Below are 54,944 nucleotides of genomic sequence, written 5' to 3' on the forward strand. Positions count from 1 at the left end.
CCTGCTTTCCTGCTTGCCGCTCGATCCGTGATCGCTGCGCCCACGCTGGCCGTGCCCCGCTTCTCTCTCGCTGGCCTACCGCGCCTCTCTTGCGCTTCTCTTGCGCCTCTTCTGACATCTCTCGCTTCTCTTGCCTCTCCGGCGTGCCGTGCTGCCGTGCCGTGCGGGTGTCTTCCGCGTCGAGTCCCTGCGTTGCTGTTCCGGGGGCGGTATGTCGCTTCGCTGGCCGGGTGACGCTGGGGCCGGTGGCCAGCGGCTGGCGTGGGCGGGTGCCGCCGGGGCTCAGGCGCCCGGCGGTAGTTCGTAGATCCACACGCTGAAGCCACCCAGGGCGTTGGGGCCGAAGGTGTGGGTCAGCGGGACGTCGGTGGCGTCGCGGCCCTGGGCGATCAGCACGCGGCCGATGCAGGGGGCGTTGTTGCGTGGGTCGAAGGTCCACCAGCGGCCGCTGAGGTAGACCTCCATCCAGGCGGCGAAGTCCATGTTGGCGTAGGGGGGCGGCTTGCCGATGTCGCTGACATAGCCGGTGCAGTAGCGCGCGGGGATGTTCATGCAGCGGCACAGGGTGATCGCCAGGTGGGTGTAGTCGCGGCAGACGCCGAGCTGCTCGCGGTAGGCTTCGGCGGCGGTGCGGGTGGGCCGGGAGTGTTCGTAGCCGAAGGTGAGGTGCTGGTGGACGAAGTCGCAGATCGCTTGCACCCGTTGCCAGCCGGTGGGGGTGTGCTGGAAGCGTTCCCAGGCGATGTTGCTGAGCAGGTCGGTCTCGCAGTAGCGGCTGCCGAGCAGGTAGGGGAGCACGTCCGCCGGCAGCGCTTCCACCGGGTGCTGGGTGGCGCTGGTGTCGATCGGGTCGGTCTGGCCGTCGTCGTGGAGCACGGCGTTGGTGCCGAGGGTGAAGGTGCCGGCGGGGGCGACCAGGCGGTTGCACCAGTTGCCGAAGCCGTCGCGGTAGCTGGCGATGGGCACGCTGGGGGAGGTGGTCAGGTGGTCGGGCCCTTCGAGATGCGAAAAGCGCGAGTGGTGGACATTGAGCAGCGCAATCATCGGCGTGGGGCCGTTGAATTGGAAGATCATTTCACAGCCGAGCTGGATTCTCACGATAGGGCCTCCGAACGAGCGGGTCGATCAGGCAGGGAGGCGGCCGGGGTGGTGCGTCGGTCGCCACGGGGCATTGCGGTCTGGCGTCGCTGACGGTCTGCCGGCCGTGCGCGTGGCGGTAGGGGGTGTGCGTGTCGTCTTGGGGGAGCCGTTGCAGTATGGCTGACCGGGGGGATTCCCGCGAATGGGCGATGGGCGGCTGACCCGGCGGGAGGGCGTTGCCGGTGCGCGTCCGCTGCCTGGGTCTTGGCACGCCTTTTCGCGCCGTTGCGTCGCGAACGGCTTTCCATGTTGTACTGTATGCGTATACAGTATCTAAAGGACAAGCGAGCGCCCGCCGGGCGGGTGGCGAGTGCGATGGCACAACGATGACTGGGTCGAGGTGGATGACGCGATGCAGGTGCAATATCTGGGGCCGCTGATGCTGGGGCTGGGCCATCCGGCGCTGAGAGGCTATGACCTCAATAGCTTTCCGCCGAGCTGTTATGCGGTGGAGCTGGGCCCGGCGGCGGGGTGCGAGGGGCCGCTGATCGAGGGGGATGTGCTGATCGTCGATGAGGATCGCTTGCCGGCCCATGAGGATCTGATCGTGGCCAAGCTGGAGGGGGAGCATCTGCTGGGCCGGGTGTGGCGGATCGGCGGCCGGGTGCGGCTGATCCCGCTGCAGGGGCATGAGTCGCTGTTCGTCACCGGCGAGGTGCTGCGCGGGGTGGTGGTGAGCCAGGCGCGGCGCTATGTATCGTGATCTGTCTCGTGAGGGGGCGGGGCGTGCCGGCGGGAAGACGTCACCCCAGGCTGCGAGGTGACGCTGTCGGGGCGCTTAGAACGGCTTTCGGGGACGTCCTTGTGGGCCTATCGGGTCACGCAGAGCCAGCTCTATGGCTCTATCTAGGGTGATACCTTGCTTTCGCAGCTTTCTGATTCTCGTCTTCAAGGTGCCGGTCGGCATGTCGACTGCCGCTGCCCGGCCTTGAAGACTGTCGGGCGATGTCGATTGACTCCGTTTGCGCACCAGGATGGCCTGGTCGAGGGGGAGCATCTTCATTGCTGTTCCTTGAAGGAGTGTCCTTCTTGTGAGTGCTGCTGGGTTTAGCCGCCGGATCGTCGTGCGGCACTCGCTCGGGGACGATGAGCTTTCCGAGCCTAGCCTGGGGGCGGGGGACGCGCCATGCCGGTTTTGTATCCGCCCTCAGCCGCACAGCGCTTCGCAGGGGGTGCCGTCGCCGTCGCCATCCAGGCGGGCGTTGCCGCACTGGGTCAGGTGGTAGCGGGCTTCTTCGCAGGAGCGCATCTTGCTGCAGGTCTTGCGCGGGGTGCAGCTGAACGCCGCCGCTGAGTGATCGGGGGCGAGCGGGCTCGAATCCTGGCCCTTCGTCCAGGCCGGTGCCTCGGTGCTGCTGCTCTTGTCTGTCTTCTCTTCGTTCCTCCCTTCGCTCTTCTCTACGATCTTCTCTTCGCCCTTGTCGTTTGAGGTGTCGCCTTCCACATAGGGGTTGCCGCTGCCCTGGATCCTGGCGATGCGCCGGTTGCGTTCGCGCTCCCAGGCGCTCACCGGGTCGGCCTTGGCCCAGGCCCGGAAGAGCTGCTGCTGTTGCCGCCCGATCTGAATGCCGTAGGTGTCGCGCATGTACCAGTAGGTGCGGGCGATATCGCCGCGGACCGCCGCCGGCGGCTGGAAGGTGCGCTCGGGGAAGTCGACCTTGGCCGTGCACTGGCCGTACTGGTAGGCGTCGGCGCTGGTGGCCATGCCGTAGCGCATGTTGGAGCGGTCGCCGTTCACTTCGCCCACCGAGGGCACCAGGTTGACCAGGTCGGCCTCGGCCTGACGAAACACCGGGTCGTTGGCGCGGCAGCTACGGCGGCCGCCCTCTTGCCAGCACTGGCGCTGCCGGCCGAAGTCGTAGGCGGGCATGACGTGTTCCCACTCGATGCGCGCGGCGCGCTTGGGCTGCTTGCGAATCCGGTAGCCGCAGCTGGCGAGGTCCGGGCCTTGGTCGAAGTCGAAGGCGCAGCCGCAGTAGAAGGTGCGGTCCTGGTCGACGTAGATCTCGTTTTCCGCCAGGCGCTTGGCGGCGGAGAAGGAGCTGGGTGGGGCGGCCAGCGCCGGCAGGGTGGCCAGGGCAGTCAGGATCGTCAGGAGGCAGAGCGCGACCAGGGCATGGGAGAGGCGGACAACGAGAGGGGGTAGAGCGGAAACAGCGCGCATGCTTGATTAGAACCAATTGATTTAGCGAGCGCGCATTGTAGAGGTCTGGCCGGGGCGATGCATGCCGCGGCGGGCTGGGGGCGTGTGTCAGGCAGACGATGGAGGTGGCATGGGAGAGGCAATCAAACTGCTCGAGGTGCTGGACCGGTTGGCGCGCTACCGGCCCTCGGCGCATCGGGCGCCGTTCGAGCGCCGCGTGAATCGCTGTGCCAACGGGGCGCTGGTGGCTGGCGGCGTCTTGGTCGCGCTGCTCGGGGGGCTGTTGATCGTGCATCTGACCCTGGGCCCGCTGCCCGCGGCGTTCCGCTGGGTGGCGCTGGGATTGGGGCTGCTGGCCCAGCTGGTGTCGCTGGTGCCGCTGTGCGTGCCGATCCTGCTCGCCGGGCGGCTGCTGGTGGGCTGGCGGCGGATCGCGCTGACGGATCTGAGCCGGGAGTTTCGCCACGACCGGGCGGCGGTCGATCGGCTGGCGGGGTTTTCGCCGGCGACGCTGGCCTATGTGCAGCGGTGGCTGGAGATCAAGGTGCGGCGGCTGGATCGCCGGGTGACGCTGTTCTTCGGCTCGCCCACCGCGGGCATCTCGCTGTGTCTGCTGGCGGCCAGCGCCATCGAGGCGCTGGGCGGATTCGGCGTGCTCTCGGTAGTCGCATCGGCCGATATCGAGTGGACCCGGTCGGGGGCGATGCAGCTCGCCGCGCTGGTCGCCGTCTGTCTGCTGCTGGGGCTCTCCCTCGGCGCCATGGGGCAGCGCTGGCTGGCGGCGCGCTACGCCTTCCAGGCGGAGCTGGTGGGGTTGGCGCTGCAGCGCCGCGCCGCGCGCGACGGCGGGTGATCCGGCGTGCCGAGAGACGCGGGCCGGGGGATGCGATAACGCGGGCGGCGGTGGGTCGGAGAGCCCGGCTTGGCGCGTTGCGGCCGGTGTGCGAGGGGCAAAAAATGGCCGGGGATCGCCGCCGTACAGGCTTATGATAGGCGGCGTAACGCGGTCATCCTTCGGCAGCCAGGGGCTTGTGACATGAAAATAGCGTTAGGTGAGTTTATCGGGCGTGTGAAAGAGGAGTTGCGCCACGCGCAATCGGATGACGATCCCTTCTATGAACTGACGGATGTCGAGCTGGAGGTCGCCTTTGCGATGACCCGTGAGGCGGCGGGGGGTTACCAGGTGGTGGTGTCTGACGCCGACGGGGACGCGTCGGAGACCGCGACCCATCGCGTCCGGCTCCGGCTGTCGCCGTTGCCTGTGGTGCCCTCGGGCGGTGCCAAGGGGGAGGGCGGCTGGACCTCGGAGCTGCAGGGCGCCAGAGAGCGACTGGTGGGGGCCTTGAAGCAGACGGAGGCGATGACGGCTTACGGCGGCAACGCGCCCCTGGAGGAGTATCAGGAGGATCTGCGCAAAGTGCTGGAGACCGTGGATGAGGAGCTGAGAAAACGCACGACCGGGCCCAACGAGCGCACAGGGGGCCAGTGATCGCTGTCGCGGCCGGCCGGTAGAGAAGACGTATGGCTGGCCCTGTCATTGCGCGTGGGTCAGACCAGTAGAAAGCCTTGGTGTAGCTGGTCGAGCCAGCCGAGGCAGATGTCGGTGGAGGTGTGGCTCGCGCGGCCCATCTCGATCGCGAGGGTTTCCAGCGAGTGCTGAGGATGGGTGCCTTCGAGCAGTGACGTGACATGGGCGAGGGTGTCGGCGTTGGCGATCCGTGCCGCGCGCTGCCCCAGTAGCTGCAGGGAGACGAGCGCATGGTCGTGGTCGTTGGCTTCGAGGCGCGCTAGCCAGGGCGCCTGCCACAGCGTGCCCTGGTCCTGATCCTCACGCCAGTAGTGCTGCAGCAGGTAGGCGATGTCGGCGGCGTCCTTGCGGCGCTCGGCCGGTGTCCGTTCGCTCCAGCTGACCAGCTTGAGCAGGATCTGGCTTTCGAGATTGGCGACCTTGAAGGTGATCTCCGGGGGCGCGGGATAGCTGACCCGGTAGGCGCTGCGGCAGGCTTCTGCGAATCCCATCACGGACATCACCACGGCGCCGTCCGGCGGCCAGGCGATCGCGGGTTCACCCGCCGCCACGCCGCCGAAGGGCAGAAGGTCGAGGGTGTCGCCCTGGGGGGAGTGCAGGCGGTGGGGTTCGCGCTCGGGGGTGTAGCCACGGCCGACGAGGGCGTGACGGACGCGCCGGTAGTCGTCCCAGTCGCGGACGTAGATGGCGAAGTCGATATCCCGCGTAGCCCGCGGCCGCGGGGCGCCGAAGAGGTGATGCAGGACGATGTCGCGCGCGGTGGCGCCGATCAGCACATAGTCGATGCCGAGCGTGGCGGCGACGGTGTTCATGTCGCCCAGGGTGTCGCGCACGCTGGGCTCAAGCGGGCTGGTGAGTGTCAGCGAGATAGCGGTCATGAAGCACCCGGGCGGTGTCGGCGTTGCGGGCATCCTGGCTGGCGAGCAGATCGGCGTAGGCGAGCAGCGGGTGAACCAGGCCGGTGGTGTCGGTCTCGGCGTCATCGCCCCAGAAGCGCTCGCGCAGGCGCAGGTTGGCCGGGCGCCCGGCGGGTGGCTGAGTCAGCCGGTAGCGCTGCATCAGGGCGGGGAGGTTGGCCCGCGGTACGAATAGCGTGGCGAGTTCGGGCTGCAGATAGCCGGTGTAGCGCGCGGCGGCGACTTCGCCCCCCCAGGCGGCGGAGAGGTCGGTGACCTCGGCGCTGCCCCACCAGTCGGTCGCTTCGCGATAGAAGGCGCCGAGTTCGAGCTTGGGAGCGAGGGTTTCGGCATAGCCGGTGACCCAGCGGTCGCGCAGCCGGCGCGGGTCGGTCAGCCGGCGCCGGCCGCCGCGCCCTTGGGCGATGAAGCCGCCGCTGTCGAGGGCCTTGATGACATTGTCGGCGGTGCCGTGGGAGACGCCGCTCTCCGCGGCGAGGGTGCGCAGCGAGGCGGTGACCAGCTCGGGCCGCGTCAGCAGGTGATAGATGAGGATCAGCCCCTTGCGCTGGAAGGCTTTGTCGCCGGGGGCGTTCAGGCCGTCACGCGTGAGTGCGGCCGGGCGTGGCTGGCCGCGGATCAGAATCTTGAGCCCGGGGCGGTCGAGATGGGCGTTGCCGGCGGTATCGATGAACTGGATGCCCTGCGCCGCGAGCCGCTGGGCGGCGTTGGCGTTGAGGTAGTCCACGATCAGCAGCCGCTCCGGGTCGCTGGCCGAGGCGTGAACGAGTTCGCGCAGACGGTGGGCGGCCCAGCGTTTCACCTCACCCCGGAAGCGATGCCCCCCGATCTCCACGATCAGATCCGCGGTGTCTGCCTGGGCGACGTGCGTGTGGGTGGGGGTATCGATGTGCATGATGGCAGACGGGGTGACGGGCAGCGCCGTCTCGCGTTCGCAGGCCGCGAGGGCCGCGGCCACGATCTCCCGTGCTATCTCGTCTTCCGTCTCCCACTGCCATGCGTGCATTGGCTGTCCAATATCTTTGCGTGTCCATTAATAATGTACGCCTGTCAAAAATGGACAGCAAGCCGCCGCTTGCGCTCTTGATGAGCTCTCGTCTTCACCCCCCCCGTAGTTCGCAACTGAGCTGGGTGAGGTAGCCGTTGTCGTTGAGGCTTTCGGTGGTCTGGGTGATCAGCCAGGCGCGTTCGTCGATGCCGGCCTTGAAGCCGCGCAGGGTGAGCGGGGTCTCGGGGCTGAGGTCGGCGCGGCCGTGGGCCAGGGTGAGGTCGAGACTGGCCTGGCCGCGCTGCAGGCGGCGCCATTCGGCTTCGGCGGCGTGGCGGGCGTCGGCGGCGCTGGCGTAGGTGTCGCGCAGGGTCTTGGGCTTGGCCTCACTGCCGACCTGAACCGCCTTACGCTCGGCCCCGGCGGTGTCGTTCCAGTGCGCGATCACCCCGGTGTGGTCGTCGCGGTCGCTCTGGGTGAAGCGGTGGCGGTCGCCGTCGCGGCGGGTGAGGACGACGCCGGGCAGGGCCAGGCCGCTGGCGCTGAGCCCTTCGCCGGCGCGGGTGAAGAGCAGGTGGCCGGCCTTGATCGTGGCGATGGCGTCGAAGCGCTGGCCGAGCCGGGTGAGGAAGTTGAGGTCGGATTCGTCGGTCTGGTCGATATGTTCCAGGCGGATGCCGGCGAGGGTGTCGCCGACCACCGGTGTGAGGTCGTGGCGCGCGGCGAGGGTCTCGATCAGCTGGGCGAGGGTGAGATCGTGCCAGGATTGCGAGCGCTTGCCGGGGAGCTGCTGGCGCAGGTTGGCGGCGCGGGCGCGCAGCTGGAGACGGTCCGGGGCGCCGCTGTGTTCGACTTCGTCGACGATGAAGGTGCCGCGGCTGGCCAGGCCGCTGGCGTGCCAGCCGAGGGCGAGTTCGAGAGTGGCGCCGTGGGGCGGCAGCGCCAGGCGGCCGTCGTGGTCGGCGAGGGTGAGGGTGAGCTGGTCGGCGTCGCCGCCACGCTGGCGGGTCAGGCTAAGGGCGATCAGGCGGCCATTGACCCGCGGGGTGATGTCTTCGCCGCCCAGGCTGAGGCGGTAGTCGGGGCGCGCGGTGCCGAGGCCGGGCGGGCCGAGGCGCGGGTCGCCGCTGCGTGGGGTGCTCATGCGTAGGCTCCGCTGAAGCGCGAGAGGCTCTCGGCGGTGAGACTGCCGAGCAGGTCGAGGCGGGTGTCGTCGACCCGTTCCAGGCTGAGGCTGAAGTCGAGCTTGCCGGCGGCGCCGTCGCGGTGGAACTGGCTGGCGGTCTCGTCGACCTGGGTGATCACCCACAGGCCGTACTGGCGCCCGGTGCCTTCGATCAGCGGCCAGGCGTCGCCCTGGCTGGCCATCTGGCGCAGGGCGTCGAGCTCGAGACGCCCACCGGTGAACTCCGGCAGCAGGGTGCCGCTGAGGGTCAAGGTGTCGCTGCCCGGGCCGAGATATTGATAGGCCGGGCGGGCGCCGACCCGGGACTGGGCGGCGTGGCGCCAGGCGCTATTGCGCTGCAACTGCTGGTAGGGCACCGAGCGCGTTTCGAACACGAACATACCGAGGGCCATGAGCATAGTGCTCTCCTGTGATTCGTTGGGGGCGTAGGGTCTGTACGAAAACTGCCTGCGCTCAGCAATACGGCGTTAAAAACCGGCTGGAACGCCAGCCCGGTCAAAAATGCTCATTTACACCCCGTAAACTCCGCTTTTTCATCGATTTTTGCCTTGTCTTGCCATCGCTCGCCGACTTTTCGTACAAACCCTAGTCTCGATCCCACATCGACGAACGTTGATAGGCGGCCCGTTCCTGCTGCGCCTGCTCGAGGGCGCGCTGCACCTCCTGGGCGACCTGGCGTGCCAGGGCGTTTTCGTCCATGCCGGGGGCGGCGTGGATATGGATGTCGCCGATCTGGACGCGGTTGTCGCTGGCCGGGGGCGGGCCGCCGGCGGTGAGCGGGGCGCGGGTATCGAGGGTGATCGGGGTCGGCCCCAGCAGCGCGAGCTCGGGCGCGAACGGTGGCTGCGCGCTGGCGGGGACGGCGGCGGCAGCCAGGGTGAGCCCGGCACCGGCGCGGACGACGTCGCGGGCGATGGCGACCATGCGCTGGATGGGCTCGTCACGCTGGCGCTCGATCCCCAGCGTCAGGCCCTCCACGGTATACCCGCCGAGCTTGGCGAACTCGCGGGAGGGCGACTGGATACCGAGGCGTTCTTTGAAGCTCTGAAGGGCGCTCTGGGCCAGGCTGCTGGCGCCTTCGACCACGTAGTTCTTGCCCGCTGCCAGCCGATCGCCGACGGCGCGGGCGCCTGCGCTTGCTTTCTCCTTGAGCGATTTCAGGCCGTCGCCGGCGTCGCTGGCCAGCGAGGTGACGCGATCGGCGGCCTTGCCCGCCATCTCTTTGCCGCTGCCCCAGAGGTTGCCGGGCAGCGACTTCAGATAGTCGATGGCGGCGTCCCACTTCTCCTTGAGCTGCCCCATCAGGTCCCAGTCGGTGACCAGTTTGACGACCGCGTCGATGGCGCGGCCGGGGGCCGTCTCGAACCAGTTCCAGAGCTCGGTGATGCCTTTCCAGGCGCTCTCGAGGCCGTTGACGATGGCGTCCGAGAGGGTGCTCATGCTGGCCGGCACCTCGATGCCGAGCTTGTCGAGGGTGGCGATGATGCCCTGATAGATCAGCCCCAGCGGTGACCAGTTGGCGAGCAGCTGCATGACGCTGCCGATGCCGCCGGCGAAGGCGTCCTTGACCTGCTGCCAGCGCTGGCTGAACCACTCGCTGATCGCGCCCCAGTGGCGGTAGATCTGGTAGGCGGCGACGCCGAGGGCGGCGACCGCGGCGACGATGGCGAGGATCGTCAGGCTGGCGGGGTTGAGCCCGAGCAGGGTGAGCACACCGCTGAGCGCGGTGAGCGGGGCGAGCACGGCGCCGATGCCGCTGGCGAGCAGGCCAAGGGTGGCGAGCATGCCGCCGAGCACGCCGAGGAACTGGGTCAGCAGGGTGGTCAGCTCGGGGTTGTCGTCGATCCAGCCGGCGATGCCGCGGGTGATCGCGGTGATGGCCTTGACCAGGTCGCGCAGGGCGCCGTCGTTGGCGGTGGCGAAGGCGATGCTGGTCTCTTCCCAGGTCGCCTGCAGGCGGTCGAGGTCGCCGCTCAGGTCGTCCACCGCGCTGCGGGCGGCGCGCAGGTTGGTGCCGCTGAGATCGGGCACGCGGGCAGTGGCCGGCGTGACGATGTTCGGTGCGGCGTTGGCCACCGCGGGCATGCCGGCGGCCCGTGCCGGGGCGCTGATCTGGCGCGCGGCGCTGAGGCGTTCGGCATGGGGGCCACCGATCTGGGCGCCACCCGTCACGGCTACGCCGGTATCGGGGCCACCGGTATTGGCGCCGCTGGCGCGGCGTCTGCTGGCACTGAGCACATCGGCGAAGCGGGCCATGGCGCCCTGTTCGGCGAGGTCGACCCCGGCCTGGCGGGCCAGCGCGCTGGTGCGGGTCACGCTCTCGACCAGCTCACGGCCGTTGGCCTGGGCGAGCAGCACCATATCGCCGAGGGAGGCCTGGATCGCCGCCGGGCTGACCTGGCGCTCGAGCAGCGCGGCCTGGGCCGCGGCGATGCGGGTGGCGCCGAAGCCGGATTGGGTGCCGAGCTCGCGGGCCTGCTGGGCCAGCGCCTGGGCGCGCGGGTCATCCCGGGTGAAGCCGCCGGCGCGGCGTACGTGGCGCTGCTCGCGCTGGAACGCCAGGGCGGGGCCGAGCAGGGTCTTGGCGCCCTGGATCAGGCTGTCGAACCCGAGCCCGCCGCTGGGCAGCTCGGCGGGCTGCGGTCTCGGGCGAGCACGCGCCGCGGTCGTCGCCGCGGATCTCGCGGCAGGTGTCGGCAGGGATCTCGCCGCGGGTGTCGGCGCCGGTAGCGCACGCCTGGCCTGGGCGATCCGGGCCACCGGCGGCGGGGCCGAGGCGGTCGCCGTGGCCGCGGCGGCCGGGGCCGGCAGCAGGCGCTGCTGGCGCACCATCGTCTGGCGCAGCTGATCGAGGGCGTCGCGCAGGCGGGCGCTATCCCGCCAGGTGTGGTCAGAGACGGCAGGATCGGCGCCGACGGGCGTCGCCGGGCGGACAAGACGCGGAGATTCGCGGCGCAGGCGCGTCAGCGGGGCGGTGAGCTTAGCGACGCTGGCGAGCAGCGCCGGGAGGGGGAGATTGCGCGCCATGGGGGGCCTCGTTCATTGAGCGTTGGCGGGCGCGCTCGCGCCACTCCATCAGTTCGCGCAGGCTGAAATCTGCGCAGTCCGTGGGGGTCCAGTGGAAGACGATGGCCAGGTCGGCCATCGCATCCTCTACCTGGGCCGGCAGCGCGATCTCGGCGCCGCCGCGGGGTGTCAGGCGGTTTCGCCCCGCGCCCGCTTCGAGAGCAAAAAACCGGCGATGTCGCTGCCGCACTGGACCAGGTCGGCCGGGTCCATCTGGCGCGCTTCGTGCTCGGTCAGGCTGGGCTGGGAGAGCCGCGGGATCAGCTTGATCAGGGCGTCGGTCTGCATCTGCAGCACGTCGGCCAGGTTGACCCCGCGCAGCTCGCCGGCGCTCGGCTTGCGCAGCACGATCTCGTCGATGCGCTGCTCGCCGCGCACGATCGGCGTGTCCAGGGCGATGGTGACGCGGGTGCCGTCGGCGGCGGTCTTATCAGCGGCCGTCTTGGCGGCGGTATCAGCGTTCTGGGCTTGGCTCATGGGTGTCTCTCGGTGGTGATCGTGGGGTGACGCGGCGCGCGGGCGATGTCAGCGGCGGGGAGACCACCGCTGACGGGGGCGCGGCTTAGATACCCAGCGCCTGGCGGCGGCGGGCCAGGCGGTCGTCGCCGTTGACCTTGAACACGTAGTTGGGCAGGTCGATCTCGATCTTGGTCACCCCGCCGATCACCAGCTTGTAGTAGCTCAGGGTGCTGGTGATCTTGTGCTCGGTGTTCTCGCCATCCTGGGCGTCGCCGAAATCGATCTCGGTATGGCGGCCGCGCATCACCACCTCCACCGCGACCACTTCGTCGGTGTCGTCACGCTCGTAGCTGCCGGTCATGCGCAGCAGGTCGGCGTCGAGGCGCGAGGCGCCGAAGTTGTCGAAGATCGACTCGACCAGGCCGCCCACCGTCCACTGGCAGGTCATCAGGCCATCCATGCCCATGTCGATGCCGACGCTGCCGTCCATGCCGCCGCCGCGCCACTCTTCAATCTTGCGCGTGAGCGTGGGCAGGGTGACGGACTGGATCTGGCCCTGGTAGTTGTCGCCGTTGCCGAACAGGTTCAGCGCTTTGAGTTTCTTGGGAAGTGCCATCGATCAATGCTCCTCAGGGGTCTCGGGGCCGAACCGGCGCTCAGGCGCTGGCCGCGACGCGGCTGGCGAAATCGGCGAGATAGGTGTCGGTGATGCGCTGCTGGAAGCCGAGATCCTCGAGCGGCGGCACCGGGGTGTAGTCGTAATCGATGCGCAGCTTGCCGGCCTTGAGGCTCTCGCGGGTGTTGAGCGATTCGTTGAGCCAGGCGCGGCCGTCGATGATCAGGCCCAGCGCCTTGAGCTCGGCGAACTTGGCGTTGATGCCTTCGATGATGTCGCGGGCCAGCGAGGCGTGCAGCGGCTTGTCCACCGCCCACAGATGCGCCTCGGCGATGGTGTCGGCGAGGATCTGGGCGGTGCGGGTGTAGTTCTCGAACGGGAACAGCGACTGCGGCCCGGCGCAGGTGCGCGAGCCCCAGAAGCGGAAGCCGCCCTGGTTGACCAGGGTGGTGACATCGGCGGCGTTGAGCAGGCCGGCGTCGGTGGCGGCGGACTGCAGATCCCAGAAGACGTCGCGGTCGATCCCGGTGACGCCGTTGACGACCACGTTGGAGAGCGTCTTGTGCCAGCCGATCTCCTGGTCGAGCCTGGCGCGCAGGCCGAGCGCCACGGCCACCGGGCTGCGCGGGGCAGTGGCGGCGGTATCGGCATCGAACGCCTCGAAGCGCGGCCAGATCAGCATCAGCTCGCGGGCGCCGAACTGGTCGCGGTAGGCGGTGGCGTCGGTCAGCGTCTCGCAGTCGTGGGCGTAGGCGTAGCCGAAGGCGCGCAGCGCCTGCAGCACCGGCACCAGGGCGGTGGTCACTTCCGGGGTATCGAGCTCCGGGCAGCCGATCAGGCGCGGGGTCACGCCGAGCTTCTGCTTGGCGGTCATCAGCGCCTGCAGGCCGGTGCGCTGGCCGCTGTCGGTGGTGGTGCCGATCACGTTGGCGCTGGTTTCGGTGGCATCTGCGCCTTCGGCGACGCGCACCACGACCACGATCGGCCGCGCCTGTTCGGCGATGGCGCTGAGGGCGCCTTTCAAGGTACCGCTGCTGCCGGCCTGGCCGATGGCGGTGGCGATATCGGTGACCAGCGCCGGGCGGTCGAGGGGGAAGGCGGTCGCATCGGCGTCGGCGGCGGTGGCGACGATGCCGATCACCGCGGTGGAGATCGTGCGCAGGGTACGGGTGCCGTCGTTGACTTCCGAGACGCGCACGCCGTGATGGTATTGGTCGAGTGCCATGAGGGGGTCCTGATCAGGGTAACGGGGCTGTCAGGGGCTCATGGTGTGGGGGATGGTAGTCTGGGGCGAGCGGGGAGCGGTGTGGAGTGGACTTTGAGAAAACCTCTTCTTCATTACCTATAAAAATCATCTTGTCTTAAGCATGCTCGCGACGGTTGAATCAATGAGATGTTGGTGAAAGAGGTGGAGGATTCAAGTTGGAGGTGTCAATTTGGAATTCTTGGAAGATGTCCTCGGGGATAGAACGCTAACAGTTGCGTTTTTTGCCATGCTGGGAACCTTCGTTTCCAGTTTTGGTGCATTGGTTGCGGCAATCATTACCGCACGACATGCTCGAGTTTCCACTATGCCGATGCTCGTAATGGTGCACTCAGGCAGGGAAAGCACTGGTAAATGCACTGTTAGTATTGAAAATCATGGGTTTGGCCCAGCCGCTATTCAGGAATTGCTTATATTCTATAGAGGGAAGCCCTATTCCGTTGCATCTGCAAAGGATTTGAATGACTTGGCAGTTTGCATTTTTCCCGATGGAGTCAAGTGTAACGTTGAATGGAAAGAGGTGGGGCAGTCAACGGCTCTGGGGCAAGGCGCTGTCATCGATTTTTGGTCGGTTGAGGTCACAGACTGGAACGGTGCCGACTGTGGGTTCGAAAGCCTTTATTCTTTCTCGTATAAGGCGGTTTATCGTGACGCTTATATGAGGGCTTGGCTGCATTATGTGATTAAGAATAATGAGTATTTTTATAGAAGGTCTCTGTTGAGTCCTAGGTATGTGTTTATGTTTTTGTTTGGGGATAGGGATCGCCTTCTGGCTAATGACTTTCATGGCAAGCGACCATGAGGGTGCTCTACGTTGATATCTGTTTCAGGAGGATGAGTGCTTTGAGTTCGAGTCGCTGGTTTTGCCTTGGCTTCTACGCGGCAATCTTTATTGCCCGTCATCCCAGATAACTGCCTTGGGTACATCGGGATCCATCGCTTTCTCTGCTTCAGGCCCGAGAGGTCTGGGGGGCATGTAGGTGCAGTTATCACCCAAGAGCTAGCGCCGGAGCGCGCGAATCGATGCCCATCAACATTACCCTTTGTTCGGGCTCTAAGGTCTAATCCCTGCGAGGGATACCATAAGCGCTCCCCGTTACCATGAGAAAATCCTCCCACCCGTAGAACGGGCGAGGGCTGAGTTGGATGCGGCCCCACCACTTGGCAATCGATGCCCCATTCCCCCACGCGGCCAACTAGGCTACCCATGGCGCTCCGATCGAGACTCGTCTATACCAGCGGGGCGCGGGATCTCCCCGCCTTCCTGATGATCCAATCCAGCAGAGGTGCGATATGTGGCGCAGCATGATGATGGCCGGGGTGCTGGCGCTGGGCGCGCTGCCGATGGCAGCCCTGGCGAACAGCGAGATGCCGGCGGCGGTGAAGGCCGAGGTGAGCGATGCCTGCGTGATCAGCGACGCAACCACCGGTCTCGCGCCTCGCCACGCCAGCGTGAAGGGATGGTTACCAGGAGAGGTGTGGCTGGTGCCCTGTACCGTCGGCGCCTATCAGACGGGTTACGAGGCGGTGTTCGCCCCGGACGGTGGGACGCCCCGTGCGCTGCTGTTCGCGCTGTGGCGGGACGGGAGCTGGACCGGCACACGGACGCTGTTCGATCCCGAGTTCGATGCGCAGCACGGCACCCTGCACGACCGCTACAAGGATCGCGGCGCCGGTGGCTGCGGCGGCGAGCGCACCTGGGTGTGGCAGGGCAGCGACTTCCAGTTGACCGAGTACCGCGCCCAGCCGAACTGCGAGAGCGGGCAGACGCGGTATCCGGTGGTTTTCGAGGCGAAGTGACGTCGGGCTAGGTCGCGGCCTCCCACACCACCGCCTCGATCGCCTCGCGGTCCCCGGCGGCCTCGGCGGCGGCGATGGCGTCCTTCAACTGCCAGGAGTGGGCCAGCAACCCCTGCTTGAACGCCTTGGCGGCGTCGGTGAGCGCGATCATCTGCGCCGGGGTGAGCGAATAGACGGTGTTCGACTGCGCCCGCAGCGCCATGCTGGCGTCGGTGTCGCCGGCGGCACGACGGTCGCGGGCCTCGATCGCCAGCCCGAGCAGATTGGCTTCGTCCTCCTCCGGCCGGGTCTGGATCACATCCTCGCTGCCACCGGGCAGGGTGTAGGGCATGCCCGCGCGCAGGGCGGCGGCCAGGGCCGATTCGATAATGCCTCTTTGCCTAAATGCCAAACTTTCGATCGATATTAATGTGCTAGGAATATCCTCGTTGGATGCCTTTATTTCAGAAAAGATCAGACGGCCCAACTCTTCAGGATCATTAGGTGTAGCGGTAAATGGAATCCATCCTAGTTGCTTATGCTGGATCTCACAGTCAATGGTGCCATCGTCGTTTAGCGTTGGGTTGCGCCAAGGAGAGGTCTTGACTGGATCAATGCTGCTGTCTAAGTCCGATGTGTTCATGATCAAGAAATCCTGTACCAGACGGATGAACGAGTGTTGGCGTTTTCACCCGCGCCTCTGTTGATTTTACCCATGCACATCCACGTGCCTGATGGCTTACGGCTCTCGTCGTCGTTCCAAGCGGCGGTATAAGATAATTTGGATCCGGGCTTGGTAGCGCCAACGTCTGCGGCGCTGCTGTCATTGTTTTTGAGGAAAGCGTAAGTGCCGACTGCGCCTACTGAAACGTTTATCAGCCTAGGTTCGATGCCGCCTTCAGCGCGGTCGATACGCCCCTCCTTGGTCACTCGGAATTTCCAGTCACCGCCGACTTTGAGGTCGATATAGCCACTCTTGCTGATACCTAAGTAGTCACCGGAATCGTTCTTGATCGTGGCCCTGTCGTAATCCTTCTCTTTCAGCAGTCGGTCGCCACCGGCTTCCACCCAGCCGGGGCCGAGCAGCACGCGCGGGGTATCGGCAGAGGGGTCCTGATCGGCGAAGAAGGCCAGCGTATTGGCGCCGTCGTCGTAGACCAGACCGTCCCAGTTGGTCGAGCTCGTCGAGCCCAGCGGGACTTTGTTGTTGCCGGTATCCGAGCGCAGGAATTGGCTGGCTTGCAGCCCTTGTAGCCGGTCAGCGTCGACCCCGGAAAGGCCCGCCCCGTTGCCGCTGATCTTGCCGTTGAAGGTGACATCCTTGGAGCGGTAGTAAAGGCGCATCGCGGCGTTGGCGGGGATGCCGTCATCCCCGACGGCGCCCATGCCAATATGGCCACTGCCATCGCCGACATAGGTGAGATGGAGTGCCGCATCGCCGCGCTGGCCACTTTCGCCAATCGAGAGTCCCGCGCCCTGAGAGAGCGCATTGTCGCCACTATTGGGAGAGTCGAGCGTCAGCCAGGGGCGGGTAGCATCGAAGACGACACCGCCATTATCAGCACTGACATTGATGTACTTGCTGCCGTCATACCAGGCATGGCGGAAGTTGGCGGTTTTGCCGTCCTGGTCTTCACCGTACCAGTGAAGACGCGCCTGGTTGCCGTCGACCCGAGCATCGGCGCGCTGGACGTTAGCGCTGCTGGGGTCGACCGCCCACTTGGTGATGCTGCGGAATAGCTGAACACCGCGCAGGTCGTTGGTGCCGGCGATGGTGGCGAGATCGCTGGCGTTGCCGGGGTGGTAGACCTCCTTGCCCTGGATTCTGAGCGTGGCGTCGGTGGCGATCCCGGCGTTGTCGATGCGGGCCCACTCCCGGCGTGCATCGGACGAGGCGTATTGATCGTTACGATCATAAGCGCGAAAGACAAAGGGCTCTGCATAGTCGTCGGAGGTAAAGAACTCCAACTCCCCGTCGTTACCGGTGGGATTGTTGAAGCGGACCCCGCCTTGATCATTGCCGCCGTTGGTCTTGAAGAGCAGCGTCGGCTGGGTGCCCTCGAGCGTGGCGTTGCCTTTGATATCTCGCACGAAATCCGCCGAGTGCAGACCATCCAGCTTGTCCGCATCCAGACCGGAACCACTGCCCTGATTGCCTGCGTGCCAGATCGTCTTGCCCAGATAACGGAAGAAGCTCGGCGATACCGTCAGCAGTTCCTGAGCATCGGTACTTGCGCCAGGGTTGGCGTTGCCGCTGGGGCTGTAGGTCAGATTCAGGCGGTTGTTATCGAACCAGAGCGCGCTGCTGCCGGCATTGGTCGTGCGATCAGCGAAGACGACGCCGGGTCCGAAGGCGCTGAGATGAAGGCCATAGCCATCCGCCACGTTGGCTGATGCGTGACCGGCGCCCCACAGTTTGAGCCCACCGGCGATCTGCTGATGCGCCTGGCCTCGACGCCAGACGAGATCGTCGGCGTGACGGCCATCCACCGTATCCGCATCCAGCCCCTTGCCGGGGCCTTCGTCGCGCCGAGCCGCGGTACCCAGCGCGCCCAGGGCGTTCTGCACCGTGGTCGGATTGCCGAGCTTGGCCAGACCCTCGACGGAGATCCGCGTCGCGGCGTGGGCGCTGCCCTCGGTGCGGTGGGCGTCGAGCGCCGACTTGTTGGCCGCCGGCGTCACCGCGCGGGCGTTGTCGCTGCCCTCCTTGGTCTCGGCGTAGGTGGCGAGCTCGACCATGCCCTGGGCGTTGGTGGTGGCCGCCGGGTGGTTGCGGCTGGCGGCATGGTCGTTGAGTTGCTTCAGCGTGGCGTAGGCGGCGAGCACCTTGTCGATGAACGCCTTGAGGGTGCGCGGGACGACGCCGCGGCGGGCGTCGCTGCCGGCGTCGACCTCGGCCTGGGTGGCGAGCTCGAGCACCCCGGCGACCTCGGTGGTGGCCGGCGGGTTGAGAAAGGCGGCGTCACCGAAGGTGATCGCGGAGACGTCGAGGGCTTCGACCACCAGGTCGGTGGCCAGCAGCAGGGTCGAGGGGGCGGCCTTCTCGATGATCCACTCGCTTTGCGAATAGACCGCGAAGAGCACGCCGGTGTCGGTGAACAGGCCGATCTCGCCGACGGCGTAGGTGTCGCTGCTCTCGTCCTGCACGCTGACGTGCAGGGTGTCGGCGGCGACCGCCTGGCCGGCCATGCTGGCCAGGCGCTTGATCGGTTCGCGCAGGGCGGTCTGGTCGGCGCTGGGGGTATAGCGGCCGCGGCCGAAGCCGATTTCGCTGAGGGTCAGGGCCGTGGTGCCGTCGTGGTCGGCGTCGACCAGCGCGGCGCGGCCGGCATCGGTGATGGTGAAGACGATGGCCATCGGGGGTCCTCTAGTGGGCGGTGGCCGCCAGGCGGCGGTAGACGAAGGCGCGGGCGCCGCCGGCGACGCCGACACCGCCTGCGGCGCTGAGCCCGGCGGTGAAGGTGAAGTGCGCGCGGACCGGCTTGGTGCGGGTGATCTCGTCGACGATGTCCTGCTGGAACTCGGCGCTGCGGGGCACCTCGGCGCCCAGAGTCAGCACCACGTCGAAGGTGTGCGGCGGGCCCGGCTCGGCCTTCTGCCACCACTCGCGCAGGGCGAGGCTGGCGCCGAAGGAGCGGACCACGTCGCGCACGCTCTTGGCGGTGCCCTTGCGGCGCTGGATCTCGATCGCGTCGCGGATGCGCTGGCGCTTGATGCGTTCCGGCCAGTAGGGCTGCCAGGCATCCAGCGAGAGCGCCCAGGCGAGCCACGGCAGCAGCTCGGCGGGGCAGGTGTCCGGGTTCCACAGCGCGCGCAGCGGCACCGGCAGCTCGCTGGCGCCGGCGGCGGTGGTCTCCAGGGCGTGCTCCAGGGGGCTGGCATTGGGCGGCAGCAGGCTGGCGCGGGGGCGCGGCTCACTCATCGAGACCTCCGTCACGCAGCGCGATCTCGGTGCAGTGGGTCGCCTGGGTGCGGTCGATCACCAGGCTCACCGCGGGCTCGGCCAGCTCGACCCGCTGCACTCCGGGCTGATGCAGCGCGGCGTAGAGCCCGGAGAGGGTGACATCGAGCCCCAGGCGGTGCTGCTGCTCGGCATAGATGGCGGCGGCGGCGCGCGCTTCGCGCATCACCACTTCGCGGTCGGGGCCGGCGTAGAAGTAGAGGGTGGCGTCGATGCGGTAGTCGACGATCTCGGCGCTGCGCACGCTGACATGGTCGGTGAGCGGGCGAACGTCCTCCGCCGAGAGGGTGGCGTCGACGTGGGCGAGCAGGGCCGCCGGGGCGCTGCCGTCGCCGTCGCGGGCGAGTACGGTGACCACCACCTCCCCCGGCGCCGGGCTGGTGGCGCTGGCATCCAGCACCTGGCCGTCGGCGGAGAGCGCATGGAAGACGTAGGCGCCCTCGGGGCCGGCGGTGGAGAAGCCCTCCAGCGAGAGCTGGATGCGCCGGCGCAGGTCGGCATCCGTCTCCAGCGTCGCCGGCACCGGCGGCACGGCCGCGGGGTCGCCGGCGTCCAGGGTCTGGCGGGCGACGCCGAAGAGCGCGCCGAGGTGGTCGAGATCGGCGCCGCGGGCGTAGGCGAGCATCACCCCCTGGGCGGCTTCGTTGATCCGCTGACGCAGCAGCAGCTCGCGATAGGCGGCGGCCTGCAGGATCTTGTAGGCGGGGTCGGACTCGACGCTGACATCGAATGCCGGGGCCCGCGCGCGCAGATCGGCGAGCAGGGCGGCGAAGATCGTCTCGAAGTCGAGTGGCTCGACGATATCCGGCGCGGGCAGCCGCGAGAGATCGACGGCGGTGAAGCCTCCGGCCATGGTTTAGGTCTCCTGTCCCAGGGGGATGTCGAAGGTGAGGTCGGCGCCGTCGTCGACCCGCTCGGCCTGCACGCTGAGCGTCAGCCGCCCGGGGCGCTCAGCGGAGACGTGGCGCTGGATCTGGGTCACCCGAATGCGCGGCTCCCAGCGCATCAGCGCCACCACGCAGGCGGCATAGGCGCGCAGGGCGGTGGCGCCATCCAGCGGCTGGTCGATCAGCTCCGGCAGCAGCGAGCCGTAGTCCCGCCGCATCACCCGCGAGCCGAGGGGCGTGGTGAGAATGTCGGTGACGGATTGGCGGATATGCGCGATGCCCTCCAGCGCCGCACCGCTGGTGCGATCCATGCCGGCCATCAGTTCACCCCGTCCGTCTGGTCGCCGCCGCGCTTCACGCCGCCGTGGGTGTGGCTCGCGCTGATGTCGCGGCCGTTGCTGGTCACCGCACCGGTGAAGCGGACGTCGCCGGCCATCGTCGCGGTCTGGCCGCTGGGCTGGCTGAAGTTACCGTTGAGCGTGAGATTGCCGTTGATCACGGTGTCGGCATTGAGTGTGGCTCCACCCGCGGCGGTGGCGGTGAGGGCGGCAGCGGTGGTGACGCTCACCGCGCCCTGGGCGTCGAGACCGGCGGAGCCGGGCAGGGTGGCGCTCAGGTGGCTGGCGGCGTGGTCGTAGGCGATCACCGCGCCGTCGGGCATCTCGATCAGGGTCAGGTTGGCGTCATGGCTCGGCGCCGGCACGGCATCCGAGTTCAGCGCCGGCAGCACCAGGGCGCCGCGCAGCTCGCCGCCGGGGGCGAGCAGCAGCACCTGCTCGCCCAGGGTGGGCGGATTCCAGCTGCGGGTGTGGCCGGCGCGGGCGGTCAGCCACGGCAGCCAGTCGGTGAGCAGCGCACCGCTCTGGATGCGCACACGCACCGCGGCGTGGTCGATCGCGGCGACACGGCCGACGCGGATCAGATTGTGGAGCAGACGGGCAAGTTCAACGGGATTCATGGCGCACCGGTGGCGGGAGACGGCATGCGCTCATGGTCCGCGGCGCGGGGCGGGCTGGCGAGCCGCGGGCGTTGTCAGCGGGGGTTCGACTGTTATCGCCCCCGGGGCCGGTATCGCCCCCGAAGCCGGGCGTTAGGCTTTTTATCGCCCCCGAAGCCGGGCGTCAGGCTTTTTATCGCCCCCGAAGCCGGGCGTCAGGCAATGTCTGAAAAGTCGACGAGCGAAGGTCAGACCGGGGCGCGTAGCTAAGGCAAAAATTGGCGAGGGAGCGGAGTTTACAGGGTGTAAATGAGCATCCTGACCGGGCTGGCGCTCCAGCCAATTTTTAACGCCGTATGGGCGAGCGCAGTACTTTTCAGACATTGCCTAGGCCAGCGGGCCATCCCACTCGGCCACTAACCGATACCCCTCCTCACCCGCGCTCTCGTCGCGCACCAGCAGCTGCCAGTGCTCGGCGGGGCAGGTCTCGGCGTCGAAGGCGGGTTGGCGGTGGTCGAGGGTGATCTCGCCGCTGTCGCAGTCATGGGTCGCCACCACGCGCGACTCGAGCGGCACCCACAGGCGCAAATCGGCGGGCGTCTCCCCGGCGAAGATCCAGGAGAAGCGCAGCCCCGGTTCCGGCCCCAGCTCCGGCTGATAGCGCGCCAGCCACGCCAGCAGCGGCAGCATCACCGCATCCAGGGTGTCGTCGTAGGCGTGCAGCGTCAGCTGCGCGGTCACCGCGTAGCCGTGGGAGAGCGACGCCCCCGCGGCGAACCGGAGCCGCCCCTCATCCACCTGGGCCGAAAGCCGGTTCGGCATCCCCTGCAGCGCCGGTACGGTGCGCCGCAGGTGTTCAATCAGTGCGTTCAGCAGGTGCATGCCGGGTCTCCTTCAGGGTGGTCACCAGACCGTTATGTCGAATCGCGCAGGCGTGGTACTGCGCCGCCCAGTCGCGCAGCGTCAGCACCACGCTGGCCCCGCTGCCGTCACTCAGCGGCGGCAGGGTCGTCGGGCAGCGGCTCAGCAGTGTCTGTTGGATCGGGGGCGCGGCCGGCGGCGGCAGCGTTGAGCAGGCGCACAGCGTCAGGCTCAAGGCAGACGCGGCGATAAATCGGCTTCTGAATCTCACGAACCACTCCCCGGTCGATGACCCGTTGATGGGCGTCCAGGGTCGCCAGCCGCGCCTCGACCACCCCGGCAATCACCGACTCCCGCGCCAACGCCCGGGCCGTGGCGGCCTGGGCCGCCTCCAGCGCCGTGAAGCGCCGGGCATCCTCCAGCCAGCCGCGGCTGAACCAGCCGGCGCCGGTGGCCAGCGCCAGCCCGACGGCCAGGGCGAACAGGCGCAGGGTCATCCATCCAGCCCCGCCAGGCACAGCTCGCGCTCCGCCTCACGCCGTCGCACCAGCCCCGGCAGCCGGCGCCCATCGGCATAGACCCAGCGCGCAAGCTCGTTACACGCGGCGCGGATCTCGCCCGCGTTCAGCCGCGTCAGCAGGGTCGAGTCGCGAAACGCCCCCTCACCGACGTTGAACACGAACGACGCCAGCGCCGCCCGCCGCGCCGGGGTCAGGGTCGCCTGGGCGGCGGGCGTCAGCGCGGCATCGACCACCGCGAAGGCGTGGCCGAGATCGCCGGCCAGCAGCGCCTCGCAATCCGCCGGGGTCAGCGTCTGCCCCAGCGCCACCTCGGCCCCGGTATGCCCGGTGCAGATCGTCGGCACCCCCACCGGATCGGGATAAGCCGTCAGCTGGGTGCCCTCGAACTGCTTGACCACCTGAATCGAGATCGACAGCGCCAGCGCACAGGCACCGCCGATCGCGCCGCCGCCGATCCAGCGCGCCAGCGGGCTCACGACTGCCTCCGCTGCGCCCGCCAGGCACGCCAGCGCGCGAGATAGCGCGGCACCAGCAGCCCGATCTGCAGCACCAGATAGGCCAGCGTCAGCAGCGTTACCCAGCTCGACGGCGTCATGCCTCCGGCGTGCAGCAGCGAGACCAGCGCCGGCGGGGCCGTCTTGAACGCCTCGGTGGTGATATTCAACTGATGGGCCATACCGATTCCTGCGTCGACGCGCGCCAGCGTGACCGCCACACCGGCCCGCGACGAGATGAAAGAAGAGGTGCCCGGGCCGGGCTCAGCGCCACAGCTCGACCACGCGCGGGGTGGGCGGTGGCGACGCGATATCCGGCAGCACCACCAGTGTGGCGCTCGGCAGCCGCGGGCCCAGGGCGCACAGCCCGGGATTGTGCGCCAGCACCTGCACCACCAGATCGGTACGCCCGTAGTGGCGCTGGCACAGGCGATCGACGGTATCGCCCTGAAGACTCGACACGGTTCGCGGCACGCGCACACCCCCGGATTGGCACTCGACTCGCCCGAGCCCCGCGCCGATGAGCGGCGCGGGCACCCCGGCACCTCACGATCCCCCGAGAGTGCGACGCCCGCCCGTCGGCCTCAATCCACCCTGAACGTCCACCGCTCAGGGACAACCCACGCCAGCGACAGCGGCCTGCCAAGCGGGGGCAAGACACGGATCTGGTCGTGGCGACAAGGGCGGGAGAACAGGACGCTAGACGGGGGGAGAAGATGATGAACACTTCCCCCGCACACTCCACGACAGCTCCCTGGAGAGCTGGGGTATGCGTAGCGTGGGAAAGGCTAACCTATTGTTTCTTCTCGATAGTGACGTTGTCTTGTAATCAGTAGGGCTGGCCGTCAGCACGGTGTCAGTCGGCGTGTAGAAAGCTGTGATAGAGAGGTAAATCGGCCGCCGAGTAGCAGGTTTATCGTCCTCCATGCGAGGCCGGGCACACCTATACTCGCTCCTGTCCCCGCGGGCGATGGACGCGACTCAGGAGGTGGAATGAAGACGCTTGCCGTTATCTTGGCACTGAGTTGCCTGGGCCAGGGGGCCGGCGCCTTGGCCGGTGACTGTGCCGAGTTCCGCTGCCGTTATGGGGACGTGCCGCGTCCGCCCGAACCGTTGATCACGGAGCCCTTTCATGTCTTCTATGGCCAGCCGACGACGCGGCCGATGGTGCCCTATCAACGGCTCGATGCCGGGCGCGCCCAAGCGGACGTAGCCATCAGACAGGATAGCGAAGCGGAATCCATGGCATCTTCCAGGCATGAGGAGGCGCAGTCTGCGGTGCGCTCGGCACCGTGACACCACCCTGGCGCTAGGGGGTCTGTCTTGAGCTACCCATGCGTGGCTTGTTGATGAGAGGCATTGGAGCGAGGGGCGTGGAGATATTTGTTCGCTGTCCGTCTGCGCGGATAGTGGCTCCGCTTGTGCCCTTTGCATGAGGCTCGCTGTCGGGCGGTGGTGGGCGTTTTGTGCTGTTTTCTCTGGCCCGCGTTCTCAGACCCGTGCTATCAGGCCCAGTGTCTCAGGCCTTGCATTGCTTTCCAGATTTCTCAGACATTCCAGCGCTTCCCGACTTCCCTGAGATCGGCCCGGCGGCTGCAAGAGCGGCGGGTCATGCTGCGCGATGGTGCGGCGGCGTGTGCTCGCGGCGATACGCCATCAAGGTCGACTCCAGGGCCAGTGTCTGGCACTTCACGGCGGTGCAGTTGGCGCAGCGTACGTGGGGGCTCTCCCCGGGCTGCGTCGGCAGATGGAATCGGTCGCTGCCGCACAGCGAGCACTGCATATCGAGTGTGACGCAGATCATGGCTTACCTCCCCTGGGAAACGGCAGGCGGAGTGTGTCCATATTAGATGAAATCTTGATGACGTCGGGCACGATCCTCCTCGGGCCGTGTAGCACGAACCTGTCATTTTCTTGCTTTACGTTATCGCTGCCCCTGGGCGGGCCTGCCACGGTGGCGTAGCCGAAACGGTCGCAGAAGCGCAGCGCCGCCAGCGGCTCGGGGCTGACCCCGGGCAGGCAGTTGCAATTCTGGCCGACTTTTCTAGGCTAGAGACCCCTTTGATGTCAGATGAGGAAACTTCACTCGACCCACCTATCGGCACTACTGCCGAGGACTGGATCTGAAACCTGATCACAAACTTGGAGGTGATTGGATGTCAGTACAGACCGCATCCCCCCGTCAACAAGACACGTGGACGAAGCAGGATCGCTATCCGACACGTTTGCGCCGGCCGCAGGGAGCGCTCTGGCGTGAGCGCCAGGAGGCAGTCGTCAAGGGCCGCCACCTGGAAGGGCCGCTCGACGGCACCCAGATGGATGCCTTCGAGCGTGACGGCTTCCTGTTCGAGCCCAACTTTCTGGGACAGGACGAGGTCGCCGCACTGAACGACGAACTCGCCTTACTCCTGGCGCGGGATGATTTCCGCGACCGCGACTTTGCCATCACCGAGCCGGACAGCCAGGAGATTCGTTCGCTGTTCGCGGTGCACTTTCTGTCGCAACGCTTCGCGCAGCTGGCGGCAGACCCGCGCCTGGCCGGGCGGGCACGCCAGATCGTAGGCGGCGACGTCTACGTGCATCAGTCGCGGATCAACTACAAGCCTGGCTTCCACGGCAAAGGCTTCAACTGGCACTCGGACTTCGAGACCTGGCACGCCGAGGACGGCATGCCCGAGATGCACGCTGTCAGCGCCTCGATCGTGCTTACCGATAACCACCACTTCAACGGCCCGCTGATGCTGGTGCCCGGTTCGCACAAGGTCTTCGTGCACTGCCTGGGCGAGACGCCGGACGACAATCACAAGCGCTCGCTCAAGCAGCAGGAGTTCGGTGTGCCCGGGCAAGAGGCCCTGCGCGCGCTGATCGAGAGCAACGGCATTCAGGCGCCGACCGGGGCCGCCGGCGGGCTCTTGCTGTTCGACTGCAATACTCTGCACGGCTCCAACGCCAATATGTCGCCGGACCCGCGCAGCAACGCCTTCTTCGTCTTCAACCGTCGCGACAACGCCTGCGTGCGCCCGTTCGGGGCCAAGCAGTCGCGTCCTGACTTTCTGGCCCATGCGCCGGATGAGGTGTGGACGCCCCAGGGCGTGACCCACTGACGACACGCCGCCGCTGCCTGGTTCGTGGGTACGGAGCCAGGCGCGTCGGCGCGCAGGCAGGCGTGATGCCATCGGCCGCCGTTGAGGCTAGACTCGTCGAGTCTGCGTCAACGGCGGCTTTTCATGGTGCCGCCGGCGCACTTCGTTGGGCTTCAACACTGGCAGGGGAGTAGAGCATGGCTTTTACCACGCGCTTCGTCGACGGCAGCGAGACCGGGCATCCACTGGGCAAGATTCTCTGTGTGGGGCGTAATTACGCCGAGCACGCCGCTGAGCTGAACAATCCGGTTCCCAGTGCACCGTTGTTGTTCATGAAGCCGGCGACCAGTGCAGTGGAGCTCGAATCGCCGATCGCCCGACAGTTCACTCATGGCGAGGTGCACTTCGAAACCGAGCTGGCGCTGCTGATCGGTGAGCGCCTGAGCGAAGCGAGCGAGGCAGAAGCGCTCGCAGGCATCGCCGGCGCCGGCCTGGCGCTGGATCTCACCCTGCGCGACGTGCAGTCGGCGCTCAAGGAGAAGGGCCATCCGTGGGAGCGCGCCAAGGCGTTCGATGGCGCCTGCCCGCTGTCGCGTTTCGTGCCGGTGGACGCCGACACCGACTGGGCCAGCGTCTCTTTCCATCTGGATATCAATGGCCAGCGCCAGCAGAGCGGCAAGCTCAGCGACATGCTGTTCTCGGTGCCCGCGCTGCTCGAAGAGATGACCCGCACCTTCACCCTCGAGCCCGGCGACGTGGTGCTGACCGGGACCCCGGCCGGCGTCGGCAAGTTGCCGCGGGAGGCGGTGCTTGGCCTGTCGCTGTCGCTGGGGCTGGATGTCGGCACGCGCACCCGATAAAGCACATGAAGGTGTCGGTGCACCGGCACCGGACGCAAAAAACGCCGGGCACAAAAAACCGCGATCGCTTCGCGGTTTTTTGCATCTGGCATGGGGCTGGCCTGGCGGCGGCGCTTCACTCCAGGTAGGTGTAGCCGCTCAGGCCGGCGGAGAGCTCTTCGACGAACTGCTCGCGCTCTTCAACGCTCAGCGGGCTGGCGATCAGCTGCTCGGTGAGCTGCTGCTTGAGTGCCTCGGCATCGAAGTTGACGTAGCCCAGCACCGCGGCCACGGTGTCGCCCTGCTGCACGTGGGAGAGGTGCCACTCGCCGTTGGCATCCAGCGCCACGTCGACCGAGTCTGTATCGCCGAACAGATTGTGTAGATCGCCCAGGATCTCCTGGTAGGCGCCGACCAGGAACAGCCCCAGCAGCTTGTCGTCGTCATCGTCCCACTCGGGCAGCGGCAGCGTGCTCTCGAGCCCCTGGCCATCGACGTAGAGATCGATCCGCCCGTCGGAGTCGCAGGTGATGTCCTGGATCACGCCGCGCCGGGTCGGAGTATGGTCGAGGCCGGTCAGCGGCAGCACCGGGAAGACCTGGTCGATCCCCCAGACGTCCGGCAGCGACTGGAACAGCGAGAAGTTGACGAACAGCTTGTCGGCGAGCTTCTCGGCCAGCTCATCGGCGATGTCACGATGGGCGCGGTTGCGGCCATCGAGACGGTCGCGCAGACGCTGGCAGGCCGCGAAGTAGACCGACTCGCCCTCGGCGCGGGCCTGGATATCGGCCAGCCCCATGACGAAGCGATCCTGCAGCTCGCCCACGGCCTGCACCACGTCGTGGTACGCCTCGACCAGATCGCGCGGCTCGCGCATGCCCTCGAGCCGATCATAGACCCGCCACAGCTCGTCGACGTGGGGGTCCTCTCCGACCCGGCGTTCCGGTTCGATGTGGCCCATGCGCTCCTCGCCGATGACGTTGGTCACCAGCACCGCATGGTGGGCGGTCAGGGCGCGTCCGGACTCGGAAATGATCTGCGGGTGCGGCAGCTCGTGGGTGTTGCAGATCTGGCTGAAGGCCCACACCACGTTGCTGGCATACTCGCGCATGGAGTAGTTGATCGAACAGAAACTGCGCGAGCGAGTGCCTTCGTAATCCACGCCAAGACCGCCGCCGACGTCGACGGTATCGATCGGCGCACCGAGTTCGCGCAGGCTGTGGTAGAAGCGCGCGCACTCGCGCAGGCCGCGTTGGATGTCACGGATATTGGCGATCTGCGAGCCCAGGTGGAAGTGCACCAACTGCAGGCTGTCGAGGGCACCGGCATCGCGCAGGCGCTCGGTGATGGTCAGGATCTGGGTCGCGGTGAGACCGAACTTCGACTTCTCGCCGCCGGTATCCTGCCACTTGCCCTTGCCCACCGAGGAGAGGCGCGCGCGTACGCCGATCCGCGGCCGCACCTGGAGCTTCTCCGCTTCCTCCAGAATCAGGCTCAGCTCGGAGTACTTCTCCACCACCAGGTAGACCTTGTGGCCGAGCTTCTCGCCCATCAGCGCCAGGCGGATGTACTCGCGATCCTTGTAGCCGTTGCAGATGATCACCGAGGGGCCGTCGCCGGAGAGCGCCAGTACCGCCATCAGCTCCGGCTTGCTGCCGGCTTCCAGACCGACACGGCCATGACCGCGCTCCTGGGTGGCCAGAATCTCCTCGACCACGCGGCGCTGCTGGTTGACCTTGATCGGGTAGACCGCGGTATAGCCACCCTGATAACGCTCCTCCTGCATCGCCTGATCGAACGCCATGCACAGCTGTTCGACCCGGTCGTGCAGGATATCGATGAAGCGTACCAGCACCGGCAGGCGCAGGCCGGCGTCGCGCAGTTTGTCGACCAGGGTATCGAGCACCATGCTGGGGCCGGGGACTTCGCTGCCCAGCGGGCGTACCAGCGTGCGTCCCTGGTCGTCGACGTCGAAGTAGCCACTGCCCCACTGATCGATATTGTAGGTGCGGCGGGCCTGTGCGGCGGGAGAAGGATTCGGCATGACGCTCTCCGATGGACCGGCGGTGAAGTCCCGGCGAAAAGATAGGTAGCGCGCCGGGTGACGATGGCGCGCATTATGCCGTTGCACTGTGTCGGGAACCATGAATTTCAGGAAAAAAGCCCAGGGCCGCCAGGCTGTTCTGGCAGCGTTCCGAAACAGGTGTCGCTGGTGCGGCCCCGCACAAGCCTAGTCGAAAAAGCGCCCGGCGCTCACGCCGGCAACGGCGGGACCTCACCCTCGAGCCGTCGCGTCAGCAGGGTGCGGAAGCGGGCCGGGTCGTGGGGCGTGATGTCGTGCGCGGGCGGGTCGACGTGGATCACCAGCAGGCGCGACAGCCAGTAGCGCAGTGCGGTCATGCGCAGCATCAGCGGCCACAGCGCGCGCTCGGCATCGCTCAGCGGGCGGTGAGCCAGATAGGCGCTGAGAATGGCGTCGTAACGCGCGTGGTCGATCTCGCCCGTGGCGTCGCTGGTCCAGTCGTTGATCACGATCGCCAGATCGAACAGCAGCTCGCCGGTGCAGCCGTTGTAGAAATCGATGATGCCGCCGAGGCGGTCACCGTCGTAGAGGGTGTTGTCGCGGAACAGATCGCCATGGATGGCACCGCGCGGCAGGTCGGCGACAGCGAAGGCCGCGGCGTAGGCGGCGATCTCTTCGCGCATCAGCGCCTGGTCGCTGCTCTCCAGATGGGGCAGCACTTCGCGATGGCGGCGGCGCAGCCAGGCCAGGTTGCGCGGATTGTCGCGCTGGCCGGTGAACCGCTGCGATACCTGGTGCATGCGCCCCAGTGCATCGCCGAGCGCGGCACACTGGGCCAGGTTAGGCGCGCTGGGGTGGCTGCCGGGCATGCGCGGGAACAGCAGCGCCGGGCGGCCGGCGAGACGCTGCAGGGCGACCCCTTGGCGGTCGTGGACCGGCCCCGGCACCGGCAGGCCCTGAGCATCCAGATAGTCGAGCAGATCGACGAAGAACGGCAGGTCCTCGAACTCCCCCTGCTCGAACAGCGTCAGCACCCACTCGCCCTGGTCGGTGGTCACGAAGAAGGTGCTGTTCTCGGTGCCCTGGGGGACGCCTTTCAGCGCGGCGAAATCGCCGACGGCGTAGCGCGTGAGGAAATCAGCGACCTGGGCGTCGTCGAGGGGAGTGAATACGGCCATGGCAATATCGGATCTGGGAGCGGAAACCGCGCATTGTAGCGGTTGAGGCGGCGCGCTCCTACCTCGCGTGCGTTGTTGCCCTCGTGTGGATTGCGGCGATGCGGCAGCGCCCTCGGCGGCTCACTCGCGGCGCACCCACTCGGGTACCGGCACCGTGTCGGTGTCGCGGCGCTGGTAGTTGCCGTCGCCGTCGGCGTCATAAAGGAAATAGGCCTGTCCCGACTTCGGCGCCACGCGAATGGCATAAAGCTTACCGTTGAGCCGATACTCCGAGACCGTCTGCTGGGCGTCGCTATGGGTCTTGATCTCGGGTGTCGGTGTGTTCTGCGCCAGAGCCGCGGGGGGCAGCGCGGTCGCGGCCAGCAGGCCGGCCAGCAGTAGGCCCGGCAGCGCGCGGAGCATGGTGTGCGATAGCGTAGTGGGCATGGCGGTCACCTCCATTGGCGGTGGTTAGTCTAGCGCTGGATCGCGGCCATCCGCACCTGCTTCGACCGCAGGCGCAGGCGTGGATTCCCGATCGCCGGCGGCGTGCCCTGACGCCGAGCGGCGCCTTGCGTATCATGAGGCGATCGAAAGCCAGTCACGGATGCCCCAGCTCATGGCAGATGCTCCCATCGTCCTCGTCGACGGATCCTCCTATCTCTACCGCGCCTTTCACGCCCTGCCACCGCTGTCGACCGCCGACGGCCAGCCGACCGGCGCGGTGCGCGGGGTGCTGGCGATGCTCAAGAGCTTGATCAAGCAGTATCCGCAGAGCCCCATGGCGGTGGTGTTCGACGCCAAGGGCAAGACCTTCCGCGACGAGATCTACGCCGAGTACAAAGCCCATCGGCCGCCGATGCCGGATGACCTGCGGCCCCAGGTGGAGCCTCTGCACCAGTGCGTCAAGGCGCTCGGCCTGCCGCTGCTGTGCATCGAGGGGGTCGAGGCGGACGACGTCATCGGCACGCTGGCCCGGCTCGCCACCGAGTCCGGACGCGATGCGGTGATCTCCACCGGCGACAAGGACATGGCCCAGCTGGTCAACCAGCACATCACCCTGGTCAACACGATGAAGGACGAAACCCTCGACGTGGCCGGGGTGGAGGCGAAGTTCGGCATTCCGCCCGAGTTGATCATCGACTACCTGGCGCTGATGGGCGACAAGGTCGACAACATCCCGGGAGTACCCGGGGTCGGCGAGAAGACCGCGCTCGGTCTGCTCCAGGGCATGGGCGGCGGCCTGGACACCATCTACGCCGATCTCGAGCGCGTCACCACGCTCGATTTCCGCGGCGCCAAGACGCTGCCCAAGAAGCTCGAAGCCAACCGCGAGCAGGCCTTCCTCTCCTATCGCCTGGCCACGATCAAGACCGACTGCGAGCTGCCGGTGGGGCTCGACGAGCTGCATCTGGCCGAGCCGGACCGCGACGCCTTGAAGGCGCTGTACACCCAGCTCGAGTTCAAGAACTGGCTGGGCGAGCTGCTCGAAGGCAAGGACGAGGGCGTGGACGACGTCGTCTCGGGCACCGCGGTCGCGAGCGACGATGTCGACGCAGCCCCGGCGCAGGCCAGCGCTACACGCGAAGACCACACCCTGCTCACCCAGGCAGAGTTCGACGCCTGGGTCGAGCGCCTGGCGGCGAGCGAGGCGTTCTGCTTCGATCTCGAGACCACCAGCCTCAACTATATGGAGGCCGATATCGTCGGCATCGGGCTGGCGCTCGAACCCCATGAGGCTGCCTACATTCCGGTGGCCCACGCCTATTTGGATGCCCCCGACCAGCTCGACCGCGACGCGGTGCTGGCGGCGCTCAAGCCGCTGCTCGAGAACCCCGACATCGCCAAGATCGGGCAGAACCTCAAGTACGATATCTCGGTGCTGGCGCGCTACGACATCCAGGTCGCCGGTGAGCTGATCGACACCATGCTCGAGTCCTACGTGCTCAACTCCACGGCGACGCGCCACGACATGGATTCGCTGGCGCTCAAGTACCTCGGGGAGAAGACGATCAGCTTCGAGGAGATCGCCGGCAAGGGCGCCAAGCAGCTCACCTTCGATCAGATCGGGCTCGAGGAAGCCGTGCCCTACGCCTGCGAGGATGTCGACATCACCCTGCGTCTGCATCGCGAACTGCGGCCCAAGCTCGAGGCGGAAGGGCGTCTGGCCGAAGTACTCGACCGTATCGAGCGGCCGTTGATCCCGGTGCTGTCGCACATGGAGCGCGGCGGCGTGGCCCTCGATCCGGCGCGTCTGCATGCCCAGAGTCAGGCGCTGGAAACCCGCATTCGCGAGCTCGAGAGTGAAGCCTTCGAACTGGCGGGCCGGGAGTTCAACCTCGGCTCGCCCAAGCAGCTTGCCGAGATCCTGTTCGAGGAGCAGAAGATCCCGGTGATCAAGAAGACCCCCAAGGGCGCGCCGAGTACCGCCGAGGCGGTGCTCGAAGAGCTGGCACTGGACTATCCGCTGCCCAAGCTGATCATGGCCCACCGTGGCATGACCAAGCTCAAGTCGACCTACACCGACAAGCTGCCGCGGCTGGTCAATCCCGCCACCGGGCGGCTTCACACCAGCTACCACCAGGCGGTCACCGCCACCGGACGGCTCTCCTCCTCCGACCCCAATCTGCAGAACATCCCCATTCGCACCGAAGAGGGGCGCAAGATCCGCCAGGCGTTCGTCGCCCGCGACGGCTACCGTATCGTCGCTGCCGACTACTCGCAGATCGAGCTGCGCATCATGGCGCATCTCTCCGACGATAAGGGGCTGCTCGACGCCTTCGCCAACGATCAGGACATCCACGCCGCCACTGCCGCCGAAGTCTTCGGTGTCGCGCTGGAGAAGGTCACCGTGGATCAGCGGCGCAGTGCCAAGGCGATCAACTTCGGCCTCATCTATGGCATGAGCGCCTGGGGCCTGGGCAAGCAGCTGCACATCGAGCGTGGCCAGGCGCAGACCTATATCGATCGCTACTTCGACCGCTACCCCAAGGTCGCCACCTTCATGGACAGGATTCGCGCCCAGGCGGCGGAGGATGGTTTCGTGGAGACGGTGTTCGGGCGCCGGCTCTACCTGCCGGAGATCAAGGCGCAGAACCACGCCCGGCGCCAGGCCGCCGAACGTACCGCGATCAATGCGCCGATGCAGGGCACCGCGGCGGACATCATCAAGCTCGCCATGATCGACGTGCACCACTGGCTCAACCCGGCCCAGGGCCAGGCCGAGTTCGACGCCTGGATGGTGATGCAGGTGCACGACGAACTGGTGTTCGAAGTCGCCGAGGCGCAGAGCGACGACTTCATCGCCGCCGTGCGCCAGCGCATGCAGCGCACCGCCGAACTCAAGGTACCGCTGATCGTCGATGCCAATAGCGGCGCCAACTGGGACGAGGCGCACTGACCTCGGGCTGGAAGCGTGCCAGCCAGGTGGCCTCATGCTGGGCAGCGGGCGATTCGGCGGAACGCCCGCTCTGCCTTACAATAGGGAGCATCCGTCAGCGGGTGACGTTCATCGCCGCGTGGCGGCTTCATTTTTGCAAGGAGCATCAATTCCATGGCCAAACAGCAAATCGGCGTGGTCGGCATGGCCGTCATGGGGCGCAATCTGGCGCTCAACATCGAGAGTCGCGGCTATACGGTGTCGATCTACAACCGCTCGGCGGAGAAGACCGACGAGGTGATGGCCGAGAACGGTGACAGCAAGCTCAAACCGTTCTATAGCGTCGAGGAGTTCGTGGCGTCGCTGGAGACGCCGCGGCGCATTCTGCTGATGGTCAAGGCCGGCGATGCCACCGACAAGACGATCGCGTCGCTCAAGCCGCATCTCGACCAGGGCGACATCCTGATCGACGGCGGCAACACCCCGTTCGAGGACACCATTCGCCGCAACAAGGAGCTCTCCGAGGCGGGCTTCAACTTCATCGGCACCGGCGTCTCCGGTGGCGAGGAGGGGGCGCTGAAAGGGCCGTCGATCATGCCGGGTGGGCAGAAGGAAGCCTACGACATGGTGGCGCCGATCCTCGAGAAGATCGCTGCCCGCGCCGACGACGGCGAGCCCTGCGTGGCCTATGTCGGCCCGGATGGCGCCGGCCACTACGTCAAGATGGTCCACAACGGCATCGAATATGGCGACATGCAGCTGATCGCCGAAGCCTACGCGATCCTCAAGGGCTCGCTGGGGCTCTCCAATGCCGAGCTGGCCGAGGTGTTCAGTGAGTGGAATGAAGGCGAACTCGACAGCTACCTGATCGATATCACCGCCAAGATCTTCACCAAGCAGGATGACCAGAGCGATCACGATGTGGTCGATATCATTCTCGACTCGGCGGGGCAGAAGGGTACCGGCAAGTGGACCAGCAAGAGCGCGCTGGATCTCGGCGTGCCGCTGCCGCTGATCACCGAATCGGTCTTCGCGCGCTTCATCTCGGCGCTGAAAGAGGAGCGTGTGGCAGCGTCCAAGGTGCTCAAGGGCCCGGCGCAGAAGACCTTCGAGGGCGACAAGGCCGAGTTCATCGAGAAGGTGCGCAAGGCGCTCTTCTTCAGCAAGATCGCCTCCTACGCCCAGGGTTTCGCCCAGATGCGCGCCGCCTCCGAGGATCATGGCTGGGACCTGAACTATGGCGAAGTGGCCAAGCTGTTCCGCGCCGGCTGCATCATCCGCGCGCGCTTTCTGCAGAAGATCACCGATGCCTATCAGGAGAATCCTGAGCTCAAGAACCTGCTGATGGCGCCGTATTTCGGCGATATCGCCGGCAACTATCAGTCGGCGCTGCGGGACGTGATCGCTCATGCCGTGCAGAACGGCATTCCGGTGCCGACCTTCTCCTCGGCTATCGCCTACTACGACAGCTACCGCAGCGAAAAACTGCCGGCCAACCTGATTCAGGCCCAGCGCGACTTCTTCGGCGCTCACACCTACAAGCGTGTCGATCGCGAAGGGACCTTCCACACCGAGTGGCTGCAGGACTGACGGAGACGAAGCGATGGCGGAACGGGAGCGGGATCGCGTTCGCGAGCATCTGGCGGGCCACGCGCAGCCGACGCTCGACGAGGGCGCCAAGGCGCATTATCGGGCGCGTATCGCGGCGCAGTTGAAGGCGCGTAACGCGGTGCTGGTCGCGCACTACTACACCGATCCCGAGATCCAGGCGCTGGCGGAAGCGACCGGTGGCTGCGTCGCCGACTCGCTGGAAATGGCCCGCTTCGGCAAAGATCACCCGGCGACCACGCTGATCGTTGCCGGGGTGCGGTTCATGGGCGAGACCGCCAAGATCCTGAGCCCAGAGAAGCGGGTGTTCATGCCCACGCTGGAGGCGACCTGTTCGCTGGACATCGGCTGTCCGGCGGACACCTTCTCCGCCTTCTGCGACCAGCATCCGGAGCGCACCGTGGTGGTCTACGCCAACACCTCGGCGGCGGTGAAGGCGCGTGCCGACTGGGTGGTGACCTCGTCGATCGCGGTGGAACTGATCGATCACCTCGACCGGCAGGGCGAAAAGATCCTGTGGGCGCCGGATCGCCATCTGGGCAACTATGTGCGCGAGCGAACCGGGGCCGACGTGCTCTGTTGGGAGGGCGAGTGCATCGTCCACGATGAGTTCAAGGCCAAGGGGATTCTCGATCTCAAGGCGCTGCATCCGCAGGCCGCGGTGCTCGTGCACCCGGAGTCACCGGCCTCGGTGGTGGAGATCGCCGATGTGGTCGGCTCCACCTCGCAGCTGATCAGCGCGGCCCAGAAGCTCGATAACCCCAGCTTCATCGTCGCCACCGATCGCGGCATCTTCTACAAGATGCAGCAGCTGATGCCGGACAGAACCTTCATGGCCGCGCCCACGGCGGGCAATGGCGCCACCTGCAGAAGCTGCGCCAACTGCCCGTGGATGGCGATGAACGGCCTCGAGAACACCCTGGCGGTGCTGGAGGACGCCAACGGCTGTGGTCAGGAGATTCATGTCGATCCCGAGATCGCACGCCAGGCGCTGGTACCGCTGAATCGCATGCTGGAGTTCGGTGCCGAGTTGAAGCGTCGTTAGGCTGGGTACGACAACGGACGTCGCTCGCCGACTTTTGGCATCACCCCCAGCGCTGTCCGTGGCAAGACGAAAACGCCCGCTCCGGCCGATGCCGGGGCGGGCGTTTTTGCTGATGGGGCGGCGTGGCACGCCCCTGGCGATGTCAACGGTGGCCGGTATCAGAAATGGTAGTTGATGAAGGCGCCCGCGTGCCACTGGGTGGCGTCGCCGAGGTCGTCGACGATCGGGCTATCCTCGGCGTCGCCGGTGAGGCGTGCCACGCCGACCAGGCCGGTGACCGACCACTGCCGGGTGAGGTAGTAGCTCAGGGTGGCATCGGCGCCCAGGGTGAAGTAGCCATCGTTCGGGTCGTAGGCACGAATCCCCGAGCGCGCACTCTCTCCGGCGGAGACCCCGAACAGATCGTCGGTCCAGGCCGCGCTGGTGTAGCTGAAGCGCGGGCCGACGGTGAAGGCGGCGCGCTCGCCGAGGCGGGCGACATGGGTCGCCGCGAACTTGACCCGATAGCCGTCGAGGTCACCGGTGAACGGCGTCTCGGCGGCGGCGCTGTAGTGCCAGGTGTCGTCGAGATAGCTGGCGCGCAGGCCGGCGGTGGCGCCGCCGTCGACCTGATCCAGGGCGCGGATGTCGCCGGTGTCGTCTCGGCCGAAGGTGTAGCCGATGAAGGGCGCGACCCGCCACTTGCCCTCGCGCACCAGATTCCAGCCGATGCCGTCGGTCACGCTGACGAAGAAGGTGTTGCCGTAGGTCGCATCCAGCGACGGCCAGGCCCTCCACTCGTAGTCGTCGCTACCCTGATAGTCCGGCGCGTAGAGGGCGCCGGCGCCGACGCTGCCTTCCCAGGTCGGCTGGGCCGCGCTGGCCGCGGCGGCGGTGGAGAGGCCGGCGGCGAGCGCCAGCAGACGGACGCCATGACGTGAAACACTCATCTCTCTGATCCCTGTGACGATGCAGTTGGGCGAAAACATACGGCAGGCCCGAGCAAAAGGCCAGCCGCGCCGCGGGCCTGTGGATGATGCCCATTTCTGCGTGAATTGCGCGAATTACGCCAATGATTTGGCATGGATGCCGCTCTTTTCCTAACGTCAGTGCTACGACTGGCCGCCCTTCGACATCGCGCTGCGGTGCCTGACACACCCTGCGTGCCTGCGCCCCGCCTGGCATACCGCCTCTCGCGCTGGCCGTCGTGGGACAAGACGCGCGCATCGCCGCTCGAGCGGCAAGCGCCAGCCCCGCACCCGACAGGGCATCTCGACAGACACGCGAGCACGACGCGCCAGAACGCCACGTGAGAAAGACAATGATGCCGGCAGCGGCACAGCCTTGATGAGGATCTCAGACATGGATGACAACGAGCGCGCGACGCCGGGGGTCGATCACTTCGATCCCCGCCGCGACACCCAGCCCCGCTCTCCCGCGCGGCGGCGTTTCCTGCAGTCCGCGGGGGCTTCCGGTCTCGCTATGGCGGCGGCACCGGCGCTGTCCCAGGTGAGCTATGCCGGTTCGCCGGACCAGCCGCAGACCCAGACCGATGTCCCGCCGGCCGAGGGCCGGCAGCGCATCACGCTGATCGTCAACGGCCGGCGCCAGCAACTGGACGTGACCCCCAACGTGATTCTGCTCGACGCGTTGCGCCATGGTCTCGGTCTCACCGGCACCAAGAAGGGCTGCGATCACGGTCAGTGCGGGGCCTGCACGCTGCTGGTCAACGGCACCGCGATCAATGCCTGCCTCAGTCTGGCGGTTACCCACGACGGCGACGCCATCACCACGGTCGAAGGGCTCGAGCAGAATGGTCAGCCGCACCCGATCCAGCAGGCCTTCCTCGAGCACGATGCCTACCAGTGTGGTTACTGCACTGCGGGGCAGATGATGAGCGCGGTGGCGATTCTCAACGATGACGCGATCGGCACCAGCGATGCCGAGGTACGCGAGGCGATGAGCGGCAACATCTGCCGCTGTGGCGCCTACAAGAACATCGTCGCGGCGATCCAGTCGGCGCGTGGCAAACTTGCAGGAGATCCGGCATGAGAGCCTTCGATTATGCCCGGGCGGAGAACCCGGCGGCCGCGATTGCGGCCCACGGCAGCGATGGCCAGGCTGCCTTCCTGGCGGGTGGCACCACGCTGCTCGATCTGGTCAAGCTGGATGTCATGCAGCCGCGCAAGGTGGTCGATATCAATGGCGTGGCGCTGGACCGGATCGAGTCTCTGGACGACGGCCGCCTGCGTATCGGCGCCATGGTGACCAACACCGCGCTGGCCCGTGACAAGCGTGTCGTCGAGGATTACGCCGTGCTCTCCCAGGCGCTGCTGGCAGGAGCCTCGACCCAGCTGCGCAACAAGGCCACCACCGGCGGCAATCTGATGCAGCGGGTGCGCTGTCCCTATTTCCGCGATGGTGTCTCGGCCTGCAACAAGCGCGAGCCGGGTAGCGGCTGTGCCGCGATCGGCGGCGTCAACCGCTCGGTGCATGCGGTGCTCGGCACCAGCGACAGCTGCATCGCCGCTCACCCGTCGGACATGTGCGTGGCGATGGCGGCGATCGGCGCCAAGGTGCAGGTCGAAGGCCCCGAGGGACGACGCGAGATCGACTTCGCCGACTTCCACCTGCTGCCCGGTGACACGCCGCAGCGCGAGCACGCGCTGGCGCCCGGCGAGCTGATCACCCATGTGGTGCTCGACGCCCCGCTCGCCGGCAGCCGCTCGGCCTATCTCAAGCTGCGCGATCGCCAGTCCTATCAGTTCGCGCTCGCCTCCAGCGCGGTAATCGTGCAGATGGATGGAAACACCGTTAGAGAAGCACGGGTGGCGCTGGGCGGCGTCGGCACCAAGCCGTGGCGGGCGCCGGAGGTAGAGGCGGCGCTCAAGGGTGAGCCGGCGAGCGAGCAGCGCTTTGCCGACGCCGCAAAGCTCGCTTTCGAGCATGCCGTCGCCTACTCCCACAACGCCTACAAGATTCCCCTCGGCCAGCAGGCGATCGTACGCAACCTGACCGATCTGACCATAGCCTGAGCCACGGCGAGGAGAGACCCAGATGAGTGACGACAAGCCCACTGCCCCGCACTTCGGTGCGATCATCGGCGCCGGCGTGCCGCGGATCGATGGCCCCGACAAGCTCTCGGGCCGTGCCCACTACGCCGCCGACCAGCAGCCCGCCGATCTCGTCTACGGCTACGGTGTGTTCAGCACCATCGCCAGCGGCAAGGTGAGTCAACTGAGCGTGGCTCGGGCACGCCAGATGCCCGGTGTGATCGAGATTTTTCACCACGGGCACTTCCCCAAGCTCTACCGTTCGCCGTCGAGCTTCGCTCAGGGCAACAAGGTCGAGGAGACGCGTCTGCCGTTCGAGGACGAGCGCATCTACTACGCCGGGCAGTTCGTGGCGCTGGTGGTGGCGGATACCTTCGAGAACGCCCGCGCCGCGGCGCGAGAGGTCGAGGTCAGCTACGCCGAAGACCACGCACTCGCCAACCTGGATCAGGGGGTGGCCGCCCACGGCACCCGGGCCGGCCGAGGCGACCATTCACGCGGCGATGCCGCGGCGGCCTTCGACAGTGCCGCCCAGCGTATCGACGTGACCTACCGGACGCCGGTGGAGACCCACAACCCGATGGAGATGCACGCCTCCACGGCGTGGTGGGAGCGCGATCATCTCACGATCTTCGATGCCTCCCAGGGCGTGGTGATGGCGCGTAACGCGCTCTCCAAGATCTTCGCCATCCCGCCGGAGCGGGTCACCGTGCATGCGCCCTACATCGGCTCCGGCTTCGGCAGCAAACTGTGGACCTGGCCCCATGCCGTGGCCACTGCCGCCGCCGCGCGCGAGCTGGGGCGCCCGGTACAGCTGGTGGTGCCGCGGGCGCAGATGTTCACCACCACCGGCCACCGGCCGGAGACGCGCCAGCGGCTGCGCCTGGCCACCGATGGCAACGGCAAGCTGGTCTCCCTGCGCCACGAGTCGATCAACACCACCTCGTTCACCGACCAGTACGTCGAGACCTGCGGCAGCGTGACCAAGAGTCTCTACAGCTGCCCCCATCTCACCGTCAGCCACGCAACGACCCAGGTGAATCGCGGTACGCCCACCTCGATGCGCGCCCCCGGTGCGGCACCGGGGCTGTTCGCGCTGGAGTCGGCGGTGGATGAGATGGCCGTGGCCGTCGGCGCCGACCCGCTCGCCTTCCGCCTCGACAACTACGCCGAGCGCGACGAGAGCCTGGATCTCGCTTTCTCCAGCAACCATATCGTCGAGGCGACCCAGCGTGCCGCCGAGCGCTTCGGCTGGGACGAACGCTCCGCCGAGATCGGCAGCATGCGCCAGGGGCGCGAGATCGTCGGCTACGGCATGGCGGCGTGCAACTGGGAGGCGCTCAAGCGCCCGTGCGATGCGCGGGTCTCGCTGCGCGCCGACGGTACCGCATTGGCCTCCTGCGCCACCCAGGACATCGGCACCGGCACTTACACCATCGTCGCCCAGGCGGTGAGTGATCTCACCGGCCTGCCGCTGGAGCGGATCACGGTCGAACTGGGGGACTCCTCCTATCCGGATGGCCCGGTCTCCGGCGGCTCCTGGGCCACGGCGACCACGCTGCCGGCGATCGCCAAGGCGGCGCGGGTCGCACTGGACGAGATGAAGCGCTACGCCACCGGCACCAATGGTGCCTTCGCCGGGGTCGCCAGCGACGAGCTCGAGGTCGCGGAGGGCGGCTTGCGCAACGCCGATGGCAAGCAGGTGAGCTTTGCCGACATCCTCGGCGCCGCGCGCTACGGCAGCGCCGATGGTGAAGCCCACACCGAGGGGGCTGATGCACAATACTCCTACCGCTCCTTCGGCGCGCACTTCGTCGAGGTGCGCTGGGACCCGGGCATCTCGCATCTGCGCGTCGCCCGCGTGGTCAGCGCCATCGATGTCGGCCGGGTGATCAACGAGACCACCGCACGCAACCAGGTCGAGGGCGCAATCGTCATGGGCGTCGGCATGGGGCTGTTCGAGGCGACCGAATACGACGCCCGCAACGGTCGTCCGGTCAACAACGACTATGCCGAGTACGTGGTGCCGGTCCACGCCGACCAGCCCGAGGTCGATGTCATCCTGCTCGACTACCCCGATACCCGGTTCAACGAGTACGGGGCCCGCGGTATCGGCGAAATCGGCATCACCGGGCTCGCCGCCGCCGTGGCCAACGCGGTGTACCACGCCACCGGCAAGCGTATCCGCGAGCTGCCGATCACCCTCGACAAGCTGATGGATGATGTGCCTGAGGCCCGCACGGCCTGAGCCAGATCCAGAACGCATCGACGCCGGCCCCAGGGCCGGCGTCTTTGTCTGGGTCTTCGTCTTGGTCTGGCTATTTGTCGTCGTCGGTCTCGGTGACGCCGCGCTAGGTGCGGTGGGGCTAGAGCGCGATGAGCGAGATCGCCGGCACATAGGCCACGATCAGTAGCCCGATCAGCGACACGATCAGGAAAGGGATCACCCCACGCGCGATCTGGCCCAGCGGCAGCCCGGTGATATTGGCGGCGACGAACAGATTGATGCCCACCGGCGGGGTGATCAGGCCGATGGAGAGCGCCGTCATCAAGGCCACCCCGAACCAGGTCGGGTCGAGGCCCAGTTGCTGCACCACAGGCATGAAGATCGGCAGGGTGATGAACATGATGGTGATGGCGTCCATGAACATCCCTGCCAGCAGCAGGATGACCAGCATCATCAGCACGATCACCCAGGGGCTCTGGCTGATGCCGAGCAGCGCATCCGAGTAGTTGCCGACCAGCCCGTCGACCACCACCACCCAGCCGAACAGGCTGGCGAACGCCACCACCAGCATGACCACCGCGGAGGACCCCGCCGAGGCCGCCACGCAGGCGAACAGCGCCCGCGGGCTGAGCGTGCGGTAGATGAAGAAGCCCACGAACATGGCGAAGACGGTGGCCACGATCGCCGCTTCGGTGGGGGTGAACAGGCCGCCATAGATGCCGCCCAGGATGACCACCGGCGTCAGCAGGCCCCAGAACGCCTCGCGGAAGGCGCGCAGCAGGCGCGTGGCGTAGGGCAGACCGCTGCCTTCGCCCACCGCGCGCAGAAAGGCGGCATCCGCGCTGGCGCTCTCGCTCGCCGAGGGCGGCGTGGCGCTCAGCCGTGCGAACGGCAGCGCGCACAGCATCAGCAGGCCGAGCATCAGGCCCGGCAGGATGGCGGCCAGGAACAGATCCGAAATCGAGGTGCCGGCGAGGATGCCGTAGATCACCAGGCCGATGGAGGGCGGAATGATCAGCGACAGCGCCGCCCCGGTACAGACCAGGCCCGCGGCGAAGGCACGCGAGTAGCCGTCGGCGACCATGCCGCGGATGATCAGCGGCCCGATCGCCGCCACCGAGGCCGGCCCCGAGCCGCTCACCGCGCCCCAGAACAGGCACACCACGGTACCGACCAGGCCCATGCCACCGGGTAGCCCGCCGACCAGAGTGCGGAAGAAGTTGATCATCTTCTCGGCAATGCCGGTGATCCCCATGATATTGCCGGCGAGGATGAAGAACGGGATCGCCAGCAGCGAATACTTGGCGATGCCCGAGACGATCAGGTCGCCCACCATGTCGAGCCCGAAGCCCATGATGTACATCGCCGCCATGGCCGACAGCGCCAGGCTGAACGCCACCGGCACACGAATCAGGACCAGCACGAAGAACAGGATGATCATCTGGGTACCGGCGGAGAGGTCTAGCATGCGACACCTCCCGGACGGCGCAGCTCGGCGATCGCCAGCTCCAGCTGGCGGATCATCAGCATGACGAAGCCCAGCGGCACGATCAGCGTGTAGTACCACTGCGGCACCTGCAGGGCGCTGGAGACCACCCCGCTGGTGTACTGGTGACCGAGCAGGGTCACGGTAAAGAGCGTGCACAGCACCAGGGTCACCAGCACCAGCAGGGTCGAGACCACTACCAGCACGCGCTTGAAGCGGGCGGGGGCGATATCGTAGAGCACCGTCACCGCCAGATGCTGGCCGCGCTTGGCTGCGATCGCCGCACCGAACACCGTCAGCAGCACCATCCCGTTGATGATCAGCTCCTGGGTGGATGCCAGCGAGTAGTTGGTGAGGTTGCGTACCACGACATTGATGAAGCCCAGCAGAGTCATGCCGAGAAACACGCAGCCGCAGATCACTTCCTCGAAATGGTGCCAGACCGATCGCATCAGCGTTGCGCTCCCGTGTTGATCGTCTCGTTACTGGCTAGCCGTGTCTTTGACCGCCTGCTCGAACTGCGTGACCAGATCCTCGCCCACGCGTGCCGCCCACTGGTCGTAGACCTCACTGGTGGCCTGCTTGAACGCCTCGAGCTGGGTCGCGTCCAGGGTGGTGACGGTCATGCCGTGCTGCTTCAGCGTCTCGACGCCGCTGCGGGTCTGGTCGCGCGCCAGGTCGCGCTGATAGGCCATGGCCTCCTGCGCCGCCTTGGCGACCAGCGCCTGGGTCTTGGCATCCCAGCCGTTCCAGCGTTTCTCGCTGACCCCGATGAAGATCGGATCGTAGGAGTAGTGCCACTCGGTCAGATACTTCTGCACCTCGTAGAGCCGCTGCGGCACGATGATCGAGCCCACCGGATTCTCCTGACCATCGACCACGCCCTGCTGCAGTGCCGAGAAGGTCTCGGTCCACTGGATCTGCTGCGGATTGGCGCCCAGGGCATCGAACACATCGATGTACATCGGGCCGGCCACGCGGATCTTCATGCCGCGCAGGTCGGCGGGGGAGGAGACCGGCTTGACGCTGTTGGTCAGCTCGCGAAAGCCGTTCTCTCCCCAGGCGAGGATCTCGATGCCATTGTCGCGGGCGATCTCCTTCACCGCGTCCCCCGGTGCGCCCTGAATGGCGTTGTCCACCTGGGCGTAGTTGGAGAACAGATAGGGCAGCGAGAAGACCGCCATCTCGGGAATCAGCGGGGTGACGTTGATCGCCGAGGTGATGACGAAGTCGATATCGCCACGGCCCACCATCTCCGCCTGCTTCATCTGGTCGCCGCCGGAGAGCACGGCATTGGGGAAGATGCGCACGCCGATATCGCCGTCGGACGCCTGCTTCAGCAGCTCGTTGAACTTTTCGGCGCCCTTCTGCCAGGAGGTGGCGTCGGAGGTGTTGTGGGTCAGGCGATAGGTATCGGCATGGGCCGAGAGCGACAGCAGGGTGGTACATGCCGCGACGGCCAGCGGAATCAGCGTACGCTTGATCATGGGGTGTCTCGCGTTCCGTAGAGTGGAATTGTTATGGCTTGTCGCTGGCAGATTGGACGAGCGGGTCGTGTCGGGGAATTGGACGATGGTTGTAAACACCCGGGCGGCCTTGAGTCGTTTTTATCCTAATCGATTGATTATCATCAAAATGGCTTTTCTATTTCATAGTCCTTTCTTCGTAGTTCTCCGATATTTATCCACCTCTGGGGTTTTCAAAAATTCCATTATATGAAATTTAGTCAGTAGGTCGTATTGCGGGGTGGCGAGTGCTTTCCCGATTCTCGGGAGGCGCCGGCGTCTTTGCGGTGGCGCTTTCACACGAATCGGAGGGTGTTATGGCGTTGTTTTGTAACGTGAAGATCGGCGTGTTGAGGGCCAGTGGCGCTGTCGTGGGGAGCCTTCTGCTGGTGGTCTCCACCGGCGTGGCGGCAGAGACACTGCGACTATCCAGTGAGACCAGCGACGCCACGAGTCGCAACATGGGAGCGGCGCGTTTCGCGCAGCTCGTCGATACCGCGACCCAGGGGCAGACGCAGGTCAAGGTATTCGCCAATGCGGTGCTCGCCGGCGGCGATCAGCTGCGACAAGCCGAGATGGTGGGGCGTGGCGATATCGACTTCGTGCTCTCCACGGCGATCTCGGTCACCCCGCTGATCCCCGAGATGGCGGTGTTCTCGCTGCCCTACCTGTATCGCAACTATGCGGAGGTCGACGCCACGCTCCAGGGAGAGCCGGCACGGCGGATGGAGCAGATCATGGCTGAGCACGGTCTCGTCGTGCTGGGCTGGGGGGAGAGCGGTTTCCGCGAGTTGACCAACAGCGTCAAGCCGGTCTCCTCCCCCGCCGACCTGCGCGGCATGAAGATCCGCGTGGCCGGCCCGATGTTCATCGATGTCATGGACGAGCTGGGGGCCAATCCACAGCAGATCCAGTGGACCGAGACCTTTGCCGCGCTGCAGCAGGGCGTGGTCGATGGCCAGGAAAACCCCGTCGGGGCGGTCATCGTGCCGCAGCGCATCTACGAGGTGCAGAAGTATCTGACCGCCTGGCACTACTCCTATGACCCCGCCTTTCTCGCCGTGAGCGAGGAGAAGTGGAATGCCTGGAGCCCCGAGATGCAGCAGACGATGCATCAGGCGGCCCAGGAGGCGATGGCTTATCAGAAATCACTCACCCGCGAGCAGACGCAGTCGGGCTACGCCACCCTGGCCGAGCATGGCATGGAGATCACGCAGTTGGACGACGCCCAGCTCGGCGCCTTCCAGCAGGCGACGCGCCAGACCTTCGACAGCTGGTCGCAGAAGGTGGGGCCGGCACTGGTCGACACCTTCCAGCAGGCGATCGAGGAGGTGCGGCATGCCGAATGAGACGCTGGGCGGCGCACCGCGCCATGCAGGGGCGCTCGCCGCCGGCGGCTTGCTGGCCGGCCGGCGCGTGGTCGTGGTGGGGGCGGGTGCCTGCGGTGACGGCTGGGGCAACGGCAAGGCCGCAGTGGTCGCCTATGCCCGCCAAGGGGCGCGGGTCGTGGCGGTGGACCGCGATCTGGCGGCGGCGCGTGAGACCCAGGCCCTGATTCGCGAATCGGGCGGTGAGTGCGAGGCGCTGGAGGCGGACGTGGGCCAGGCGGCGGAGGTGGCGGCGATGATCGAGCGCGCCGCCGCCGTCCTCGGCGGGATCGATGTGCTGCACAACAACGTCGGCATGGCCATCACCGGCGGGCCGGAGGAGACCTCCGAGGCGGCATGGGAGCAGGTGCTGCGGATCAATCAGACCAGTGTCTTCCTCAGTTGCAAGCACGTGCTGCCGATCATGCGGCGCCAGGGCGGCGGGTGCATCGTCAATATCTCCTCGATCGCGGCGGTGCGCTGGATCGGTTTCGCCTACTCGGCCTATACCGCGTCCAAGGCAGCGATCATCGCCTTCACCGAGAATCTGGCGGCCCAGTGTGCGGCCGATGGCATTCGCGCCAACTGCATTCTACCCGGGCTGATGGATACGCCGATGATTCACGCGCCGCTCACCGCGGCCTATGGCGGCGACACCGCGGCGATGCTCGAAGCGCGCCATCGCCAGTGTCCCACGGGGTTCATGGGAGATGCCTGGGACGTGGCCAATGCGTCGCTGTTTCTGGCCTCCGACATGGCTCGCTATATCACCGGGGTGAGCCTGCGCGTGGATGGCGGCCTGTCGCTGCGTGCCGCCACGGGCTGAGCGGTTGCCAATGCCGAGAGGGCAGGCGAGGCCCGCGCTCAGCGCATGCGCTGGGCGCGATGGATCTTGGCTTCCAGCGTTCTGGCGGCCTCGACCAGGCGCGGGCCGAGCTCGCGCTGGCGCTGGGGCTGCAGGCGGCTCTCGATCGCCGCCACCGAGAGCGCGCCGAGCACACGCCCATGGCGGTCGCGCACGGCGGCGCCGATGCCCCAGGAGCCCGCCACCACCGAGCCACGATTGATGCCGTAGCCCAGGGCGCGGCACTCGGCGATACGCGGCAGGTGATCCGCGCGCTGGTCGTTGGGGAAGTGTGCTGCGCACTCCTCGGCATTGGCGGCCAGACACTGCTCCACCTCGTCGTCGCTCATCGCGGCCAGCATCGCGATGCCGGCACCACCCACGCCCAGCGGCAGGCGCGTGCCGGGCTGCAGTACGTGGGTCTTGATCGGGTAGCTGCCATCTTCCCGGATGAGGCAGAGCGAGTGCCACTCGCTGCGCAGGCAGAAGAAGGCGCTGTCGCCGGTGTCGGCGGCAATGCGCGCGACCGGCGTCGCAGCGATCTCCCTCAGGCCATAGCGCTGGTTGGCGATCACCCCCAGGGCGTAACACTCCGGCCCCAGGAAATAACCCTCTTCATCGCTCTTCTCGACCATGCCCTCCGCCATGAGCGCCTGAAGCAATCGATGAACCGTGGGCTTGGAGAGTCCCGTGCGCTGGGTGATGTAGGCCAGTGACACGCCGCTGCCCAGTTCTCCGGCAATGGCACGCAGGACCTGCAGGGTGCGATAGGTGGACTGCGCGCCCTGGATATGGCCTGAACTCATGGCTGGCTCCTGTCGTTCCATAATGTGGCCTAATTATTTGGTATATAACGGCCATCTTTCGATTGAAGGCGCTCTAATCGGCGAATAGCGTAATTGATATCATATTTTTTAATTCCATTTTATGGAATACGGAGAAAACATGTCAACGCGAGCCACGATCGTCGGCTGGGCACATCTGCCGTTCGGCAAGCGCCCCGAGGCCGATACCGAAGCCATGATGGCGCAGGTCACGCCCCAGGCCCTGGCGCACGCCGGGATCACCCCGGAGGCCGTCGATGCCATCTTCGTCGGCGTCATGAACAACGGCTTCTCGCCGCAGGATTTCCAGGCAGCACTGGTCGGCATGGGGGAACCGGCACTGGCCTCGACCCCGGCCACGCGGCTGGAGAACGCCTGCGCCACCGGCTCCGCGGCGATTCATGCGGGCATGGACTTCATCGAGTCCGGCCGTGGCAGGATCGCGCTGGTGATCGGTGCGGAAAAGATGACGGCGCTGCCCTCGTCCGCGGTCGGCGAGATCCTGCTGGGGGCCAGCTATCGCCGTGAGGAGCAGGCACCGGGGGGCTTTCCCGGCGTCTTCGCGCGCATCGCCAGCGACTACTTCGCGCGCTACGGCGACCGCCGCGAGGAGATGGCCATGATCGCGGCCAAGAATCACGCCAACGGCGTCGCCAATCCGCTGGCCCATGTGCGCCGCGATCTCGGCTTCGAACGCTGCAACCGGGCCGACGAGGGCAATCCGCTGGTGGCCGATCCGCTGCGGCGTACCGACTGCTCGATGATCTCCGATGGCGCCGCCGCGCTGGTGCTGGCGGATGCACAGACCGCGCAGGCGCTGCACCGGGCGATCGGCTTTCGCGCCCGGGTGCAGGCCAACGACGTGCTGGCGCTGAGCCGTCGCGATCCGACCGCCTTCGAGGGGGCGGCCAGGGCCTGGCGGGGGGCGCTGGATCAGGCCGGGCTCGGCCTGAATGATCTCGATCTGGTCGAGACCCACGACTGCTTCACCATCGCCGAGCTGATCGAGTACGAAGCCATGGGCCTGACGCCGCGGGGCGAGGGGCATCGCGCGATTCGCGAGGGCTGGACCCACAAGGGCGGGCGCCTGCCGGTCAATCCTTCCGGCGGGCTCAAGGCCAAGGGGCATCCGGTGGGGGCGACCGGCGTGTCGATGCACGTGCTGGCCTGCATGCAGCTGATGCACGAGGCCGGTGACATGCAGATTCCCGGGGCCGGTCTTGCCGGCGTGTTCAACATGGGTGGCGCCGCGGTGGCCAACTACGTCAGCATTCTGGAGCGCGTGCGATGAGCGATACCCGGCAGCATCCCGTGGGCGGCCTCGCGCCGGTGAGCCGGCGGGTGATGAATCTGGCCCACTTTCTCACCCAGGCGGCGCGGCGCTACCCCGAGGAGCCGGCGCTGGTGATGGGCGACAGGACGCTCTCCTGGCGCGCGCTGGATCAGCGTGTCAGTGCACTGGCGCTGGGGCTGCGGGCGCATGGGCTGGAAAAGGGTGACCGCCTGCTGGTGCAGAGCCGTAACGGCTTCGAGATGATCGAGACGCAGCTCGCCGCGTTTCGGCTGGGGGCGATCTGGGCGCCGGCCAACTTCCGTATCGCGCCGGAAGAGGCGGCCTGGCTCGCCGAGTTAACCCAGGCGAAGATGCTGGTGGTGGGTCCGGAGTTCGAGCACCATCGGCGCGCCATGGCGGCGGCCGACCCGGCGCTGCGTCTGACCCTCTGCCTGGGCGAAACGCCCGAGGGCGGCGAGCCCGGCTACGAGGCCCTGGTGGCGGCGTATCTGGGCCAGACCTGTGCCAATGTGGACGTCGAGCACGACGACCCGTGCTGGTTCTTCTTCACCTCCGGCACCACCGGCAAGTCCAAGGCGGCGGTGCTCACCCACGGCCAGATGGGCTTCATCGTCACCAACCATCTCTGCGATCTGATGCCGGGCACCGATCAGGCGAGTGACGCCAGCCTGGTGGTGGCGCCGCTCTCCCACGGCTCGGGGATCCACTATCTGACCCAGCTTGCGCGCGGGGTGAAGACCGTGCTGCCGAGCGCGCTGGGGTTCGATGCCGAGGAGATCTTCGCGCTGATCGACGCCCACCGCATCACCAACCTGTTCACCGTGCCCACCATCGTCAAGCTGCTGGTGGAGGACCCCGCGGCCGAACGCTACTCGGCGGCCTCCCTGCGCTACGTGATCTACGCCGGCGCGCCGATGTACCGCGCCGATCAGCAGCGTGCGCTGGCGCGCCTGGGGCCGGTGCTGGTGCAGTACTACGGGCTGGGCGAAGTGACCGGCAATATCACCGTGCTGCCACCGCAGTTGCACAGCGCCGATGACGCGTGCTTCAAGGTGGGCACCTGCGGCTATGACCGTACCGCGATGCAGGTCTCGATCCAGGACGAGGCCGGCCGTGAACTGCCGCCGCAGGAGAGCGGCGAGATCTGTGTCTGCGGCCTCGGCGTCTTCGCCGGCTACTACGCCAACCCGGAGGCCAACGCCAAGTCGTTCCGCAACGGCTGGTTCCGTACCGGGGACCTGGGCCATCTCGACGACGAAGGCTTTCTCTACATCACCGGGCGGGCGTCGGACATGTACATCTCCGGCGGCTCCAATATCTACCCGCGCGAGATCGAGGAGAAAATACTCACCCATCCGGATATCCGCGAGGTCGCAGTGGTGGGCATGCCGGACCCGCGCTGGGGTGAGATCGGTGTGGCGGCGGTGGTCCCGCGGGAGGGGGCCGAGCTCGATCTGGCGGCGCTCGAAGGCTGGGTCAAGGCGCACGTGGCGAGTTACAAGGTGCCGCGGCGCTATCACCTGTTCGACAGCCTGCCCAAGTCCAGTTACGGCAAGATCACCAAGCAGCTCGTGCGGCAGGCGGTCGAACGCCGGGAGGCAACCCCATGACCCAGTCGCTTCACGCCGGCTATCACCGCCCGCGCATGCTGCGCCATGTCGGGCGCTTCAGCCCGGTGCGCATTCACAGCATGCATCACCAGAGCGGTCGCCACATCCGGCTGCTGCTGGCGCCGGGGCTGTCGCTCTACGACGCCTTGGTGCGGCCGCTGGCGGAGATCGGCGTGACCAGCGCCTCGACCACCATTCTCGGTGGCCAGTTCGCACGCCTCGAGTACTGCGTGGCACCCCCCGACCCCAGCGGTCATGCGGTCATCGCCTACTCTCCGCCGATCGACGCGGGGGCGGCCTATCTGGTGTTCGGCAACGCCACCCTGGGCAAGGACATGCAGGGAAAGGCCCTGGTGCACTGCCATGCGTCGGTGCGCGTCGCGAGCGGCGAGGTCAAGGGTGGGCACATCGTGCCGCAGGCCTCGATCGTCGGCGCGCAGCCGATTCCGGTGCTGGTGACCGCGCTGGAGGGCTTCGAGCTGCGCCAGGCCCTCGACGACGAGACCAACATCCCTCTGTTGAAGCCCTTCAAGGAGTCCTGAGATGGCCACCACGGATACGACACGGGTTGCGACCACCGAGACCGGCCGCATGGGGCGGGTCGCCTACGCGCGCATCGCACCCAACGAGGATCTGGTGCAGGGAGTGGAGAAGCTCTGCCTCGCCGAAGGGTTCCGCCACGCCTTCGTGCGTGGTGGTCTGGGGAGTCTGATCGACGCCAGCCTCGGCCTGCGCGACGGCGGTTACCAGCAGGTCGCCGGGCCCGCGGTGGAGGTGGTGAGCATCGCCGGCGAGGTGCGCTCGGGACCGGACGGCGCGCCGGTGGCAGCGCTGGCAGGAATCGTCGCCGACACCCAGGGCAACGTCTACGGCGGCCCCTTTCTGGCGGGCTGGAATCCGGTCTGCGTGACCTTCGAGGTGACGCTGGAAGAGTGGTTGCCCGATACGGAGACAGCGGCATGAGCCAAGAGCCTGAGATGAACCCGACGGGCGCTGGAAACGCCCCGGCGCAGGCCGCAGGCGGCGGGGCGGTGGTGATCACCGGTGGCGCATCGGGCATCGGCCTGGCGATCGCTTCTATGCTGAAGGCGCGCGGGTGGGCGGTCTGCCTGCTGGATCGCTCGGCCGAGGGGCTGGCCAGGGCGTGCGCCGAGCTCGACCTGCCCAGCCACGCCGCCTGCGCCTGTGACGTGGCCGACGAAGAGGCGGTGTCGGCGGCGGTCGACGCCCTGGCCGCGCATTATCGGCTGACCGCGCTGGTCAACAGTGCCGGGATCGGCATCGACAAGGCCACCCTCGACACCGAAGTGGCGGAGTTTCGCCGCATCCTCGACGTCAACCTGGTCGGCGCCTTCGTGGTGTCGCGGACACTGGCGCGCTACTGGGTCGGGCGCGGGTGGCCGGGCTGTGTGGTCAATATCTCGTCGATCTCCGGCAGCTGCGGCAACAAGGGGCGCAGCGCCTACGGCGCCTCCAAGGCGGGGCAGGATGCGCTGACGCGGGTCATGGCCTGTGAGCTGGGCGCCCAGGGGATCCGGGTCAACGCGGTGGCCCCCGGGCCGATCGATACGCCACTGGCGCGAGCCCTGCATACCGATGAGGTGCGCGCGCAGTGGCACGAGCGCGTATCGCTCCGGCGCTATGGCCAGCCCGCGGAGGTCGCCAGCGTGGTCGCCTTCCTGCTCTCCGACGAGGCCGCCTACGTGACCGGCCAGATACTCGCGGTGGATGGCGGCTTCAGCAGTGCCGGGCTGCGCGCCTGACGGCTTTCGCGGTCACGACTTGAGGGCGTCGACCAGCGCCTGCATCTCGCGGCTGAGCGGAGCGACCGCGGGGCAGTCGCCGACCCCGTGGCGCGTGGCGATCCACTGGGGGTCGTCGTAGCCGAGCCAGGTCTGACCATCGGCATCCTGCCAGATCAGCACCTTCATCGGCAGATCGATACCGGCGGTGGCGGCGCACTGCATCAGGGGCGTCGAGGTCTTGGGATTGCCGAACACGATCACTTCGTTGGGCAGCATGGCCATATCGCGGGACATCGCGCCCTGGCGGTGGTCGATGCGCGCGAAGATGGTCATGCCACTGGTGCGCACGTTATTGGCAAAGCGGCCGGCGACCTGGTGCACGCTGCCTTCGACCGGGGTGGCGATCAAGCCCGGTACCGCCGCGGCGGCCGGCGTCTCCTGGGCGCTGGCGGCGGTAACGGTAGCGAAGCTCATCAGGGCCAGGCCCGCGGCGGTGATCCAGCGTGACATCGGGCGTCTCATCCCTCTCTCCTGTCTGTGTCGAACATGTCGTTTAGCCAATCCTAGTGGGCCGCCTGGCCCTCGTCACTGGTCAGCGCGGCCTCGGCGAGGTCGACCTCGCGCACCAGCTTTCTGAGCACATTGTCGTTGATTCGGTGGCGCTGGCGAAGCTTGTAATACTCACGGCGCTCGGCGCGCAGCGCTTCCAGCCGCGTTTCGCGCTCTAGCTCACGGCTGGTGGCGAGCTGCGGGGTGGCGGTCTCGGTGGAGTGCAGCGCCATACGCTCGCGGTAGTAGGCCATCAGCTGAGCGCTGATGTCGTTGAACGCGATGATCGTCTCGTCGTTGGTCTGGGCCCGGGCGAACTCGCCGGTGCGGTCGTGGTGGAAGCGCTCGATACGGTAGATCGCCGCCTCGGCACCGGCGATGCGCGCGCGCCGCTCCTCGTCGAACTCGCGGGTGTCGCGGGGCAGCTTCAGATTGCGCAGCACCAGTGGCAGGCCGATGCTGCCGGTGATCAGGGTGAACAGGATCACGCCGGTGGCGAGGAAGATCAGCAGCTCGCGGTTGGGGAAGGGGGTGCCGTTCTCCATCAGATGCGGCAGCGACAGCGCTGCCGCCAGGGTGATGGTGCCGCGGATACCGGCCAGGGTCGCCGCCAGCATCAGGCGCAGGGGTAGACGGCCGTTGTCGTCGGGGGGCGGCAGCCGCGGGCGGCCATGTATCAGGCCGCGCAGCCGCGTCAGCGCCAGGCCGACCTCGCTGGCCAGCCATATCCACAGGAAGCGCGACAGCAGCAGCGCCAGCGAGATGATCGCCACGTAGCCGAGCAGGCGCAGGAACTCGTAGTCGCCGATATCGTGCAGCGAGTGATCCAATGCGCCGTTGATGATCGCCGGCAGCTGGAAGCCGAGCAGCAGGAACACCAGGGCGTTGAGCACGAACTCCAGCATCTCCCACACGCTCTGGGTCTGCATCCGCGCATTCAGCTGGCCGACCCGCTTGAGGTCGGCGCGGTTCATCACCATGCCCGCGGCGACCGCGGAGAGAATGCCGGAGAGCCCCAGGTGCTCGGCGAGCAGATAGGCGGCGAACGGCAGCAGCAGCACCAGCAGGATCACCTGAACCGTGGTCGCCTCGCCCAGATGGCGCTCGATCAGGCGGGTGCGCAGCAGGTTGAAGCCCAAGGCCAGCAGCGCCCCCACCACCAGCCCGCCCACCGCGATGATGAAGAAGCTGAAGGTGGCATCGACCAGCGAAAAGGTGCCGGTGAGCGCGGCGGCGACGGCGAACTTGAACGCCACCAGGCCGGAGGCATCGTTCATCAGCGATTCGCCCTCGAGCACGCGCATCAGTCGTGGCGGCACCCGCAGCCGGCCGGAGATCGATGACACTGCCACCGCGTCGGTGGGCGAGAGGATCGCCGCCAGGGCGAAGCTCACCGCCAGCGGCAGCGCCGGGAACAGCAGATGGATGAAGTAGCCCACGCCGACCACGGTGAACAGCACCAGCCCCAGCGCCAGCGCCAGAATGGGGCCGCGCAGGCTCATGAACTCACGCTGCGGGAAGCGTCGGGCATCGGCGAACAGCAAGGGGGCAATGAACAGCAGCAGGAAGATCTCCGGCTCCAGCTCGACGTGCAGTCCGGCCGCCGGCCAGGCCAGCAGGGCGCCCAGGATGATCTGCACCAGCGGCGTCGGCAGCGCCGGCACGAAGCGGGTGATGACGCCGGTGGCCGAAGCCACCAGCAGCAGAATCAGGACCAGGATCAGCGTATTCATGGCGGTCGTGAGTCGTCCTTGCTGGGTGGGTCGGGTGGCGGGCGCGGCCAAGCTTAACCGAAGTCGACGCGCGGGGAAGGCCGGCGGCGACTTTTCCGGACATCTCCGGGCGGGGTGGCGCTCGGGTGTCTATGCTGATCAGTCGACACGGCGATGGCGTCCTGACAGCGCCCCGCCCTGCATGGATTCCCGTGACACCCATTGGTTCCCGGCCGCAGTGTGCCCGGCGCCCGCCAGCGCGGCGTCGGTGCCGCCTGCCCCAAACCGTGGCGTTCACGTGAGTCGCCCCAGACCGCGGGGCGTGGCCGAGCGCAGTGACGCGCACTGTGGCCGCGCCTCGATCACCGATGAGGAGCCGGCATGATGGACGATTCCGTGCATTCCCCGACCCGGCGCGAGCCCCCCGCGCCCACCCTGAACGTCAACTTCACCCTCAACCAGCAGCCGGTCTCGCTGGACGTGGCCCCCAACGCGGTGCTGCTCGACGTGTTGCGCGAGCAGCTCGGCCTCGGCGGCACCAAGAAGGGCTGCGACCACGGTCAGTGCGGTGCCTGCACCGTGCACGTCGACGGTCAGGCGATGAACGCCTGCCTGCGGCTGGCGGCCATGTGCGAAGGCCAGCACGTCACCACGGTGGAAGGGCTTTCGCGGGAGGGCGAGCTGCACCCGGTGCAGCAGAGCTTCCTCGCCTGCGATGCCTTCCAGTGCGGCTACTGCACCCCGGGGCAGATGATGTCGGCGACGGCGCTGCTCAATGATCCACGCATCGGCAGCGACGATGCCGCGGTGAAAGAGGCGATGAGCGGCAATATCTGCCGCTGCGGCGCCTACAAGAACATCCTCACGG

The 54,944-nt window shown here is 67.1% G+C and carries 55 protein-coding genes (1 of these 55 running past the window's edge); 22 read left to right on the top strand and 33 right to left on the bottom strand.

The window, feature by feature from the left end; translation table 11 throughout:
- Positions 1-282: 282 nt before the first annotated feature.
- Positions 283-1,098: a transglutaminase-like domain-containing protein gene (locus DOM66_RS17215; protein ID WP_110690998.1), complete on the bottom strand. Its 816-nt coding sequence runs from the start codon at positions 1,096-1,098 to the stop codon at positions 283-285.
- Between the two features lie 394 nt (positions 1,099-1,492).
- Here DOM66_RS17215 and DOM66_RS17220 point away from each other — a divergent pair, with 394 nt between their 5' ends.
- Complete coding sequence (locus tag DOM66_RS17220) at positions 1,493-1,843, top strand: LexA family protein (RefSeq protein ID WP_157959089.1); 351 nt, start codon at positions 1,493-1,495, stop codon at positions 1,841-1,843.
- Between the two features lie 444 nt (positions 1,844-2,287).
- Here the strand turns inward: DOM66_RS17220 and DOM66_RS17230 are convergent, their stop codons facing one another.
- A complete protein-coding gene (locus DOM66_RS17230) occupies positions 2,288-3,304 on the bottom strand; it encodes an endonuclease (RefSeq protein WP_110691001.1) in 1,017 nt (338 codons plus the stop codon).
- A 109-nt stretch (positions 3,305-3,413) separates the two neighbouring features.
- Between DOM66_RS17230 and DOM66_RS17235 the strand changes: the two genes are divergently transcribed.
- Both DOM66_RS17235 and DOM66_RS17240 read left to right on the top strand, forming a co-directional pair.
- Complete coding sequence (locus DOM66_RS17235; protein WP_110691002.1) at positions 3,414-4,136, top strand: hypothetical protein; 723 nt, start codon at positions 3,414-3,416, stop codon at positions 4,134-4,136.
- A 183-nt stretch (positions 4,137-4,319) separates the two neighbouring features.
- On the top strand, positions 4,320-4,772 hold the full coding sequence (locus tag DOM66_RS17240; RefSeq protein WP_110691003.1) for a trypco2 family protein: 453 nt from the start codon (positions 4,320-4,322) through the stop codon (positions 4,770-4,772).
- Between the two features lie 59 nt (positions 4,773-4,831).
- Here DOM66_RS17240 and DOM66_RS17245 read toward each other — a convergent pair whose 3' ends face one another.
- The 9 genes from DOM66_RS17245 to DOM66_RS17285 all read right to left on the bottom strand — a co-directional run bounded on the left by DOM66_RS17245 (position 4,832) and on the right by DOM66_RS17285 (position 13,268).
- On the bottom strand, positions 4,832-5,689 hold the full coding sequence (locus DOM66_RS17245; protein WP_157959090.1) for a nucleotidyl transferase AbiEii/AbiGii toxin family protein: 858 nt from the start codon (positions 5,687-5,689) through the stop codon (positions 4,832-4,834).
- Positions 5,652-6,734: a type IV toxin-antitoxin system AbiEi family antitoxin gene (locus DOM66_RS17250; RefSeq protein WP_110691005.1), complete on the bottom strand. Its 1,083-nt coding sequence runs from the start codon at positions 6,732-6,734 to the stop codon at positions 5,652-5,654. The genes DOM66_RS17245 and DOM66_RS17250 overlap by 38 nt, the downstream gene beginning before the upstream one ends.
- A 94-nt stretch (positions 6,735-6,828) precedes the next feature.
- A complete protein-coding gene (locus DOM66_RS17255; RefSeq protein WP_110691006.1) occupies positions 6,829-7,860 on the bottom strand; it encodes a contractile injection system protein, VgrG/Pvc8 family in 1,032 nt (343 codons plus the stop codon).
- Positions 7,857-8,300, bottom strand: coding sequence for a phage tail protein (locus DOM66_RS17260; protein WP_110691007.1), 444 nt, complete (start codon positions 8,298-8,300; stop codon positions 7,857-7,859). The genes DOM66_RS17255 and DOM66_RS17260 overlap by 4 nt, the downstream gene beginning before the upstream one ends.
- 187 nt (positions 8,301-8,487) lie before the next feature.
- Positions 8,488-10,929 (bottom strand): phage tail tape measure protein, encoded by a 2,442-nt coding sequence (locus tag DOM66_RS17265; protein ID WP_157959091.1) that lies wholly within the window; start codon positions 10,927-10,929, stop codon positions 8,488-8,490.
- Entirely contained in the window at positions 10,883-11,047 is a 165-nt protein-coding gene (locus DOM66_RS20105) for a GpE family phage tail protein (protein ID WP_110678794.1), read from the bottom strand. The genes DOM66_RS17265 and DOM66_RS20105 overlap by 47 nt, the downstream gene beginning before the upstream one ends.
- Positions 11,048-11,097: 50 nt before the next feature.
- A complete protein-coding gene (locus DOM66_RS17275; protein ID WP_106418719.1) occupies positions 11,098-11,445 on the bottom strand; it encodes a phage tail assembly protein in 348 nt (115 codons plus the stop codon).
- Positions 11,446-11,530: 85 nt separating this feature from the next.
- Positions 11,531-12,043 carry a phage major tail tube protein gene (locus DOM66_RS17280; RefSeq protein ID WP_106418718.1) on the bottom strand — a complete coding sequence of 171 codons (513 nt, stop codon included), beginning with the start codon at positions 12,041-12,043 and terminating at the stop codon, positions 11,531-11,533.
- Between the two features lie 40 nt (positions 12,044-12,083).
- Positions 12,084-13,268, bottom strand: a complete 1,185-nt coding sequence (locus tag DOM66_RS17285) for a phage tail sheath protein (RefSeq protein ID WP_110691009.1) — start codon at positions 13,266-13,268, stop codon at positions 12,084-12,086.
- 211 nt (positions 13,269-13,479) lie between these two features.
- On the opposite strand from DOM66_RS17285, the gene DOM66_RS19690 reads away from it, so the two are divergent.
- Positions 13,480-14,109, top strand: a complete 630-nt coding sequence (locus DOM66_RS19690) for a hypothetical protein (RefSeq protein ID WP_157959092.1) — start codon at positions 13,480-13,482, stop codon at positions 14,107-14,109.
- Positions 14,110-14,600: 491 nt separating this feature from the next.
- Positions 14,601-15,107: a DUF1176 domain-containing protein gene (locus tag DOM66_RS17290; RefSeq protein WP_110691010.1), complete on the top strand. Its 507-nt coding sequence runs from the start codon at positions 14,601-14,603 to the stop codon at positions 15,105-15,107.
- A gap of 7 nt (positions 15,108-15,114) precedes the next feature.
- Here DOM66_RS17290 and DOM66_RS17295 read toward each other — a convergent pair whose 3' ends face one another.
- The 11 genes from DOM66_RS17295 to DOM66_RS17345 all read right to left on the bottom strand — a co-directional run bounded on the left by DOM66_RS17295 (position 15,115) and on the right by DOM66_RS17345 (position 23,284).
- On the bottom strand, positions 15,115-15,729 hold the full coding sequence (locus DOM66_RS17295) for a DUF4376 domain-containing protein (RefSeq protein ID WP_110691011.1): 615 nt from the start codon (positions 15,727-15,729) through the stop codon (positions 15,115-15,117).
- Between the two features lie 2 nt (positions 15,730-15,731).
- The gene (locus tag DOM66_RS17300) at positions 15,732-18,443 is read right to left on the bottom strand and encodes a phage tail protein (RefSeq protein WP_110691012.1); all 2,712 of its coding nucleotides are present in this window, start codon (positions 18,441-18,443) and stop codon (positions 15,732-15,734) included.
- Positions 18,444-18,453: 10 nt separating this feature from the next.
- Positions 18,454-19,008, bottom strand: coding sequence for a phage tail protein I (locus tag DOM66_RS17305; protein WP_110691013.1), 555 nt, complete (start codon positions 19,006-19,008; stop codon positions 18,454-18,456).
- A complete protein-coding gene (locus DOM66_RS17310) occupies positions 19,001-19,900 on the bottom strand; it encodes a baseplate assembly protein (protein WP_110691014.1) in 900 nt (299 codons plus the stop codon). Before DOM66_RS17310 ends, DOM66_RS17305 begins: the two co-directional genes overlap by 8 nt.
- A 3-nt stretch (positions 19,901-19,903) precedes the next feature.
- On the bottom strand, positions 19,904-20,254 hold the full coding sequence (locus tag DOM66_RS17315) for a GPW/gp25 family protein (RefSeq protein WP_110691015.1): 351 nt from the start codon (positions 20,252-20,254) through the stop codon (positions 19,904-19,906).
- Positions 20,254-20,892: a phage baseplate assembly protein V gene (locus tag DOM66_RS17320; protein ID WP_110691016.1), complete on the bottom strand. Its 639-nt coding sequence runs from the start codon at positions 20,890-20,892 to the stop codon at positions 20,254-20,256. Before DOM66_RS17320 ends, DOM66_RS17315 begins: the two co-directional genes overlap by 1 nt.
- Positions 20,893-21,258: 366 nt before the next feature.
- Positions 21,259-21,753, bottom strand: coding sequence for a phage tail protein (locus DOM66_RS17325; protein WP_110691017.1), 495 nt, complete (start codon positions 21,751-21,753; stop codon positions 21,259-21,261).
- 107 nt (positions 21,754-21,860) lie between these two features.
- A complete protein-coding gene (locus DOM66_RS17330) occupies positions 21,861-22,229 on the bottom strand; it encodes a hypothetical protein (protein WP_110691018.1) in 369 nt (122 codons plus the stop codon).
- Complete coding sequence (locus tag DOM66_RS17335; RefSeq protein ID WP_110691019.1) at positions 22,226-22,729, bottom strand: lysozyme; 504 nt, start codon at positions 22,727-22,729, stop codon at positions 22,226-22,228. Before DOM66_RS17335 ends, DOM66_RS17330 begins: the two co-directional genes overlap by 4 nt.
- A complete protein-coding gene (locus DOM66_RS17340) occupies positions 22,726-22,929 on the bottom strand; it encodes a hypothetical protein (protein ID WP_110676995.1) in 204 nt (67 codons plus the stop codon). Before DOM66_RS17340 ends, DOM66_RS17335 begins: the two co-directional genes overlap by 4 nt.
- A gap of 82 nt (positions 22,930-23,011) precedes the next feature.
- Complete coding sequence (locus DOM66_RS17345) at positions 23,012-23,284, bottom strand: tail protein X (protein WP_407071992.1); 273 nt, start codon at positions 23,282-23,284, stop codon at positions 23,012-23,014.
- Between the two features lie 456 nt (positions 23,285-23,740).
- Between DOM66_RS17345 and DOM66_RS17350 the strand changes: the two genes are divergently transcribed.
- Entirely contained in the window at positions 23,741-24,043 is a 303-nt protein-coding gene (locus DOM66_RS17350) for a hypothetical protein (protein WP_110691020.1), read from the top strand.
- A gap of 313 nt (positions 24,044-24,356) precedes the next feature.
- Here the strand turns inward: DOM66_RS17350 and DOM66_RS17355 are convergent, their stop codons facing one another.
- The gene (locus DOM66_RS17355) at positions 24,357-24,551 is read right to left on the bottom strand and encodes a hypothetical protein (RefSeq protein ID WP_110676999.1); all 195 of its coding nucleotides are present in this window, start codon (positions 24,549-24,551) and stop codon (positions 24,357-24,359) included.
- 352 nt (positions 24,552-24,903) lie between these two features.
- Here DOM66_RS17355 and thpD point away from each other — a divergent pair, with 352 nt between their 5' ends.
- Positions 24,904-25,851 carry an ectoine hydroxylase gene (gene thpD / locus DOM66_RS17360; protein WP_110691021.1) on the top strand — a complete coding sequence of 316 codons (948 nt, stop codon included), beginning with the start codon at positions 24,904-24,906 and terminating at the stop codon, positions 25,849-25,851.
- A 176-nt stretch (positions 25,852-26,027) separates the two neighbouring features.
- Positions 26,028-26,690, top strand: a complete 663-nt coding sequence (locus DOM66_RS17365) for a fumarylacetoacetate hydrolase family protein (RefSeq protein ID WP_110691022.1) — start codon at positions 26,028-26,030, stop codon at positions 26,688-26,690.
- Between the two features lie 115 nt (positions 26,691-26,805).
- On the opposite strand, the gene speA is transcribed toward DOM66_RS17365, so the two are convergent.
- From speA to DOM66_RS17380, 3 genes are all read right to left on the bottom strand, one after another.
- A complete protein-coding gene (gene speA, locus DOM66_RS17370) occupies positions 26,806-28,713 on the bottom strand; it encodes a biosynthetic arginine decarboxylase (RefSeq protein ID WP_110677005.1) in 1,908 nt (635 codons plus the stop codon).
- A 209-nt stretch (positions 28,714-28,922) separates the two neighbouring features.
- Positions 28,923-29,870 carry a homoserine kinase gene (locus tag DOM66_RS17375; RefSeq protein ID WP_110691023.1) on the bottom strand — a complete coding sequence of 316 codons (948 nt, stop codon included), beginning with the start codon at positions 29,868-29,870 and terminating at the stop codon, positions 28,923-28,925.
- Between the two features lie 120 nt (positions 29,871-29,990).
- Positions 29,991-30,296, bottom strand: a complete 306-nt coding sequence (locus tag DOM66_RS17380; protein ID WP_198651819.1) for a DUF2782 domain-containing protein — start codon at positions 30,294-30,296, stop codon at positions 29,991-29,993.
- 172 nt (positions 30,297-30,468) lie between these two features.
- On the opposite strand from DOM66_RS17380, the gene polA reads away from it, so the two are divergent.
- From polA to nadA, 3 genes are all read left to right on the top strand, one after another.
- A complete protein-coding gene (polA, locus tag DOM66_RS17385; RefSeq protein ID WP_110691109.1) occupies positions 30,469-33,249 on the top strand; it encodes a DNA polymerase I in 2,781 nt (926 codons plus the stop codon).
- A 153-nt stretch (positions 33,250-33,402) separates the two neighbouring features.
- On the top strand, positions 33,403-34,818 hold the full coding sequence (gndA, locus tag DOM66_RS17390; RefSeq protein ID WP_110691024.1) for an NADP-dependent phosphogluconate dehydrogenase: 1,416 nt from the start codon (positions 33,403-33,405) through the stop codon (positions 34,816-34,818).
- A gap of 13 nt (positions 34,819-34,831) precedes the next feature.
- Complete coding sequence (gene nadA, locus DOM66_RS17395; RefSeq protein ID WP_110691025.1) at positions 34,832-35,881, top strand: quinolinate synthase NadA; 1,050 nt, start codon at positions 34,832-34,834, stop codon at positions 35,879-35,881.
- Between the two features lie 158 nt (positions 35,882-36,039).
- Here the strand turns inward: nadA and DOM66_RS17400 are convergent, their stop codons facing one another.
- The gene (locus DOM66_RS17400; RefSeq protein WP_110677013.1) at positions 36,040-36,810 is read right to left on the bottom strand and encodes a MipA/OmpV family protein; all 771 of its coding nucleotides are present in this window, start codon (positions 36,808-36,810) and stop codon (positions 36,040-36,042) included.
- A 412-nt stretch (positions 36,811-37,222) separates the two neighbouring features.
- Between DOM66_RS17400 and DOM66_RS17405 the strand changes: the two genes are divergently transcribed.
- The 3 genes from DOM66_RS17405 to DOM66_RS17415 are packed head-to-tail and all read left to right on the top strand — an operon-like array spanning position 37,223 to position 41,161.
- Positions 37,223-37,912 carry a (2Fe-2S)-binding protein gene (locus tag DOM66_RS17405; RefSeq protein ID WP_110677015.1) on the top strand — a complete coding sequence of 230 codons (690 nt, stop codon included), beginning with the start codon at positions 37,223-37,225 and terminating at the stop codon, positions 37,910-37,912.
- Positions 37,909-38,895 (top strand): FAD binding domain-containing protein, encoded by a 987-nt coding sequence (locus DOM66_RS17410; protein ID WP_110677017.1) that lies wholly within the window; start codon positions 37,909-37,911, stop codon positions 38,893-38,895. Before DOM66_RS17405 ends, DOM66_RS17410 begins: the two co-directional genes overlap by 4 nt.
- A 22-nt stretch (positions 38,896-38,917) precedes the next feature.
- Positions 38,918-41,161 (top strand): xanthine dehydrogenase family protein molybdopterin-binding subunit, encoded by a 2,244-nt coding sequence (locus DOM66_RS17415; protein WP_110691026.1) that lies wholly within the window; start codon positions 38,918-38,920, stop codon positions 41,159-41,161.
- Positions 41,162-41,279: 118 nt separating this feature from the next.
- On the opposite strand, the gene DOM66_RS17420 is transcribed toward DOM66_RS17415, so the two are convergent.
- From DOM66_RS17420 to DOM66_RS17430, 3 genes are read right to left on the bottom strand one after another with little or no spacing between them, the layout of a single operon-like run.
- On the bottom strand, positions 41,280-42,608 hold the full coding sequence (locus tag DOM66_RS17420) for a TRAP transporter large permease (RefSeq protein ID WP_110691027.1): 1,329 nt from the start codon (positions 42,606-42,608) through the stop codon (positions 41,280-41,282).
- Positions 42,602-43,078, bottom strand: coding sequence for a TRAP transporter small permease (locus DOM66_RS17425; protein WP_110691028.1), 477 nt, complete (start codon positions 43,076-43,078; stop codon positions 42,602-42,604). The genes DOM66_RS17420 and DOM66_RS17425 overlap by 7 nt, the downstream gene beginning before the upstream one ends.
- Before the next feature lie 30 nt (positions 43,079-43,108).
- Positions 43,109-44,113, bottom strand: coding sequence for a DctP family TRAP transporter solute-binding subunit (locus tag DOM66_RS17430; RefSeq protein ID WP_110691029.1), 1,005 nt, complete (start codon positions 44,111-44,113; stop codon positions 43,109-43,111).
- Between the two features lie 335 nt (positions 44,114-44,448).
- Here DOM66_RS17430 and DOM66_RS17435 point away from each other — a divergent pair, with 335 nt between their 5' ends.
- The gene (locus tag DOM66_RS17435) at positions 44,449-45,480 is read left to right on the top strand and encodes a DctP family TRAP transporter solute-binding subunit (protein WP_110691030.1); all 1,032 of its coding nucleotides are present in this window, start codon (positions 44,449-44,451) and stop codon (positions 45,478-45,480) included.
- A complete protein-coding gene (locus DOM66_RS17440; RefSeq protein ID WP_110691031.1) occupies positions 45,470-46,324 on the top strand; it encodes an SDR family NAD(P)-dependent oxidoreductase in 855 nt (284 codons plus the stop codon). Before DOM66_RS17435 ends, DOM66_RS17440 begins: the two co-directional genes overlap by 11 nt.
- Before the next feature lie 38 nt (positions 46,325-46,362).
- Here DOM66_RS17440 and DOM66_RS17445 read toward each other — a convergent pair whose 3' ends face one another.
- Entirely contained in the window at positions 46,363-47,148 is a 786-nt protein-coding gene (locus DOM66_RS17445) for an IclR family transcriptional regulator (RefSeq protein WP_188115213.1), read from the bottom strand.
- A 139-nt stretch (positions 47,149-47,287) separates the two neighbouring features.
- Here DOM66_RS17445 and DOM66_RS17450 point away from each other — a divergent pair, with 139 nt between their 5' ends.
- Genes DOM66_RS17450 through DOM66_RS17470 form a run of 5 tightly spaced genes read left to right on the top strand, consistent with a single transcriptional unit; the run spans position 47,288 to position 51,833 of the window.
- On the top strand, positions 47,288-48,457 hold the full coding sequence (locus DOM66_RS17450; protein WP_110677032.1) for an acetyl-CoA acetyltransferase: 1,170 nt from the start codon (positions 47,288-47,290) through the stop codon (positions 48,455-48,457).
- Positions 48,454-50,070 carry an acyl-CoA synthetase gene (locus DOM66_RS17455; RefSeq protein WP_110691033.1) on the top strand — a complete coding sequence of 539 codons (1,617 nt, stop codon included), beginning with the start codon at positions 48,454-48,456 and terminating at the stop codon, positions 50,068-50,070. The genes DOM66_RS17450 and DOM66_RS17455 overlap by 4 nt, the downstream gene beginning before the upstream one ends.
- Positions 50,067-50,612: a PPC domain-containing DNA-binding protein gene (locus DOM66_RS17460; RefSeq protein ID WP_110677036.1), complete on the top strand. Its 546-nt coding sequence runs from the start codon at positions 50,067-50,069 to the stop codon at positions 50,610-50,612. The genes DOM66_RS17455 and DOM66_RS17460 overlap by 4 nt, the downstream gene beginning before the upstream one ends.
- A 1-nt stretch (position 50,613) precedes the next feature.
- A complete protein-coding gene (locus DOM66_RS17465; RefSeq protein ID WP_198651821.1) occupies positions 50,614-51,033 on the top strand; it encodes a PPC domain-containing DNA-binding protein in 420 nt (139 codons plus the stop codon).
- Complete coding sequence (locus DOM66_RS17470) at positions 51,030-51,833, top strand: SDR family NAD(P)-dependent oxidoreductase (RefSeq protein ID WP_198651822.1); 804 nt, start codon at positions 51,030-51,032, stop codon at positions 51,831-51,833. The genes DOM66_RS17465 and DOM66_RS17470 overlap by 4 nt, the downstream gene beginning before the upstream one ends.
- Positions 51,834-51,845: 12 nt before the next feature.
- Here the strand turns inward: DOM66_RS17470 and DOM66_RS17475 are convergent, their stop codons facing one another.
- Both DOM66_RS17475 and DOM66_RS17480 read right to left on the bottom strand, forming a co-directional pair.
- Positions 51,846-52,337, bottom strand: a complete 492-nt coding sequence (locus DOM66_RS17475) for a DUF302 domain-containing protein (protein ID WP_223162057.1) — start codon at positions 52,335-52,337, stop codon at positions 51,846-51,848.
- A gap of 41 nt (positions 52,338-52,378) precedes the next feature.
- On the bottom strand, positions 52,379-54,097 hold the full coding sequence (locus DOM66_RS17480) for a Na+/H+ antiporter (RefSeq protein WP_110677040.1): 1,719 nt from the start codon (positions 54,095-54,097) through the stop codon (positions 52,379-52,381).
- A gap of 360 nt (positions 54,098-54,457) precedes the next feature.
- On the opposite strand from DOM66_RS17480, the gene DOM66_RS17485 reads away from it, so the two are divergent.
- Positions 54,458-54,944, top strand: the 5' portion of a protein-coding gene (locus DOM66_RS17485) for a (2Fe-2S)-binding protein (RefSeq protein ID WP_110677042.1). Its footprint extends 68 nt past the window's final position; 487 of the gene's 555 nt are visible here — the first part of the coding sequence; the start codon lies at positions 54,458-54,460; the stop codon falls past the right edge of the window.

It is taken from the genome of Salinicola endophyticus (assembly GCF_003206575.1).
In the GTDB taxonomy this organism is placed as follows: domain Bacteria; phylum Pseudomonadota; class Gammaproteobacteria; order Pseudomonadales; family Halomonadaceae; genus Salinicola; species Salinicola endophyticus.

Coding starts and splice junctions, on each gene's coding strand:
- DOM66_RS17220 (WP_157959089.1), top strand. CDS start 1,493: ATGCAGGTGCAATATCTGGGGCCGCTGATGCTGGGGCTGGGCCATCCG.
- DOM66_RS17230 (WP_110691001.1), bottom strand. CDS start 3,304: ATGCGCGCTGTTTCCGCTCTACCCCCTCTCGTTGTCCGCCTCTCCCAT.
- DOM66_RS17235 (WP_110691002.1), top strand. CDS start 3,414: ATGGGAGAGGCAATCAAACTGCTCGAGGTGCTGGACCGGTTGGCGCGC.
- DOM66_RS17240 (WP_110691003.1), top strand. CDS start 4,320: ATGAAAATAGCGTTAGGTGAGTTTATCGGGCGTGTGAAAGAGGAGTTG.
- DOM66_RS17245 (WP_157959090.1), bottom strand. CDS start 5,689: ATGACCGCTATCTCGCTGACACTCACCAGCCCGCTTGAGCCCAGCGTG.
- DOM66_RS17250 (WP_110691005.1), bottom strand. CDS start 6,734: ATGCACGCATGGCAGTGGGAGACGGAAGACGAGATAGCACGGGAGATC.
- DOM66_RS17255 (WP_110691006.1), bottom strand. CDS start 7,860: ATGAGCACCCCACGCAGCGGCGACCCGCGCCTCGGCCCGCCCGGCCTC.
- DOM66_RS17260 (WP_110691007.1), bottom strand. CDS start 8,300: ATGCTCATGGCCCTCGGTATGTTCGTGTTCGAAACGCGCTCGGTGCCC.
- DOM66_RS17265 (WP_157959091.1), bottom strand. CDS start 10,929: ATGGCGCGCAATCTCCCCCTCCCGGCGCTGCTCGCCAGCGTCGCTAAG.
- DOM66_RS20105 (WP_110678794.1), bottom strand. CDS start 11,047: ATGGCCGACCTGGCCATCGTCTTCCACTGGACCCCCACGGACTGCGCA.
- DOM66_RS17275 (WP_106418719.1), bottom strand. CDS start 11,445: ATGAGCCAAGCCCAGAACGCTGATACCGCCGCCAAGACGGCCGCTGAT.
- DOM66_RS17280 (WP_106418718.1), bottom strand. CDS start 12,043: ATGGCACTTCCCAAGAAACTCAAAGCGCTGAACCTGTTCGGCAACGGC.
- DOM66_RS17285 (WP_110691009.1), bottom strand. CDS start 13,268: ATGGCACTCGACCAATACCATCACGGCGTGCGCGTCTCGGAAGTCAAC.
- DOM66_RS17290 (WP_110691010.1), top strand. CDS start 14,601: ATGTGGCGCAGCATGATGATGGCCGGGGTGCTGGCGCTGGGCGCGCTG.
- DOM66_RS17295 (WP_110691011.1), bottom strand. CDS start 15,729: ATGAACACATCGGACTTAGACAGCAGCATTGATCCAGTCAAGACCTCT.
- DOM66_RS17300 (WP_110691012.1), bottom strand. CDS start 18,443: ATGGCCATCGTCTTCACCATCACCGATGCCGGCCGCGCCGCGCTGGTC.
- DOM66_RS17305 (WP_110691013.1), bottom strand. CDS start 19,008: ATGAGTGAGCCGCGCCCCCGCGCCAGCCTGCTGCCGCCCAATGCCAGC.
- DOM66_RS17310 (WP_110691014.1), bottom strand. CDS start 19,900: ATGGCCGGAGGCTTCACCGCCGTCGATCTCTCGCGGCTGCCCGCGCCG.
- DOM66_RS17315 (WP_110691015.1), bottom strand. CDS start 20,254: ATGGCCGGCATGGATCGCACCAGCGGTGCGGCGCTGGAGGGCATCGCG.
- DOM66_RS17320 (WP_110691016.1), bottom strand. CDS start 20,892: ATGAATCCCGTTGAACTTGCCCGTCTGCTCCACAATCTGATCCGCGTC.
- DOM66_RS17325 (WP_110691017.1), bottom strand. CDS start 21,753: ATGCACCTGCTGAACGCACTGATTGAACACCTGCGGCGCACCGTACCG.
- DOM66_RS17330 (WP_110691018.1), bottom strand. CDS start 22,229: ATGACCCTGCGCCTGTTCGCCCTGGCCGTCGGGCTGGCGCTGGCCACC.
- DOM66_RS17340 (WP_110676995.1), bottom strand. CDS start 22,929: ATGGCCCATCAGTTGAATATCACCACCGAGGCGTTCAAGACGGCCCCG.
- DOM66_RS17350 (WP_110691020.1), top strand. CDS start 23,741: ATGAAGACGCTTGCCGTTATCTTGGCACTGAGTTGCCTGGGCCAGGGG.
- DOM66_RS17355 (WP_110676999.1), bottom strand. CDS start 24,551: ATGATCTGCGTCACACTCGATATGCAGTGCTCGCTGTGCGGCAGCGAC.
- thpD (WP_110691021.1), top strand. CDS start 24,904: ATGTCAGTACAGACCGCATCCCCCCGTCAACAAGACACGTGGACGAAG.
- DOM66_RS17365 (WP_110691022.1), top strand. CDS start 26,028: ATGGCTTTTACCACGCGCTTCGTCGACGGCAGCGAGACCGGGCATCCA.
- speA (WP_110677005.1), bottom strand. CDS start 28,713: ATGCCGAATCCTTCTCCCGCCGCACAGGCCCGCCGCACCTACAATATC.
- DOM66_RS17375 (WP_110691023.1), bottom strand. CDS start 29,870: ATGGCCGTATTCACTCCCCTCGACGACGCCCAGGTCGCTGATTTCCTC.
- DOM66_RS17380 (WP_198651819.1), bottom strand. CDS start 30,296: ATGCCCACTACGCTATCGCACACCATGCTCCGCGCGCTGCCGGGCCTA.
- polA (WP_110691109.1), top strand. CDS start 30,469: ATGGCAGATGCTCCCATCGTCCTCGTCGACGGATCCTCCTATCTCTAC.
- gndA (WP_110691024.1), top strand. CDS start 33,403: ATGGCCAAACAGCAAATCGGCGTGGTCGGCATGGCCGTCATGGGGCGC.
- nadA (WP_110691025.1), top strand. CDS start 34,832: ATGGCGGAACGGGAGCGGGATCGCGTTCGCGAGCATCTGGCGGGCCAC.
- DOM66_RS17400 (WP_110677013.1), bottom strand. CDS start 36,810: ATGAGTGTTTCACGTCATGGCGTCCGTCTGCTGGCGCTCGCCGCCGGC.
- DOM66_RS17405 (WP_110677015.1), top strand. CDS start 37,223: ATGGATGACAACGAGCGCGCGACGCCGGGGGTCGATCACTTCGATCCC.
- DOM66_RS17410 (WP_110677017.1), top strand. CDS start 37,909: ATGAGAGCCTTCGATTATGCCCGGGCGGAGAACCCGGCGGCCGCGATT.
- DOM66_RS17415 (WP_110691026.1), top strand. CDS start 38,918: ATGAGTGACGACAAGCCCACTGCCCCGCACTTCGGTGCGATCATCGGC.
- DOM66_RS17420 (WP_110691027.1), bottom strand. CDS start 42,608: ATGCTAGACCTCTCCGCCGGTACCCAGATGATCATCCTGTTCTTCGTG.
- DOM66_RS17425 (WP_110691028.1), bottom strand. CDS start 43,078: ATGCGATCGGTCTGGCACCATTTCGAGGAAGTGATCTGCGGCTGCGTG.
- DOM66_RS17430 (WP_110691029.1), bottom strand. CDS start 44,113: ATGATCAAGCGTACGCTGATTCCGCTGGCCGTCGCGGCATGTACCACC.
- DOM66_RS17435 (WP_110691030.1), top strand. CDS start 44,449: ATGGCGTTGTTTTGTAACGTGAAGATCGGCGTGTTGAGGGCCAGTGGC.
- DOM66_RS17440 (WP_110691031.1), top strand. CDS start 45,470: ATGCCGAATGAGACGCTGGGCGGCGCACCGCGCCATGCAGGGGCGCTC.
- DOM66_RS17445 (WP_188115213.1), bottom strand. CDS start 47,148: ATGAGTTCAGGCCATATCCAGGGCGCGCAGTCCACCTATCGCACCCTG.
- DOM66_RS17450 (WP_110677032.1), top strand. CDS start 47,288: ATGTCAACGCGAGCCACGATCGTCGGCTGGGCACATCTGCCGTTCGGC.
- DOM66_RS17455 (WP_110691033.1), top strand. CDS start 48,454: ATGAGCGATACCCGGCAGCATCCCGTGGGCGGCCTCGCGCCGGTGAGC.
- DOM66_RS17460 (WP_110677036.1), top strand. CDS start 50,067: ATGACCCAGTCGCTTCACGCCGGCTATCACCGCCCGCGCATGCTGCGC.
- DOM66_RS17465 (WP_198651821.1), top strand. CDS start 50,614: ATGGCCACCACGGATACGACACGGGTTGCGACCACCGAGACCGGCCGC.
- DOM66_RS17470 (WP_198651822.1), top strand. CDS start 51,030: ATGAGCCAAGAGCCTGAGATGAACCCGACGGGCGCTGGAAACGCCCCG.
- DOM66_RS17475 (WP_223162057.1), bottom strand. CDS start 52,337: ATGAGACGCCCGATGTCACGCTGGATCACCGCCGCGGGCCTGGCCCTG.
- DOM66_RS17480 (WP_110677040.1), bottom strand. CDS start 54,097: ATGAATACGCTGATCCTGGTCCTGATTCTGCTGCTGGTGGCTTCGGCC.